This window comes from Nocardiopsis sediminis, from assembly GCF_042650565.1.
GTDB classification, from domain to species: Bacteria; Actinomycetota; Actinomycetes; order Streptosporangiales; family Streptosporangiaceae; genus Nocardiopsis_B; species Nocardiopsis_B sediminis.
Window position 1 is genome coordinate 1 of record NZ_JBHSBH010000022.1, and the last position, 55,267, is coordinate 55,267.

Sequence of the window (55,267 nt, forward strand, 5' to 3'; positions counted from 1 at the left end):
CACGTGATCATCCCGCTGTCGGCGCTGCCGAAGGAGATGGGCGGGAGCGAGTCGAGGGCGCTGGGGGAGATCCCGGGGCACGGGCCGATCCTGGCAGAGGCCGCCCGGGACCTGGCCAAGGGAGCGACCTCGAAGGCCACCCGCTGGTGCTACACGGTGGTCGATGAGGACGGAAACCCGGTGGCCGATGGGACCACGGCCTACCGGCCGCCACCGCTACTGAGGTCGCATATCGATTCGCGGGACCGGACCTGCCGGTTCCCCCACTGCAACCGCCCCGCGGTCGAGTGCGATGCCGACCACACCATGCCCCACCACCTGGGCGGGTCTACCAGCGCGGGCAACTTGGCCGCGTTGTGCAGGCGGCACCACCGGTTGAAGCAAACCCCTGGGTGGAACCTGTCCCAGCCGTCCCCGGGAACCCTGGTCTGGCGCACCCCCCACAACCGCACCCACACCACCACCCGCGACCCCTACCCCAGCCAATGACCACCGCCAGCCGGGAAGGGGGGACCGGGGGGGAGAGGACCGGGAAGGGACCAGGGAGGCCGGGGAAAGGGGAGGAACCTTTGAGGGGCCCGAACCCCCCGAGAACCCGCAGGACCGAAGGACCAGAGGACCCGGAAGGCCCCGAACCCCGGGAGGCCCCCGAACCCCGGGGGAACCCGGGCACCGTAGGAAGCCGGGAGCACCGGGACCGGGACGACGACGGACCCGCCGCCCGATGGGAGAGATCCGGGACGCTCCAGGGGCGGGAGAGGCCGCCCAGAGCCCGGCGCCCCGCGGCACCTGGCAGGACTCCCCCGAGCCCCGGACCCCGGCACCAGGCCCCACCACCGCAAACCCGGCACCCGACCACGAACCCCTCCCCACCGCCGGCCGTCGCTGCCTGCCTGAACCCCCCACCCCCGCACGACGGAGGATCTGCACCCGACCCCAACCCCTCACCGCCGTCGCTGCCCGCCGTAACCCCAGCCCCCGGCCCACCCGGACCATCACCGCCGTCCCGGGCCCTACCCGCCGTCGCTGCCCGCTTGAACCGCAACCCTGCGACCACCCGAGACATTCGCGCCTCGCCCAAGTCCCCGCTGCCATCGCTGCCCGTCTGAAGAGCAACCCACCGCCACCCCCCACCGACCTGCCGACCTCCCGGCCCCTCACCGCCCCTCCCCGTCCTCGCCCCCGTCCGACTCCCATGAGGTCCCGGGTGGCCTCCCGCTAGCCAGCGAGGTCGGACAGGAACGCCGGTAGCCCGAAGAGAAGGAGGCCGAACCCGAACACGATGAACGCCCAGCCGATCGTGAGCGATTTCCGGTTCTGCCCGCGGATCTCCGTCGCGCCGGTGTCGGCTCCCATGGAGATGGACAGCAGCGGCTCATCGTCCGCGGACCGCCGGGCGCGGATCACCGGTTCGTTCGTGGTGGGGTCGAAGGTCAGCCAGCCCACGACGGTGGCCTCGGCATCCTCCGGAACCCGCCACTCGGTGAAGTCGACCTTGCGGATGTCCAAGCCCGAGAGTTCCTCGCGCACGGCAGGGAAGCGCGCCTTCACCAGGTCGGTCATGGGGGTCTTGCGGTCGACGAACGCCTGGGGGTGCTGTTCCTCGGCGTATCCGGTGATGGTGTCCCCGTGCGCCATCTCCGGATCGGGCTCGACGCGGATGCGGCGGTCGCCCTCGACGAGGTCGAAGGGGCGCTGGGACGTCTCGGTCCGCGCCAGGAAGATGCCGCTGCGTGAATACCGGCTGCGGGGGTGGATCCGCACCCGCCACCACACCGACTTCTCCTCGCTCAGCGGTGCCTCGCCGGTCCCCTCGCCATCGGCCGGGACCACGCGGCCGCGCACCGCACACCTCCGGGTCACGGGGTACGCCTCGGCGAGGCCGAGGGTCTCGGCGACGCCGCGGACCTTCGTTCCCTCGGCCGCGCTCGCCACGGACCCCACCTGCCGTGCGCGGGCAAGGATCAGGATCCCGAGGACCCCGATGATCACCAGCATGATCATGACCGGCACCGTTTCCCACGCCCCCGGGCACCCCTCATGCCCGGCTCCGGCGGTTGGGACGCGGCCCGCGTCGCGGCCGGTTCCCGGGGCGCTTCAGGGCGGCCGGATCCGGACACCGTCCCGCGTTGATGTCGCATACGGTGGGAAACCCCGGGGTCGCCTCAGGGGCTTCCCCGATGGAAGGGACGGTCCGGGCGGACGCATGATGGTGGTGGCGGAGCACGTCCATCGCATGTCGTCGCCGGCGACGTGACAGTGGCGAGGAGTGAGCGTGGCTGTGCATGAACCGATGACACCCCCGGGCCCCGAGCGCCGCTGGGGTGCTGTGCCCGGCCCGAGCGGATCCGCCTCGCCCAACCCCCAGCTGCGGCTCACCCACGCCGACCGCGACGCCGTCGCCGAGCGGCTGCGCGAGGCCTACGCCGCCGGGCAGCTCGACGACGACGAACTGGAGGAGCGCCTCGGCCTGGCGCTGCGCGCCAAGGTGGGCTCCGAGCTCACCCCGCTGCTGAGCGACCTCCAGCCCGAGCCCGCCGCACAGTCGGCGTCCCTGGTGGACGGAGCGGCGCCGGCCGCTGACGGCCCGCTCAGCGGGGCCGACCGCCTCATGGCGTTCGCCGGTCACGCATCGGGCTACTTCTCTTTCGTGGGCCCGCTGGTCATGCTGCTCGCCAGCCGGGACAGCTCCCCGTTCGTGCGCCGGCACGCGATGGAGGCGCTCAACTACCAGATCACGTTCGCCGTGGCGTCCATCGTCATGCTGGGGCTGGCCTGGCTGATCATCCCCCTGGTCGCCTGGGTGCTGATGCTCCTCGGCTGGTGCTTCATGCCGATCGTCGCGGGGCTCGTGGCCCTGCTCGGCGGGGGATGGCGCTACCCCTTCACCTGGCGGCCGGTGAAGGGGCGCTAGGCGCGCGCCGTGTTCCCCGCCGTCGTCCGGAGGGGGAGAGCCGCCCGCGAGTCCGGCCGGGCCGGCCGTGGCCCGCGCCCGGGGGTGCGCCGCGAGGGCGCCGGCCCCTCGGGCTTACTCGGCCGGGATCTCCTTGGCCGGGACTTACCCGAGCGGGGCCCACTCGAGCGGGGCCTACCCGAGCGGGGCCTACCCGTCCGGACTTACCCGACAGGGCTTACCCGACCGGAATCTACTTGGCGGCGCTGCCGTTGAGATCGGCCGCGGACCCCTTCGCCCCCGCGGCGGCGGTCTCCTTCGGCCCCTCCGCGTCGGGCTCGGCCTTGGCGTCGGCGGACCGGCCGGCCTTCGCCCTGGCGCCCCTGGCCTTGGCGGCGAGGTTCTCGCGGGTCTCGCGGACCTGCTCGCGGGCCTGGTCGAGGTTCTCCTGCCATTCCGCGTCCTGCGATGCCTGGCGGAGCTTGAGCGCGCCGTAGAGGGCGACGGCGCCGAGGGTGGCGACACCCGTCAGGACGACGGCACGGGGGACACGGCGGCGGCCGTGCCGCGCCGCGATCAGCCCGCGGCGGGCCCGGCTGGGCTCCACCTTGTGGGCGGCGATGGTCAAGAGATCGGCAACGCGGGGCGCGACGGTGTCCTCGACCCGGTTGGCGGCCTGCTCCAGGCGGGGAGCGGTCCAGCCGCGCGCCTGCTGGAGGCGGAGCGCCGCGGTCTCCCGGGCCTGGTCGGCGAAGGGACCGAGCCGCTCGGTCTGCTCTCGTGCGAGCTCCTGGAGCCGGGCGAAAGCGGCCTCGGCCTCGAAGTCGCCCTTGCGGCGCTTCAGTGTCTTGGGCACGGTGACCTCCTTTACTGTCGGCGTTGGCCAACCCCTGCCCCTATTCCGGTGCACCTATGCGTGCGGGCCGGGTCGCGCGGCTCACAAACCGTGCGTAACCAGTGCGTTATCTCAACATACGTCCTCTTGGCCCCGTCCCGGGCGGTTCGACACACCACGCAGGCGTCCCGCCCGTACCACCGCCAACTGGTAGGAACGCGGCCCTGCGCGAACAGAGCCGGGTAACGTGGAGCCCGGTAGACAAGCTCAACGGAAAGGCACCCAGGTGTCCGACGTCAACGGTCAGCCCCGAGCCCGGCTGAACACCTCTAAGGGAACGATCGTCGTCAAGCTGTTCGAGGCGCAGGCGCCGGAGACGGTGGCCAACTTCATCGGCCTGGCCGAGGGCACGAAGCAGTGGATCAACCCCACCACCGGCCAGCCCAGCAACGCCAAGCTCTACGACGGCACGATCTTCCACCGCGTCATCCCGCAGTTCATGATCCAGGGCGGTGACCCGCTGGGCAACGGCCGCGGCGGCCCCGGGTACAAGTTCAAGGACGAGGTCGCCAACGGCCTGTCCTTCGACCGTCCCTACCTGCTGGCCATGGCCAACGCCGGTCCCAACACCAACGGGTCGCAGTTCTTCATCACCGTTGACAAGCCGAACTGGCTCAACGGCAAGCACACGATCTTCGGCGAGGTCGTCGAGGGCGCGGGCGTCGTGGACGCCATCGCCGGGGTGAAGACCAACCCGCAGGACCGCCCGGAGGAGGACGTCGTCATCGAGTCCGTCGTGATCGAGCGGGCCTAGGACTTCGCCATGAGCGCCTCCCCCTCCCAGCCGGACTCCGGTGCCAAGGCGGTGCCGACCTGTTTCCGGCACCCGGACCGCGAGACCTACGTCCGCTGCAACCGGTGTGAGCGGCCCATCTGCCCCGACTGCATGCGCGACGCCCCTGTGGGGCACCAGTGCGTCCAGTGCGTCTCCGAGGGCCGGAAGAGTGTGCGCCGGCCGCGCACCGTGTTCGGCGGGAGGGTGGCGCAGCGCCCCTATGTGACGTGGGTGCTGCTGGGGATCATCGTCTTCGGCTTCCTCGGGCAGTCGGTCGTTCCCGATCTCACCTTGCAGTTCCAGATGTGGGGCGTGGGGGTGGTCAACGGCCAGTGGTACCGGCTGCTCACGGCGGCGTTCCTGCACAGCGGGGTCATGCACCTGCTGTTCAACGGGTTCGCGCTGTGGGTGGTGGGCCGGCAGCTGGAGGAGTGGCTCGGGCACGCCCGGTATCTCGCCCTGTGGGTCCTCAGCGCGCTCGGCGGCTCGGTGCTCAGCCTGCTGGTGACCCCGTTCCAGCCGTCGGTGGGTGCCTCGGGGGCGATCTTCGGCCTGTTCGCCGCCGTCTTCGTCGTCGGCCGGCGGCTGCGCACGGATACGCGTTACATCATGGGCCTGCTCGTGGTGAACCTGCTGATCACGTTCGTGGTCCCGCAGATCTCCTGGACCGCGCACGTCGGCGGGCTGCTCACCGGCTTCGCGCTGACCGCGGTCTACGCCTACCTGCCGCGCGGCGGCGGTCACGGCGCCGATCCGGTGGCGCAGCGGACCCGCACCCTGGTGCACGCGGCGGCCACGGCCGGCGTCGCCGTGCTGCTCGTGGCGGCGGCCGTGGGGGCGGCCGCCTACCTGCTGGCCGGCGGCTGAGGGGCAGACGTCGAGAGGCCGGGGATCGCTGGATCCCCGGCCTCTTTCGCTGTGCACGTGTTCTTGTGGGCGCGTCGAACACAGCTACCCACAGACTGTGGATAACTCTGTGGACAGTGTGTTGCCCGGTTGTGGATAACCGGTCAGAAGACCCTTCTGACCAGGGAAAATACCGTCAGTGCCAGCGTGTGGACAAGATGACGCAGATGATGATCCCGCCGAACCCGATGGCCAGGTTCCAGTTCCCCAGGTCCTGCATGTAGGGGATGAGCGAGCCTGCGATGTAGTACACCGCGATCCACAAGATGCCGAGGAGGCCGAACGCGATCATCGTCGGCGCCAGCCAGCGCGGGCTGACCTTCGGCTTCGCCGCCGACGGCGGAGGCGTGTAGACGGCCTTCTTCTTGCGATCGTTGCGGGATTTGGGCACGGTCGCTGCTCCAAAACGAATCGGCCGGAACTGAGGCGTACTGTGGCGTGACGAGTGCACCAGTCTACGCCTCAACGAGGGTCCGCGGGACCCGGCCCACCGGAGCGCGGCCGCGGATCCGCGCTCCGGTATCGGGCATCGTGCGGGGTGCGCCTACGGCTCCCGCGTCATGGCGGGGGGCGGCTGCTCCTCACCGCCTTCTTCCCCGCCCCCGCCGCCGTCCGGCGGGAAGGGGAACTCGGTCGGGAATCCCGGAGGCGGCTCGGAGCTGGGCCCCGGGGTGGGTTCGCCGGGGCGCGGTACGGCGACGACGGCGGTGATCGTGGTGCCGGGGTCGACGCGGGAGTTGGCACCCTGGTCCTGGCGGATGATCCGGCCGGGCTCCTCGTCGCTCTCCTCCTGCTCGAACTGGACGTTCAGCCCGGCCTCGTTCACCGCGTCGGTGGCCTCCTGCTCGGTCAGCCCGACCAGGTCGGGCACGGTGACCTGGGCGGAGCCGGAGGAGACCACGAGGTTGATCGCGGTGCCGGGATCGGCGGAGGTCCCGCCCGCCGGGTCGGTGCGGATGATCTGGCCCGCCTCGTAGGAGTCGGACTCCTCCTCGGTGCGGTCGCCGATCTCGAAGCCGGCGTTGGTGAGGGTCTGCGTGGCCTCGTCGACGTTGGACCCGATGACGTCGGGGACCTCCTGCGCCTCCGGCCCCTGGGAGATCAGCAGCGTGATCTCGGAGTCGGCGGTCGTGGTCTGCCCCCCTGCGGGGTCGGTCCCGATGGCATCGCCCTCGGGGACCTCCGGATCGGGCCGCTCGTCGGTGGAGAAGTTGGTGAACCCGGCGTCGGACAGCTCGGTCTCGGCCTGGTCCTGCGACATCCCGGCGACGTCGGGGATCTCCACGACCTCCGCGGTCGGGCGCGTGAGTATGAACACCAGGAACCCGGCCGCCGCCAGGACGGCCACGGCCAGCAGGATCCACAGGACGGCCTTCGACCCGCCCCTGCGGCGGTCGTCATAGCGGTCGTAGTCGTCGTAATCGTCATAGCCGCCCCGGCCGCCGTCCTGGACCGGCGGCAGCGCGGTGGTGGCGCCCGCCGAGGCCATGGCCATGGTCCCGGCCTGGGTGGGCATGCCCTGGAGTCCGCGCAGGAGGTCCTGCCGCATCTCCTCTGAGCTCTGGTACCGGTCCTCGCGGTCCTTGGTCATCGCCCGCAGGACGACCCCCTCGAGCCATTCGGGGATGTCGGGGTCGATTTCCGTGGGCGGGACCGGGTCCTCGCGCACGTGCTGGTAGGCGATGGACACCGGGGAGTCGCCGGTGAACGGCGGGCGGCCGGTGAGCAGCTCGTAGAGCACGCAGCCGGTGGAGTAGATGTCGCTGCGGGCGTCGACCCGCTCGCCCCGGGCCTGCTCCGGCGACAGGTACTGCGCCGTGCCGATGACCTGCGAGGTCTGGGTCATCGTGACCTGGTTGTCGTTCATCGCCCGCGCGATGCCGAAGTCCATGACCTTGACCTCGGCCTGGCGGGTCAGCATCACGTTCGCCGGCTTGATGTCGCGGTGCACGATGCCGTTGGTGTGGCTGTACTCCAGGGCGCGCAGGATCCCCTCGGTGATCTCGGCGCAGCGCTCCGGCAGCAGCCGCCGGTCGTCGTCGAGCAGCTCCTTCAGCGTGCGGCCGTCGACGAACTCCATGATGATGAACGGGATGGAGATGCCGTCGACGGTGTCCTCGCCGGTGTCGTACACCGCGATGATCGAGGGGTGGTTCAGCGACGCGGCGGACTGCGCTTCGCGCCGGAATCTGGCCTGGAAGACGTGGTCGCGCGCCATGTCGTGACGGAGCGTCTTAACGGCCACCAACCGGTCGAGGCGGATATCGCGAGCGCGGTACACCTCGGCCATGCCGCCACGCCCGATGACGCCTTCGAGCTCGTAGCGGCCGCCGAGTAGCCGTGGCTGAGACATGTCGTGAACTGTTCCTCGTGTTGGCGAGTGGTGGATGTACTGCCCCGCGCCTATTCGACCTCCGGCTCTCCTTCACCGGGGTTGCCGGTGCCGCCGCCGGGATCGGGTTCACCGGTCTCGCCGCCGTCGTCGGGCGGTGGGACGTCGTCGTCCTCGTCGGGCACGCTGGGGTCGGTGCCCCCCGATCCGTCGCCGGGAGCAGGGATGGAGGGCTGCGGCGTTGGCGAGCCGGAGGTGTCGGGGATCTCGGGCTCGATCGGCTCAAAGGGCGGCGGGGCGCCGCCGGTGTCGGGTTCCTGGTCCTGGGGTGCGCTGGGCTCGGTGTTGGCATCGCTGGACGGCGTCACGCTGGGAGCATCGATGGGCTGCCGGTTTCCGCCGACGTTGCCACCCTGCTGCGGGTCGCCGCCCCACAGCCGGCCCGCCCAGGCGACCCCCAGGACGAGCACGACCGCGGCCGCGACCGCCGCCAGCACCACCGGAAGGCTCGGCCGCCGCTGCGATGATTCCCGGCTCAGCCTATCGGAGCCCCTGCCGTTCTCCGGGGACCACGTGGAGCTTCCGGCGGTTCGTCCCCCGCCGGGGGCGGGAAAGCCTTCGGGTGTGGTGGGCGGCCCGGAGGCCGCGCCCGCGACCTGGGTCTGGTCGAGGTCGGCGAGGTCCATGGCGGTGGTCGTCCCGCCCACGGCCGGGCCGATCCCGCTGCGCAGCTGCTGCACGGTGCGCGCGACCTCGCCGGCCGACCCGGGGCGGTCGCCGGGCGACTTCTCCAGGAGGGCTTCGACGAACTCGGCGATGTGCGGGGGGATGGTGCCGGGCAGCGGCGGCGGGGGCTCGCGGGTGTGCGCCAGTGCCAGCGCCAGCGGGGTGTCGGCGGTGAAGGGCGGCCGGCCGGCCAGGCACTCGTAGGCGACCACGCCCAGGGCGTAGATGTCGGACGCGAAGGTCGCCGGCCGCCCGGACGCCTGCTCGGGCGAGATGTACTGGGCGGTGCCCATGACCATGCCGGTCTGGGTGAGGGTGACGGACTCGTTGCCCCGCGCGATCCCGAAGTCGGTCAGCTTGACCGTGCCGTCCTCGGTGACCAGCAGGTTGCCCGGCTTGATGTCGCGGTGCACGACCCCGCGGGCGTGGGCGGCGGCCAGCGCCGCGGCGGCCTGGCCGACGACCTCCAGGGTCACGCCCAGTTCGAGGCCTTCGTTGCGGCGGAGGATCGACGACAGCGCCTCGCCGGTGACCAGCTCCATGACGATGAAGGCGCGGTCGCCCTGCTCACCGTAGTCGTAGACCTGCGCGATCCCGGGGTGGGAGAGGCCGGCGGTGATGCGGCCCTCGGTGCGGAACCGCTCCCGCGATGTGTGCTCGGCCATCTGCGCCGGATGCAGCAGCTTGACGGCCACGGGCCGGTTGAGCAGGGAGTCGGTGGCGCGCCACACGGTGCCCATGCCGCCCGATCCGACCTGCTCCTGGAGCTCGTAGCGGCCGCTCAGGACTTCTCCGGCGAGGTCTCCGGGCCCGGCTGGGCCCTGGGCGCCTTCGTCGTTGTCGCTCACTCGTTGATCACGGCTTCCATCATCCGCGTTGCGATGGGCGCAGCCAGGGTACCGCCACTGCCGCCGCCGTTCTCGATGACGACCGCGACGGCGATCTGGGGGTCGTCGGCGGGTGCGAAGGAGATGAACCAGTTGTGGGTGGGGCCGGAGTCGGTCTCCGCAGTACCGGTCTTGCCGGCGACCTGGATGCCGTCGATGCGGGCGCTGTCCCCCGACGCGTCGGCGCCCTCGGTGACCCGGATCATCATCTCGGTCAGGTCATCGGCGACCGACGAGCTGACCGCGGTGGACAGGACCTCGGGGCTGGCCGACTCGATCTCGGAGAGGTCCGAGGCGAGGACGGATTCGACGAGGTAGGGGGTCATGACGTCGCCGCCGTTGGCGATGCCCCCGGCGACCATGGCCATCTGCAACGGGGTGGCCTCGACGTTGGACTGCCCGATGCCCGCGCGCCCCAGGATGTTGCGGTCGGTCTCGACGGGGGCCAGGCTCTCGGTGACCGGCAGCGGGGTGGCGGGGATCTCGGTGTTGAACCCGAACCCCTCGGCCTGGTCGCTCAGCGCCTGGCCGCCCACCTCGATCGCCCAGTTGGCCATCGAGGTGTTGCAGGACTGCTCGATGGAGTGGGCGAGGGAGTCGGGGGCGCCGCCGTTGCAGGGGCCGCCCCAGGCGTTGGGCAGCGGGGCGCCGAGGTCCAGCGTGGCCGGGGCGTCGATGGTGGAATCGGGGGTCGCGCCCCCCTCCAGCGCGGCCGCGGCGGTGATCACCTTGAAGGTGGAGCCCGGGGGGTAGCGCTCGTTGAGGCCCCGGTTGAGCAGCGGCTGCTGCTCGTCGGTCTCCAGGTCGGTCCAGGCCTCGCCCGCAGCGGTGGTGTCGGTGACGCTCGCGACCGAGTTGGGGTCGAAAGTGGGGTTGGAGTAGGAGGCGAGGATCGCGCCGGTGGAGGGGTCGAGGGCGACCGCGGCCCCGTTCTTGCCGAGCTCGTTGAACCCGTCCATCGCCGCCTGCTGGGCATCGGGGTCGATGGTCAGCTGGACGCTGGCGCCCTGCTGCTCCTCGCCGGTGAGGGTGTCGAGGAAGTTGCCGACGGCCAGGCGCTCGTCGCTGCCGTTGAGCAGGTTGTTCTCGCTCTGCTCGATCCCGGTGGAGCTGCCGGCCCGGAAGGCCCCGGTGACCGGGGCGTAGAGCTCCCCGGCCTCGTACTGGCGCTGGTACTGGTCGCTGTCGCCGCCCACGGGCTCGGACCAGGCGATCTCCTCACTGCCCACGAGGATCGCGCCGCGCGCCTGGTTCAGGCTGTCGACGAACTGCCGCCGGTTGTAGTCGTGCTCGCGCAGCGAATCGGCCTGGAACGCCTGGATCCACGTGACGTTGAGCAGGAGCACGCCGAACAGAGCCAGCGCGAAGACCGAGAGCCGGCGGATGGGTTTGTTCATCGTGAGATCACCTGGGTTGCGCCTTCGTCCTGGATGGCCTGCGGCGCGGGCTTGCGTGCGTTGTTGCTCATCCGCATCAGCAGGGCGAGCATGATCCAGCTCGACAAGAGGGCCGAGCCGCCCTTCGCGACGAAGGGGATGGTGGCGCCGGTCATCGGGATGACCCGGGTGACGCCGCCGATGACGACGAAGGTCTGGAACGCCAGCAGGAAGGAGATCCCCGAGGCGAACATCTTGATGAAGAGCTCCTTGGAGGCGAGCGCGATGCGCATGCCGCGCTCGACGAGCAGCGCCAGCGCCATCAGCATCACCATGATGCCGGTCAGGCCCAGCTCTTCACCGAACGCCGAGAAGATGAAGTCGTTCTGCACCTCGGGCACGTAGGCGGGCTTGCCGCCGCCCATGCCCGCGCCGGTCATCCCGCCCTGGGCCATGGCGAACAGGCCCTGCACGAGCTGCTGGCTGTTGCCGAGGGTCTGGCAGAACGCCTCGGGGTCGTTGAGGAACTCGTCGGTGCAGTACACGTCCGGGCGGAAGGCGTCGAGCCAGGTGACCATGCGGACGCGGAAGTGCGGCACGAAGGGGTACAGCACGGCGCAGGCGCCGAAGAACGCGGTGAGCCCGATGAGGATCCAGGACGAGCGCTGGGTGGCGACGTAGATCATCGCGAGGAACGTGCCGAACAGCAGCAGCGAGGTGCCCAGGTCGTTCATCAGGATGACGAGCACGATGATGCAGAAGCCCCACATGACCGCCATCGGCGCCATGTCGCGGGCGCGCGGCAGGTCCAGGACCTTGAACCCGCCGACCTTGATCTGCTTGCTCGCCAGCGAGAGCACGTCGCGCTTGGTGACCATGTACCCGGCCAGGAAGATGACCAGGGCGATCTTGGCGAACTCCGAGGGCTGGAGCGTGGTGACGCCCAGGTTGACCCACTGGCGGGCGCCGTTGACGGTCATGCCCAGGCCGGGGATCAGCGGCATCAGCAGGAGCACGACCGCGCCCACGGCCATGATGTAGGGGTAGCGCTGGAGGGTGCGCGGTTCCTTGAGGAAGAAGACGAGGGCGGCGAAGACCGCCATGCTCGCGGCGGTCAGGATGAGCTGGCTCATCGCGCTGCCGCCCTCGGTGTCGCCGGTGGCCTCGTACAGGCGCCACAGCATCGCGATGCCGAGCCCGTTGAGCAGTGTGGCGACCGGCAGCAGCAGCGGGTCCGACCAGGGGGCGAAGAAGCGGATGAAGAAGTGGGCGAGGAGGGCGAGGCCGCCGAAGAGGACGGCGTAGACGAAGAGGCTGGGCGGCATCTCGCCGTTGCGGGTGAGTCCGGCCTCGATCATCGCGAACAGCGTGATGCCCACTGCGAACAGCGTCATCACGAGTTCGGCGTTGCGCCGCTTGACCGGTGGCAGCGCTGTGGGGGCCTCGCTCATCTACTCCCCTCCATTGGTCTCTGGGGCGGCTGCGGGGGTGCCGGCGCCGTTCTGCTGGTTGGCGGGCTCTTGGCGGGTGCTGCCGGCGGGGGACTCCTGGCCGGAACCGCCCGCGGGGGTGTCCCCGCCGGAGCCGCCCGGCATGCCGCACGAGTCGGGGTCGGCGGCGCAGGTGTCGGCTTGGCCGCGGAGGTCGGCCACGCGCTCCTCGGCTTCGTCGAGGCCGCCGAGCGGGATGGTGGCCGTCACGGCGGTGCGCGCGGTTTCGGGCAGGCCGTCCATGGGGATGCGGGTGTCCTCGACCTGGGTGGCGAGGCTGTATCCGGCGACGTCGGTGTTGATGCCCTGGTAGACGGCGACGCTCTCGCCGTTCTCCGAGGGGCCGATGAAGTACTGGGAGCTCAGGTACCGCGAGCCGAAGTAGTAGCCGACACCGGCGACGACCGCGACGATGACCAGGAAGGTCACGACCATCGGCCACCAGCGCCGGGTGCGGGCCTCGGGCTCGTCGTCGGGGTCGGGGTCGGGGTCGGGGCCGCGGGTGAACGCGGGGATCCGGTCCATCTCGGCGGTGTCGCCGCCCCCGGGACGGTTGAGCCCCTGAGCGCGCCCCGCCGGGGTGTCGGGGGTCATCAGGGGCTCGCGGCGCTGGTCGGCGGCGCCGACCACAGTGGGCTCTTGGGTCGGCCCCTGTGGGTCGGTGGCGGTCTCGATGACATCGGCCACGACCGCGGTGATGTTGTCGGGGCCGCCGCCCCGGTTGGCGAGGTCGATCAGCCGCCGGGCGACCGCGTCGACGCTGCGCTCGGTCTCGAGCGTCTCGCGGATGGTCTCCTTGCTCACCACGCCGGACAGGCCGTCGGAGCACAGGAGGTAGCGGTCGCCGACCTTGGCCTCGCTGATGGAGATGTCGGGGTCGACCTGGCTGCGGCCGTCGAGCGCGCGCAGCAGCAGGGACCGCTGCGGGTGGGTGGCGACCTCCTCCTCGGTGATCTTGCCCTCGTCGACGAGGGTCTGCACCAGGGTGTGGTCGTGGGTGATCTGGCCGAACTCCTCGCCCCGCAGCAGGTAGGCGCGGGAGTCGCCGATGTGGATCATGGCGACCCGCGCCCCCGACCACAGCATGGCGGTCAGGGTGGTGCCCATGTTCTCCAGGCGGGGCTCCTCGCGGACCCGCTGGGAGAGGGTGCCGTTGGCCTGTTCCACGGCCTGCTGGAGGGAGCCGGCCATCTGCTCGGCGCTGGGAACGTCCTCGTCGAGGGGCATGAGGGTCGAGATCGCGATGGCGCTGGCGATCTCGCCGCCGGCATGCCCGCCCATCCCGTCGGCGACCGCGAGGAGGTACGGGCCGGCGTAGGCGGAGTCTTCGTTGCCTTCGCGGAGGCAGCCTACGTCGGAGTACGCGGCGTATCGGAGAGCGATTGTCATTTGCGCAGTTCCAGGACGGTTTTGCCGATGCGGACGGGCTGCCCCACCGTGATGGGCTGGGGTCGGGTCAGCCGCTGCTGACCGAGGTAGGTGCCGTTGGTCGAGCCGAGGTCCTCCACGACCCACTGGCCGCCGTCGGAGAAGATGCGGGCGTGGCGGCCGGAGGCGTAGTCGTCGTTGATCACCAGCGTGGCGTCCTTGGCACGGCCGATGACGATGGGCTGGGAGGAGAGGTTGAGGGTGGTCCCGGTGAGGGGGCCCTGGGTCACGACGAGGGAGCGGGGCTCGTTGCGGCGGCCGCGGGGGGCCTTGGGGGCCTCGGGGGCACGGCGGGGCTCAGCGCGCTTCTTCCGTTTGGACTTGGAGGACACGGGACCGAGCAGGTCGGTGCGGATCACTCCGACCGCCATGATCACGAACAGCCACAGCACCCCGAGGAACGTGATCTTGATCAGCATGAGGGTCAAGTCGGACATTGAACTGCTCTTCAGCCCCTGTCGTGTTCCGGCGGGGTGGCGATCATCGGCGCCGCCACCGCGTCTTCTCGGCGTCGAACCTTAGGAGATCGTGGCGGAAAAGCCCAGCGAACTCAATGGAGGGGGGTCATTGTGCTCGGTCGGAGGGGGCTTCGCCACCGGAGCCCTGGGTAGGGTCCGGACTTCCCGTGAGACGCAACGGGAACGGATTTGGTTGCGGGCCGGACGGGGCCGTTTCGGGCCGTGTCCGGCCCGGCTCAGTCGCGGCGGAAGGTCATGGTCGTGCGGCCGAGGCTCATGCGGGTGCCGTCGACGAGGCGGGCCCGCTTGACCTGCTGTCCGTTGACGAAGGTGCCGTTGGTCGACCCCAGGTCGATCAGGGTGGCCTCTTCGTCCTCCACGCGGATCTCGGCGTGGTGCCGGGAGACGCCGTTGTCCACCAGCCGGAGGTCGCAGTCGGTGCCCCGCCCCAGCAGAGTCACCGGCGTGTTCAATTCAAAGGACTGCTGCTGGCCCTGGCCGGCGATGCTGCCCTCGACGGCTGCGCCGCCGGGGGAGATCAGCAGCCGGGGGCGGCCGGGGGAGAGCGACTCCCGCGGCTGGTCGCTGACCGGCTGACGGATCTCGCCGCTCTCGACGGTGGTGCCGCGGATGACCCCCGAGCGGATCCGGAACCGCCCGGTCTGGAGGTCGTCCTGGGCCTTGAAGTGGACACGGACCGGACCGACGAAGGAGTACCCCTGCTCCGTAGCGTAGTCGCGCGCCAGTTTGGCGAGCTCCTGCCCGATGCTGTCGGCCAGGACGTCCAGCCGCTCCTTGTCGTCACTGGAAAGCTCGACGACGAAGTCGTTGGGCACCAGGGTCCGCCCCTGGGCGACGATGGCCGCTCGCTCGTCCATCTCTCGCTGTACCGCGCTGGCGATCTCGACGGGCTGTAGCTCCGACTTGAAGGCCCGCGCGAAGGTGCCTTCGATCATGCCTTCAAGCCTGCGCTCGAAGCGTTGGAGCACTCCCACGAGGTACCTCCCTTACTTCACTCCCGATGTACTGACGATCGTAACCGGGTAATCGTGTCCTTGGTTTCACGAGCTGCGTCCGGCCAGGAGGAAAAGGGTGCGCGACCGGTGTTGTGACCGTGCTAGCCTTACTTCCGTCGCCAGGCGAACGACCGGATATCCGGACCATCTGACCTGGCAGGCACATCCAGATATATGTCACTCGGGCGGGTGGCGGAACGGTAGACGCGCACGGTTCAGGTCCGTGTGTCCGAAAGGATGTGAGGGTTCAAATCCCTCCTCGCCCACACACAGGGGTCCTGGCTCCTTGAGGTTACCTCAAGGAGCCAGGACCTTCGTCGTTGAGGGGGCCGGGGCCGGAACCCAGGGGCTACGGGGTCAGGACCGCCCCCATGTCCTCATAGCGGGCGATCTCGCAGCCGCCGCTCTTGCTGAACTCGGTGTCGATCTCGGTGTCGCCGACGTGGCCGGAGACGGTCGCGACCTCAGGGCCGCCGAAGATGTGGGTGCACATCTGGTCGGCGGAGACCTCCGCGAACGGCTCGGCTCCCGCCTCCTCCAGGTCGGCGCAGGCGGTCTCGGGGTCGGGGTGGTCGCCGCCGGCGGGTGAGCAGGTCAGCGTCCACTCTTCTGCGGCGCCGTCGGACGGGGAGCTCGACGGGGCATCGGAGGGGGCGTCGGAAGCGGCGCCGTCCTCCTCGGTGGAGACGGTGATGGTCAGTTCGGTTTCGGGGGCAGGGGCCGGTTCGTCCTCTGGTGTCGATACCGCGGTGCCTCCGCCGCCACACCCTGCGGCCAGGAACCCCAGGGCCGCGAGCGAGGCGAGTCGGACCAGCGCGGTCGATCGGTCGTCCTTGCGCATACCCTGTTCGACGCGGGGGAGACCGCCGCGGTTCCATCCCGGCTCCACCCCGTTATTTCTTGGGTACGCAAAGCCATGTAGGTGCGCAAAGCCGGAAGTACCACCGAGGGAGTGTGGATGTACGGAGACAATGTGCCGGTCGTGGAGGTCAGCACGGTTCCGGCCGACGGCTTCCTGCTCGACGTGCGGGAGGCCGACGAGTGGCAGGCCGGGCACGCTCCGCACGCCGTGCACATCCCGCTGGGCCAGCTGGCGCAGCGCGCCGCTGAGGTGCCGCGCGACCGCCAGGTCTACGTCGTCTGCCGCGTGGGCGGGCGCTCCGCGCAGGCCGTGGCGGCGCTCAACGACGCCGGATGGCGGGCGGCCAACGTCGCCGGCGGCATGCAGGCGTGGGCGCTTTCGGGCGGCGAGATGACGAGCGAGAACGGTGCTCCGCCGCAGGTCGTGTGAGACCGGCGCGGGTGCCCGCTCGCGCACCCCGCTTTTCCGCAAAGGCCGGCCGCGGAGCCGCCCGCGGGTGGCACTATGACGACGTGGCCCCCGACCGTGCACCCCTCAGCGCCGACGCCGTCCTCGCGTTCTCGGCCGACGCCATCGTGGCCATGGACGCCGAGCTGCGCGTCGTGCAGTGGAACCCGGCGGCCGAGCGGATGTTCGGCTGGACCGCCGCGGAAGTGGTGGGTGCGGCCACGCCGATCGTCCCCGACGAGCTGACCGCCGAGCACCATGCGGTCCTGGAGCGCGTGCGGGCCGGCGGGCCGCTGTCCATCGTCACCCGCAGGCTGCGCCGCGACGGCTCGCTCGTCGACGTCCGGGTCGACACCAGCTGCCTGCCCGACCGCGACGGCGCGGTGGCCGGATGGGTGGCGGTCTACCACGCCTACGAGGACGCGGGGTCGGTCCGGTCGCACATGACGGAGCGGGCGCGGCTCGTGCGGCGGCTCACCGACGTCGTCGCCGACATCAACGCCGACCTCGACCTGGGCGCGGTCCTGGACCGGATCGCCCACAGCCTGACCGAGCTGACCGGTGCCGACGCCGGCGGGTTCGTCCTCATCGAGGACGACCGCCTGCGCCTGGTCAGCCTCACCCGGCTCTCGGACCACCTGCGCGGGTTCAGCGCCCCGCTGGACTCCAGCCTCTTCGGCGAGCTGCTGCGCAGCGGCAAGACCGTGCTGCTGGCCACCGACGACACCCGCAGCCTCGACGATCTGATCTGGGCGGACCTGGAGGGGCTGCACACCATCGCGCTGGGCGTCTCCAATGTGCAGGGCCGCCCCTACGGGGCGCTCTACGCCCTCTACAGCAGACGCAGGGTGGGCCATGTCGAGCTGGAACTGCTGGAGCTGCTCGCCGCGCACGCGGGGGTGGCCATCGGCAACTCCATGGCCTACCAGGAGATCGTCCGCCAGCGCGCGCACGAGCACGCCGTCGTCGACTCCAGCGCCGACGGCATCGCGGTGCTGGGGCGCAACGGCCGGGTGCGCAAGTGGAACCGGTCGGCCGCCGAGCTGACCGGGTACTCCATCTCCGAGGTCGTCGGGCGCCCGCCGCCCTTCCCGCTGCCCGCGCGCCAGGGCGAGAACGTCCGCCACCGGCTCGAAGGCGGCCGGTGGCTGGAGATCCTCATCACCGACATCCCCGAGACCGGGGAGCGGGTCGTCGACTTCCGCGACATCAGCGAGGCCAAGGCGCTGGAGGAGGCGAAGGACCTCTTCCTGGCCACGGCGGGGCACGAGCTGCGCACGCCCATCACGGTCGTCCAGGGGTTCGCCACGACGCTGGTGCAGCGCTGGGACCAGCTCGACGAGGGTGCGCGCAAGGCGGCGATCGCGACCATCGCCGAGCGCTCGGCGACGCTTGCGCATCTGGTGGAAAACCTTTTGCTCGGCTCCGACGCGGTCGGCGCGGAGTTCACGACCGGCAACCGGCCCTTCGACCTCGCGCGCCTCCTGCACGACACCGCGACCGTGTTCCGGCCGTTCTCCCCCCGGCATACGCTGGTACTGGAGGTGGCCGACGCGCTGCCTCCGGTCATCGGCGACCCGGTGGCGACCGACGTCGTCATCGGCCAGCTGCTGGAGAACGCGTTCAAGTACTCGCCCGAGGGCGGGCACATCGTGGTGCGCGCGGCCGTCGCCACCGACCTGGTCGTGGTCACGGTCGAGGACGAGGGGATCGGGATCCCGGCCGGTGACGAGGAGCGGATCTTCGGCCGGTTCGTGCAGGGGGAGGCCGGCGACCGCCGCAGGTTCGGCGGGATCGGCCTGGGGCTCTACATCGTGCGGCGCCTGGCGCGCGCACAGGGCGGCGAGGTGACGGCGCACCCCCGCGACCGGTGTGGGACGCGAATGAGATTCACGTTACACAGGGCGGACGTCTCCGGAGCGGATTCTGCTGGTGCGCGGCCGGATCCGGACTCCGCGACACCGGACAATGAGGCTGATTAGGCACAACGCCGTAGTTCGCGGGTCATGGGGTGTTTCCAGCCGGACCGAACGGGGCATTTCGGCCGTGGCGGTGTCGAGGGCGGTACCGCCGGACGACACCGCGCCGAGGCGCAGAGGAAGGAGGAGATCGGACGTGCCGAGGGCCGTACTGCTGCCGCACGCGCCGTCGAGCGTGACCAGCGCGCGCCGGCATCTCTGTACCGACCTGCGCGCCTGCAATCTCGATGCGACCAAGGTCAACGACGCCGCACTGGTCCTGAGCGAGTTGCTGAGCAACGCCCTCCGCCATGCCGCTCCCCTGCCCGAACCGTTCCCGCCCGGCTCGGTGCAGGTCTCCTGGGAGGTCGGCCGCGACGCCGGCGGCACCGGGAGCGGATGGCTGGAGATATCGGTGCGCGACGGCGGCGCCGAGACCCTGCCGCGCATCGCCCGGCCGTCGCTGTCCGCTCTGGGCGGCCGCGGGCTGGGCATCGTCCAGCACATCGCCGCGAAGTGGGGGACCGAGGTCGACGACCGGGTCACCACCGTATGGGCGGTGCTGGAGGTCGTCCTCGAGAAGGAGGAACCCGGGGACGAGGGGTTCCCAGGTTCGGCGCTTTCCGGCCGTCTGGGGGTTGTGGGTACCGCTCGGCGGTGTGAGGTTCCCAGGTTCGGCGCTTTCTAGCCGTCTGGGGGCTGTGGGTACCGCTCGGCGGTGCGAGTTCCCAGGTTCGGCGCTTTCTAATCTTCGGATCGCGGTCGATATGGCGAAACACCGCTGACGAAGTGGCCAGCCGACCCCGCGACCGCTACAGTCACGACTGTGGAGCTGAAGATCTCAAGTCGATCTCATGCCGATTGCGCGGTGGTCACCGTACGCGGTGAGATCGACCTCTATACCGCACCGCAGCTACAGAGCGGGCTCGTCAACGCGGTCGACGACGGCGCACGCCGTCTCGTCGTCGACATGTCGCGGGTGGAATTCTGCGATTCCACCGGCATGAGCGTGCTGCTGTCGGCCATGAAGCGCGTGCGGGCCGAGGGCGGCGACCTCGAACTGGTCGCACCCAAGCCCGCGGTACTGAAGATCCTGGAAGTCACCGGGCTCAACGCCGTCTTCACCATCCGCGACTCGACCGACGACCTTCCCATGGCGGCCGGCTCGAACGCGTCCGGCTGATGGCCGACGGCGCCGCCCCGCGCGTCGCGGTCGTCATCGCGGCAAAGGACGAGCAGGACCGCGTCTCGGCGACCGTCGCCGCGGCGCGGGGGCTGCCCAGCGTCGACCTCGTCCTCGTCGTCGACGACGGCTCCGCCGACCGCACCGCCGACGCCGCCGCCGCGGCCGGCGCGCGCGTCCTGCGCCACGCCCGCAACCGCGGCAAGGGCGCCGCGATGGAGACCGGCGCCGAAGGCGTCCGGCTCATCGAGGAGCACGAGGCCGCCGCGACCCCCGGGGCCGCGGTGCCCCACCGCCACCTGCTGTTCCTGGACGCCGACCTCGGTGTGTCGGCATCGGGGGCGGCCCCGCTGATCGACCCGGTGTGCTCCGGCGACGCCGACATGTCCATCGCCCTCTTCCCGGCCACCCGCATGCGCCTGGGCGGCCACGGCTTCGTCGTGCGGCTCGCGCGTGACGGCATTCGGCGCACCACCGGGTGGGAGCCCGAGCAGCCGCTCAACGGCCAGCGCTGCATCACCCGCGCGGCCTTCGAGACCGCGCGCCCGCTCGCCCCCGGCTTCGGGGTCGAGACCGGCCTGACCATCGACGTCCTGCATCGCGGCTTCCGGGTGGTCGAGGTCGAGGTGCCGCTGGAGCACCGCGCCACCGGCACCGACCTGCGCGCCCAGCTGCACCGGGCGCGCCAGTTCACCGACGTCGGCCGCGCCCTTGCCGCCCGCGAGCTGCGCCCGGCCCTGGCCCGGCGGCTGCGCGGCCTCCGGGACAATGCGCGTGTCACGGCAAGGTCGGTATCCCGGAAAATCGTGCAAAGCAGGCCCAAGAAACACGTGGAGTAGTTCTACGGAAACACCGGGTAGCGATTAGTCTCGCTTCTTGTGTTGACTATCTTTCTGGCCGTGCTCGGCGTGCTGACCGGTGTGAGCGGGGTGGCCCTCGGCGGGTACGCGCTGCTGCGGACCCGGCAGGCGATCGAGGACTGCCGCGAACTCATCCAGCGCATGCTCCCCGACACCAGCGGGTTCGACGTGCGGGCCATCCGTGACGTGGCGGTGGTCCGCTACGACGCCCTGGAGGAGATGGGCGGGGCCCGGTCGTTCTCCCTCGCCATGCTCAACTCCGCCGGCGACGGTGTCGTGGTCACCTCCATCAACGGGCGGTCCGAATCACGCACCTACGCCAAGATCATCGAGGCCGGGCGCGCCTACGAGGCGCTCTCCCCCGAGGAGTACCGCGCCATGCGCGCGGCCCGGCTCGGCCAGGGCCCCGGCGACACCGGGGCGGCGCGCGCCGCCCACTCCGGCGCCCCCGACCCCGAGAGCGGCGAGCCGCCGGTGCGCCCCGTGGGCGGGGAGCCCCCCGAGCCGCGCCGGGGCGAGGTCACGGAGACGGCGTGAGCCGGGAGCGGCGCGCGGTGCGGCACTGGCGCGGGGTGGCCCCCGCCCGGGTGATCAGCGGATAACCTGCTGGATATGCCGAACCGCTATGCGTGCCTCCCGGGGCTTCGCGGCGCGGCGCGTGGGTGGCCCCCGCCCGGGTGATCTGCGGATAGCCTCTGCATATGCCGAACCGTTACGCCTATCTCGGCCCTGAGGGGACCTTCACCGAAGCGGCCCTGCGCGCTCTGGAGCCCGGAGCCCCGGCCGCGTCGTTCGTCCCCTGCACCGGTGTCGACGCGGTGTTCGCCGCCGTGCGCTCGGGCGAGGTCGAGGGCGGCGTGGTGCCGCTGGAGAACTCCGTCGAGGGCGGGGTGCCCGCCACCATCGCCGAGCTGATCAGCGGCGAGCCGCTGCTCATCGACGCCGAGGTCGCGGTCCCCGTGCAGTTCACGCTGTTCGCCCGCGAGGGCACCGGGCTCGCCGACGTCAAGCGGGTCGCCACCCACCCCCACGCCCTGGCGCAGTGCCGCGGCTGGGTGGCCCGCCACCTGGGCGACGCCGAGACGTTCACCGTGTCCTCCACGGCCGCCGCCGCCCAGGCGGTCGCCGAGCCGGGGGCGCCCTACGACGCCGCGATCGCCGCGCCCATCGCGGGCGAGCGCTACGGGCTCACCGCGCTGGTCGAGGGCATCGGCGACCGCCCCGACGCGGCCACGCGCTTCATCCGCATGGTGCGCCCCGGCCCGTTGCCCGCCCCCACCGGCGCCGACCGGACGTCCCTGGTGGCGTTCCTCAGCGACGACCACCCCGGCGCGCTGGTGGAGCTGCTCAACCAGTTCGCCGTGCGCGGCGTCAACCTGGTCCGGCTGGAGTCCCGGCCCACCGGCGACGGCCTGGGCCGCTACTGCTTCTGCCTGGACGCGGTGGGCCACGTCGCCGACGCCCGCCTGGGCGAGGCGCTGATGGGGCTGCGGCGCATCTGCAAGGACGTGCGGTTCCTCGGCAGTTATCCGCGGGCGGGCTCCGACACCGAGTTCACCCCGTTCATGCCGTCCCACGGCACCACCAACGCCGACTTCCACGAGGCCGCGCTGTGGCTCGAGCGCATCCGCCGGGGCGAGATCGCCTGAGGGCCGAGCGGCGGGACCGGGGCGAAACCGATGTGTGGTGGCAGCCCGGGCCCGGTAACCTGCTCACGTGATCGACCTCCGAGCTCTCCGAGACGACCCCGACCGACTCCGCGCCTCGCAGCGGGCCCGCGGCGAAGACGACTCCGTCGCCGACCGCCTGCTCGACCTCGACTCCCGCCGCCGCTCCGCCCTGTCGCGCTTCGAGTCCCTGCGCGCCGAGCAGAAGAGCGTCGGCAAGTCCGTCTCCGCGGCGTCGCCCGGGGAGCGTGAGGAGCTGCTCACCACGGCCAAGAGCCTGGCCGCGGAGGTCAAGGAGGCCGAGGCCGAGGCCGACCGGCTGGGGGCCGAACTCGACTCCGCGCTGTCCGGCGTGGCCAACCTGGTCGAGGAGGGCGCACCCGAGGGCGGCGTCGACGACTTCACCGTCCTCGACAGCGTCGGCACCCCCCGGGAGTTCGACTTCACCCCGCGCGACCACCTGGAGCTGGGCGAGATGCTCGGCGCCATCGACACCGACCGCGGCGCCAAGGTCTCCGGCGCCCGCTTCTACTTCCTCACCGGTGTCGGTGCCATGCTCGAACTCGGGCTGCTCAACATGGCCATGCAGCAGGCCGCCGCCAACGGGTTCACCCCGATGATCCCGCCGGTCCTGGTCAAGCCCGAGACCATGGAGGGCACCGGGTTCCTCGGCGCGCACGCCGACGAGGTGTACCGGCTGCCGGCCGACGACCTCTACCTGGTGGGCACCTCCGAGGTCCCGCTCGCCGGCTACCACGCGGGCGAGATCCTGCCGGCCGCAGCGCTGCCCAGCCGCTATGCGGGCTGGTCCACCTGCTTCCGCCGCGAGGCCGGGTCCTACGGCAAGGACACCCGCGGGATCATCCGCGTGCACCAGTTCAACAAGGTCGAGATGTTCGTGTACACCCGGCCCGAGGACGCGCACGAGGAGCACCTGCGGCTGCTGGCCTGGGAGCGCGAGATGCTCGACCGGCTGGAGCTCCCCTACCGGGTGATCGACGTCGCCGGGGGCGACCTCGGCGCGAGCGCCGCGCGCAAGTACGACTGCGAGGCGTGGGTGCCCACCCAGGGCCGCTACCGCGAGCTGACCTCCACCTCCAACTGCACCGACTTCCAGGCGCGGCGGCTCAACATCCGCTACCGCGGCGACGACGGCAAGCCGCGCTTCGCGGCCACCCTCAATGGCACGCTGGCCACCACCCGCTGGATCGTCGCCCTGCTGGAGAACCACCAGCAGGCCGACGGCTCGGTCGTGGTGCCCGAGGCGCTGCGGCCCTTCGTGGGGCGCGACGTCCTGGAGCCGGTGAACGCCTAGGCCGGGGGACCGGACACGAGGCCGGGGCGGAACGATCGCGTTCCGCCCCGGCTCTTTTCGTGACCTTCCCGGCCGGACCTACAGGTAGGGGCCCGATCCGGAGCGCTCCTGGTCCTGGTCGCCGCCGTTGCCCAGCCCGGGCGGCAGCGCCTTGCGCATGTTCTCCAGCTGCGCGCGCGCCGCCATCTGCTGGGCGAACAGGGTGGTCTGGATGCCGTGGAACAGCCCCTCCAGCCAGCCCACCAGCTGCGCCTGTGCGATCCGCAGCTCGGCGTCGCTGGGGGTGCCGCCCTCGGCGAAGGGCAGGGTCAGCCGCTCCAGCTCCTCCGTCAGCTCCGGGGCCAGGCCGTCCTCCAGCTCCTTGATGGAGTTGGTGTGGATCTCCTTGAGCCGGGCGCGGCTGGCCTCGTCGAGGGGGGCGGCCTTCACCTCCTCCAGCAGCTGGCGGATCATGCTGCCGATGCGCATGACCTTGGCGGGCTGCTCCACCATCTCGCTGAGGGGGCGCTCGGCGTTCTCCTCGTCGCCCTCCTCGCCCTGCCCTGCGCCCACGGAGCCGCCGGGGCCCACGATCAGGACGTGCGGCTGCTCTTCTTCGTTCGGTCCGTTGCTCATCAAACCCTCACCTTGAGGCGTTGCGTATCCCGGCGTTGTCAGACGGAGAGCACGATCTTGCCGACGTGCGTGCTCGACTCCATGATGCGGTGTGCGTCGGCCGCCTGCGGCAAAGAGATCGTCTGATCCACGATAGGCCGGATCACCCCCTCGTCCACGAGTGGCCACACGTGCTCGGCCACACCGGCGACGATCGCCGCCTTCTCGTCGAGTGGGCGCGAGCGCAGCGTCGTGGCGTGCACGGACAGCCGCTTCACGAGCATCCGGCCGAGGTCCAGCTCGGCCTTGCGCCCGCCCATCAGGCCGATGATCGTCAGCCGCCCGCCGACGGCCAGCGAGCGCACGTTGCGGTCCAGGTGCGAGCCGCCCATGATGTCGAGGATCACGTCGGCGCCCGCGCCGCCGGTCTCCTCCTTCACGCGGGTGACGAAGTCCTCCTGCCGGTAGTCGATCCCGGCGTCGGCGCCCAGCTCCCGGCAGCGCTCCAGCTTCTCGGGGCTCCCGGCCGTGACGATCACCCGGTTGCCGCGCGCGTGCGCGAGCTGGATGGCGAAGGTGCCGATCCCGCTGCCGCCGCCGTGCACGAGCAGGGTCTCACCGGAGCCGAGCCGGCCCACCATGAACACGTTGGACCACACGGTGGCGGCGGCCTCGGGCAGGGCGGCGGCCTCGACGAGCGACACGCCCGAGGGGACGCGCAGGAGCTGGCCGACGGGGACCGCCACGCGCTCGGCGTAGCCGCCGCCGCTCAGCAGGCCGCAGACCTCGTCGCCGACCGCCCAGCCGGCGCCCTCGGCGCCGGGGCCCAGGGCGGCGATGCGGCCGGAGCACTCCAGCCCGGGATACTCCGATGCGCCGGGCGGCGGCGGGTAGTTCCCCTCGCGCTGAGCGATGTCCGCCCTGTTGACGGCGGTCGCGGCCACATCGACGAGGACCTCGCCGGGGCCGGGGACCGGGTCGGGGACCTCGCTCCAGGACAGGACGTCGGCGGTGCCGGGTTCGCTGATCACAATGGCGTGCATGGTGCGAACGGTACCCCGGGGACCGCACGCCGCTTCGCCGCCGGGGGTGGTGCGCCGCGCCGCTTGGGGAGGAATCGAGTCCGCTGTAGAACCCCGCCGGTCGGTGGTGCGCTGCACCGCTTGGAAGAGGAATCGAGTCCGCTGTAGAACCCCGCCGGTCGGTGGTGCGCTGCACCGCTTGGAAGAGGAATCGAGTCCGCTGTAGAACCCCGCCGGTCGGTGGTGCCCCTCTTTGCGTGGGGGTCATATCTTTATTGACGGAGGCGAGATAATCGCGAGGGCATCCGCGAACCTGAGCAAGCGTTTTGAGGAGAACCGCGTTGGCACAGAGAGAGCACGACGGTTCGGAGCATGCCGGTACGCGTCCGTGGGACGGCGACCCCGAGGCGGGCTCCGGGCAGCAGCCCGACCTGTCTCCGGCTGACCAGTGGTTCGGCGACGACGCTTTCCCACCGCCCCCGCCCTATGCACTGGGCGACGTCCCACCTCCCCCGCCCTACGCGATGCCCGGCTACGACGCCCAGCCGGCCCCCGCTCCCCAGCCCCCGGCGCCGCAGCCGGCCGACCCGTCGGCGCCCGCCGACCCCTGGGCCCCGCCGCCTCCTCCTCTGGCGCAGGTCGACGACGATGACGACGAGCCGCGCACCGTCCGGCTGGGCTCCGATGGGGCCGCGGATGCGGCTCCGCAGGAACCCCACGGCGGTGCGGGCGGCTACGGCGACCCCGGCGTGCGGTACGACGCCGCGCCGGTCGACGAGCAGTGGTCGGCGCCGCCCAACGGCGCCCCTGGTGCCGAGCACGCGCAGTGGTCGGTGCCCCCCTCGGTGCCGCCGTCGGTGCCCACGGGTGAGTACGGCCCCGAGACCACGGCACCGTCCTACCCGGACCCTTCAGCGCCTCAGCAGGCGTGGTATCCCCAGCAGCCGCCCGCCGCCCCGGACGCGCACTACTCCGGCAACGGCGCGGGCCCCGTCGCGCCCGCCCCCACCGGCCGGTTCGACGACGACGTCCCCGAGCCCGAGCAGCTCCCCCCGCTCGACGGCGGAGCCGGCGCGCAGGAGACCACGTACCCGGAGACCACCTACCAGGAGCCCACGTACCCGGCCGCTCCCCCGCCCGAGGGGCCGCCGTCCTTCCCGGGGCCTTCGGCGCCCCACCCCCAGCAGGCGTGGTACCCGCAGCAGCCGCCCGCCACCCCGGACCGGCCGGCACCCGCGGCCGACCACCGCTACCCGGCCCCGCCGCAGCCCCCGCAGCCGCAGACCTGGCCCGGCCCGCACCAGGTGCCGCAGGGCGACGGCGCACCGCCGCGCTTCACGGGTCCGCAGCCTCCGGCGCAGCCCACGCAGGGGTGGGGCCGCCAGGCGTACCCGGGCGCGCCGCAGGAGGCCGCCCGCCCGCCGGCGCCCGCCCCCCAGCACCCGCAGCACCCGCTCGCCGGCGGCCCGCCGCAGCCGGGGCAACCGTTCCAGTACCGCGTGCACATCACCGGGGAGCAGCCGGTCGCCGGGCCGGGCGCCCCCGAGACCTCCGAGGCGCTCAACGCCGACATGCTGGTCAGCAACACCAAGCGCCCGACCCACCATCGGGGCTGGCGCAAGGCGCTCAACTCCGCGACGTTCGGCCTGTTCAACCCCGGTGAGTCGGCGGCCGAGGTCCGGCGCCGCGAGCTGACCGCGCGGGCCAGCACGCACGTGGCGGGCGGGCACCACCGGGTGGCGGTGCTCAGCCTCAAGGGCGGCGTCGGCAAGACCACCACGACGGTGGCGCTCGGCTCCACGCTGGCGTCGCTGCGCGGCGACCGCGTGCTGGCGGTCGACGCCAACCCCGACCGCGGCACGCTCTCGGACAAGGTGCGGCTGGAGACCGCGGCCACCATCCGCGACCTCCTCAACGAGAAGGCCACGATCTCCAGATACGCCGACATCCGCGGCTTCACCTCCCAGGCCGCCTCACGGCTGGAGATCCTCGCCTCCGACCGCGACCCCGCGGTGTCCGAGGCGTTCAGCGAGGCCGACTACCGCGAGGTCTCGCGGATCCTGGAGCACTACTACTCGATCTGCCTGACCGACTGCGGGACCGGGCTGCTGCACTCCGCCATGCGCGGCGTGCTGGGCCTGGCCGACCAGGTGGTCCTGGTCAGCTCCGCCTCGGTCGACGGCGCCCGCAGCGCCAGCGCCACACTCGACTGGCTCGAGGCGCACCAGTACGGCTACCTGGTGCGGGGCGCGGTGGTCGTGCTCTCGATGGTGCGCACCGACGGCAAGAGCAGCGTCGACCTGGACCGGCTGGAGCAGCACTTCGCCAGCCGCTGCCGCGCGGTGGTGCGCGTCCCGTGGGACTCCCACCTGGAAGAGGGGGCCGAGGTCGACCTCGACCGGCTCGCGCCGGCCACCCGCGACGCCTACCTCCAGCTCGCCGCCACCGTCGGCGAGGCGTTCGCCTGGCCGCGCTGAGCCCGGCCGCGCCCGGCCCGGCGGCGGTCAGCCCGGCGGCGGTCAGGACCGCCGGGCGACGTCCGCGGCCGCCTCGCGTACCGCCGGCGCCAGCCCCTCCAGCCCGCCCGGAGGGATGAGGGGCGCGAGGGCGGCGATCGATACCGCGCCGAGCGGGCGCCCTTCGTCCGAGAGCACCGGGGCGGCGATCGTGCAGAGCACGTCGTCGCTCTCCCCGTGGTCGGCCGCGTACCCGCGTTCGCGGACCTGCGCCAGGTGCGCGCGCAGCCGCAGCGGGTCGGTGACCGTCTGCTCCGTCAGCGCCGGCAGGCCGGTGCGGCCGATGATGTCGTCGGTCTCGTCCGGGTCGAGGTGGGCCAGGATCGCCTTGCCGAGAGCGGTGGCGTGGAGGGGCAGGCGCATCCCCACGTGCCAGGCGATCTGGAAGATGCGCCCGGCGTCGGCCACGTAGGTGATCGTGGCCTGGTCGCCGCTGGGCACGGCCAGGTGGACGGTGTGGCCGACCTGCGCCTGGAGCCGCTGGAGGACGGCCTCGATCCCGTGCTGCTCGTTGGCCGCGATGTTGGCGGCGAGCGCGCGCAGCCCGGTGCCGGGGCCGTAGCGCCGGGTGCCGTCGGCGGTGACGAAGCCCTCGGCGATCAGGGTCGCCAGGATGCGGTGCGTGCTCGCCTTGGGTACGCCGGCGGCGTCGGCGATCTCGGTCAGCCGGCCGAACCCGCCCAGCCGCCCCAGCGCCGCGAGGACGCGGACGGTCTTGCCCACGGAGTTTCCGGCGGAGGTGTCGGAACCATCGGGCGTTCGTGAACTCATTGACCCGGCCGCACCCTTCAATTACCTTGTAGTCCATTCTACGGAATGCCGGTTCATTCTACGGAACAGTAGAGCACGGTGGAGGTCCATCATGCCGGTGCCCGGTCCGGTCCGCCCCCTGGTGGTGCGCGGCGGACACGTCCTCGACCCCGGCAGTGGCCTCGACGCCCCGATGGACGTGCTCGTCGACGGCCCGCGGATCGCGGCGGTCGATGCGCCCGGAGCGTTCGACGGGACCGGCCACCCGGTCCTCGACGCCTCCGGCTGCCATGTCGGTCCCGGCTTCATCGACCTGCACGTCCACGTCGACACCCCGGCCACCGGCCTCGGGGTCGACGTGGACGCGATCGGTGTCGGCCAAGGGGTCACCACCGTCGCCGACGCCGGCAGCACCGGGCTCGACACACACCCGGCGTTCCACCGCGACATCGTCAAGGCCGCCACGACCCGGGTGGTGACGTGGCTCAACCTCGCACCGGCCGGGCTGTCCCAGGGCCTGAGCGAGCTCGCCGGCCCGTTGCCCGCCGACCCCGGCCGCGTCCGCGCGCTGCTCGACGCCCACCCCGGCATCCGCGGGATCAAGGTCCGCATGAGCCGCTCCGTGGTCGGCGGCCAGGGCATCGCCCCCCTGCTGCGGGCCCGCGCGCTCGCCGACGACGTCGGCCTGCCGGTCATGGCCCACGTCGGCCAGGCCCCGCCGGCCCTCGGCGAGGTCGCCGCCCACCTCCGCTCCGGCGACGTCGTCACCCATGCCCTCCACGGCAAGGGCGACGGCCTCCTCACCGATGGCGGTCGGGTGGCCGGCCGCGTGCTCGACGCACGCAGGCGCGGGGTCCGCTTCGACGTCGGCCACGGGAGCGCGAGCTTCTCCTTCGAGGTCGCACGCCGGGCGCTGGCCGAGGGGTTCCGCGCCGACACGGTCAGCACCGACCTGCACAGCGAGAACGCCGACGGGCCGGTGCACAGCCTCGCCGAGACCATGGGCAAGCTCCTCGCGGTCGGCTACACCCTGAACGAGGTCGTCGCCGCCGTCACCCGCGCCCCGGCCGCCGTGCTGGGCCGCCCCGACCTCGGCGTGCTGCGGGCCGGGGCCGCCGCCGATCTGACCGTCTTCCGGGTGGAGGAGGCCGAGCACGTGTTCACCGACTCCACAGGGGCGCTCCTGCGCGCCACGCGGATCGTGCGCCCGGTGGGCGCGGTGCGGGGCGGTGTGCATGTACCCGCTCTCTGAGGCCGCCCGGCGCGTCTGTGCCGACATGGCGCTCGGCACCGGCGAGGCGGCGGAGCTGCGGGCGTTCCTCGCCGCTGCGGAGCGCACCGCCGAGGACCTGGGGGCGCGGTTCGACGAGGGCAGGGCCATGGCGCTCGCCGCGCACTCGGCCGGGTTCGTCCGGCGCCTGCGCGGCGCGTCCCCGCTGCCGGCCGTGAGCGCCTCGTTCTTCGACGAGATCGACGACGACGTGCGCGGCGCCGTCACCGCCCTCCTCGGCGACCACACCCGCGGGAGCGGCCGCGCCGGCGCCGGCGACGACGAAGTCCTCCTCTTCGCCATCCACTTCCAGATCGCCAAGAGCAGCACGTGGAGATGAAGCAATGACCGACGAGACCGGCAGGACCGGCAGGATCAAGGTCGTCATCGGCGACCGGCTGGGCAACGGGCACAACGTCGCCGCGGGGGTGATCGAGGCGGGCGGCGAGGCCATCCTCATCCCCGGCCCCGGCGCCGACATGAAGATCGGCGACGTCATGGACAAGGAAGGAGCCGACCTCGGGATCAGCTTCTGCGGCAGCGGAGGGGCCGGGGCGATCACCGCCAAGGTCAAGTACGGCTACGACGTCGAGTTCGGGCTGCGGACGATCGAGGCGGGCGTCACCGCGATCCGCGCGGGCAAGCGGATCGTCGGTTTCGGCTTCCTCGACCGGCACGAGCTCGGCTACCGCATCACCCGCGAGTACCTGCTGGTGCACGGCGAGGACGCCTGATGGCCGCCGTGGAGCTGACCGTCGAGGTCAGCGGCTCCGGCCCGACCCGGGAGCGCGCCTTCGCCGCCGCCATGGCGCAGGTGCAGGCCCGGGTACGCGACCGGGTCGCGGGGGTGCCGATCCGCATCGAGCCCCGTGACATCGCCCTGGTGCGCGCCACAGAGGAACGGCGCACGGAGCGCTTCCTCGGCCTGTTCCTCCCCCGCACCCGGAGCGACTTCGCCCTCGTCGTGAGCGTCACCGTGCACGTGACCGCCTTCCGCCTCGACGACGTCGAGTTCGCCGTCAGCGACGAACACCTCTCCCCGATCCAGCGCCTGCTGCACCTGCGCTGACCCGCCGGCGTGCGAGATGGGAGCGGCCCCCCGTGAGTGAATTCCTCATCATCCTCCTCGAATCCCTCGTCATCGGCGCCCTGGCGGGCTTCGGCGCCAGCGCCGGCGTCGCCCGCATGTTCCACGCCCCCGCGGTCCAGGGGATGGGCGCGTTCCGCACCCTGGGCGAACTGAACGCGTGCGAGAACGACTCGGTCGCGCACTTCTCCTTCGGCTTCGGGTTCGTCTTCAACTCCTGGGCGTCGACGGTCGGCACCGGCGCGCTGACCGGCGACGTCGACCACCGGATCATCCCGCACTGGGCCGCGTCGATCGCGCTGCTGCGTCGGCCCAGCGTCGCCGAGACGCTGCACAACCCCCGGCGCATGGCGGTGTGCGGCACGGCGGTCGGCGCCGTGCTGGTGACGGCGCTGAACTCGACGGTCAGCGCGGTGCCCGCCGGGCTCCAGACCGTGGCCGCGGACGTGCTGATCCCGGCGTCGGAATGGCTCATCAACCCGGTGATGCCGATCCTCTTCTGGATGGCGGCGATGGACGCCGGGCGCCGCACGGGCGCCTGGGCGACGGTGCTCGGCGGGCTCGCCCACGTCGTCATGGGCAATGCGGTGCCCGGGATCGTGCTGGGCATCCTCGTCGGCAAGGGCGTCGACGACGGCGGCTGGAACCGGGTCACGCGCGTCCTGGCCACGGCGGTCGTGCTGCTGTTCGCCTTCAGCGCGTTCTTCCGCGGTATCGACATCCAGCTCCTCCAGGACATGGAGGTCCCCGTTCCCGGCTGGCTGGCCGGCCTGCACACGGCACTCGGATCGGAGGTCGAGTGATGAGCACCCCGGACGACACCTCGGACGGCGCCCCGGACGACGCCCGCGCCGGCGACGGCGGCACCCCCGCCGGGTTCTGGTACGCGGAGTGGACGTTCCCGCTGCTGGTGGCGGCGCTGGCGGCCAGCGTCTTCGCCGGGACCCACCTCTACTACGTCTACGGCACGGGCATCTTCAACGAGATCGCGGTCGTCGCGCTGCTGCGCGCGGGCATGGAGGGGGGCGGGTACGGCGCGGCGGCGGCGTTCGGCATCGGGTTCCTGGTCGCGCGCGTGATCGAGGGGCCGATGGTGGGGATCCTCGACATCGGCGGGTCGATCCAGACCGGTATCGGGGTGGGCCTGCCGGCCATGCTGCTGGGCGCCGGGATCACCCTCCCGCTGGAGAACTTCTGGCTGTCCCTGGTGGTGGGGGCGGTGGCGGGGGCCGCCATCGGCACCCTGGTGATCGTCATCCGCCGCTACACCGTCAACTCCTCCGCGGTCCCCTCCACGTTCGGCGCGGGCATCATGATGGGCGCCGGCAACTCGGCGGGGCGCTACCTCGGCCCGCTGATCATCATCGCCGCGGCCACCGCGTCGATCCCCATCGGCATCGGGGCGACGGCCGGGGCCCTCATCTTCTACCTGTGGCGCAAGCCGCTCACCGGGGGCGCGATCCTCGGCGCCATGGCCATCGGCGTCTTCTTCCCCCTGTCCTCCTAGGAAGGCGGTACCGCATGCCCGACACCACCGACCCGCACGAGCACGTGTACCGGCGGCTCGGCGTGGCCGCCGTCGTCAACGCCAGCGGCAGGATGACCGCGCTCGGAGGCAGCCTGCCCAGCCCCCGCGTGAGCGCCGCCATGACCGAGGCGGCGGGCGCGCACGTGCGCATCGAGGACCTGATGACGGCGGCCGGGCGGCGTATCGCGGCGGCCACGGGCACCGAGGCGGGCTGCCCGACCAGCGGTGCGGCTGCGGGGATCGCCATCAGCACGGCGGCGGTCATCGCGGGCACGTCGCTGCCGGCGGTCGAACGGCTGCCCGACGCGGGCGGGCTGCCCGACGAGATCGTGCTGCCGCTGGGCCACGCGGTGCACTTCGGCGCGCCGGTGACCCAGATGGTCCGGCTCGGGGGCGGCCGCCCCGTGGTGGTGGGCAGCGCCAACGCGGTGACAGCGGACCACCTGGAGGGTGCGATCGGCGCGCAGACGGCGGCGATGCTCTACGTGCGGTCCCACCACGCCGTGCAGAAGGGGGTGCCGCCCCTTGCGGAGTTCGCCGCTGTGGCCCGGCGGAAAGGGGTACCGCTCATCATCGACGCCGCGGCGGAGGAGGACCTGCGGGCCTACGCGGCGGCAGGCGGCGACCTCGTCGTCTACAGCGGTGGCAAGGCGGTCGGCGGCCCCGCGTCGGGCTTCGTCTGCGGCCGCAGCGACCTGGTGGCGGCGTGCCGCATGCAGTACCGGGGGGTGGCCCGGGCGATGAAGGTCGGCAAGGAGACCATCGCCGGCCTGGTCGCCGCCCTGGAGGAGTACACGGCGGCCGAGGCGGGCCGGCAGGCCGAGGCGGAGGAGCAGCGGACGCGCATGGCGGCGCTGCGCGACGGGGTCGCGTCCATCCCGGGCCTGAGCGCGGCGGTCGTCCCGGACGAGGCGGGCCGCGCGATCGTGCGCTGCGAGATCAGGGTCGACCCGGCCGCGACCGGCCGCACCGCGCACGACGTGGTCCGCCGCCTGGCAGAGGGCGACCCCGCCATCGTGGTCCGCGACCACCGGTCATCCGAGGGCCTGTTCGCGGTCGACCCCCGCCCTCTGGCACCGGGGGAGGAGAACACGGTCCTGCGGCGCCTGACGGAGATCATGGCGACGCCGGACGGACCCGCCTGATTCGAGGGGGTTTCATTGCGGAGGGTGTGGGATTCGAACCCACGAGACCCAATAAGGGCCTTATGGTTTTCAAGACCATCGCACTCGGCCACTATGCGAACCCTCCATGGGGGGCAGCCTTCCGGCTGAGGTCCAAGACTAGCGCACGGTGGTGCTATGGGCTTGTGAGGCGGTCGCGGTGCGGGCGGTGGCCGGTCAGCGGCCGGTGCTCCGGGCCCGGGAAGGGCTCGCGGTGCGGCGGGTGGCCGGTCAGCGGCGCTTCAGGTCGGCGAAGCCAATGGCCAGGGCCACGCCGATGCCCGCGCCGAGTGCAATGCCGACCACGAGGTTCTCCATGGTGAGGCCCAGCGCCACACCGAGCGCCAGCCCCACGGCGAGGCCGCCCCCGTATACCGAGCCCCTTTTCACGCCGCCCCCTCCAGGCCGGAACGCTCCGGCCGATATCCGTGGATGGGACGCCCCGTGCGTCCGTTCCGTTCCCATGATCAGCGCTGGTGACCGTGTCGTGGGTGATTCGGCCGTTTATGGCCGTGTCCGGACCTGGCCTACATCGGGGCAGGTGGGCGGGGGCGGCCGGACGCGGGGGTGCGGTGGTGGTGCCCGCGGGTCTGGATCGCGCACGCTACTCGTGAGTAACATGCTGTCCATGGCAACGATGAACGCCGAAACGGCGGAACTGGTCAAGTCGGGGTTCCTCGCCGCGGTGCCGTTCGCGCGGACACTGGGCGTGGAGTTCGTCGAGCTCGACCACGGGCACGCGGTGCTGCGCCTGCCCGACCGGCAGGAACACCACAACCACATCGGCGGTCCGCACGCCGGTGCCATGTTCACCCTCGCGGAGTCGGCCTCCGGGGCGATCGTGATCGCCTCCTTCGGCGACCAGCTCGACCGCGCCGTCCCCCTCGCGGTCTCGGCCGAGATCCACTACGCCAAGAAGGCCATGGGCGACGTCATCGCCGACGCCCGCCTCGGCCGCGCCGCTCAGGAGGTCGTCGCCGAACTCGACGCCGGGACCCGCCCGGAGTTCCCCGTCGAGATCGAGCTGCGCACCGCCGACGGCACGGTCACCGGCGCCATGACCGTCGTATGGACCCTCAAGGCCAACCCCGGTGGCCGGCCCGCGGACGGGGGGTGAATGTCCCTGCCGATCGGTACGGTGACGGGGACCCGGGTTCCCGACGCGCCCGGCCGGCACCCCCAGGAGGCTCAATGAAGTTCCGAGTCGACCGCGACGCGTTCGCCGACGCCGTGGCATGGACCGCCCGCGCGCTGCCCGCCCGCCCGGCCGTGCCGGTCCTCGCGGGCATGCGCCTGGACCTGCCGGGGGCGGAGTCCGGGCTGCGGCTGTCCGGCTTCGACTACGAGGTCTCCGCCCGCGCCGAGGTCGAGGTCACCGGCGGCGAGCCCGGGGCGGTGCTGGTCTCGGGCCGGCTGCTCGCCGAGATCGCGCGCAACCTGCCCGCCGAGCCCGTCGACGTCGAGTCCGACGGCACCCGGGTCCTGGTCACCTGCGGCAGCGCGCGGTTCACCCTGCTCACGCTGCCCCTGGAGGACTACCCCACCCTCCCGGACATGCCGCGCACCGCGGGGTCGCTCGCGGCCGACGCCTTCGCCACCGCCGTGCGCCAGGTGAGCCCGGCGGCCAGCCGCGACGACACCCTGCCGATGCTCACCGGGGTCAACGTCGGCTTCGCCGGCGACAGCCTCACCCTCGCCGCCACCGACCGCTACCGCATCGCCGTCCGCGAACTCTGGTGGAAGCCGGAGCAGGCCGATCTGTCCGCATCCGCGCTGGTCCCCGCGCGCACCCTCCACGACACCGCGCGCTCGCTGGTGTCGGGCTCCAACGTGCACATCGCGCTGTCGACCGCCGCGGCCGCGGGCGGCACGGCGCCGGGCGAGGGGATGATCGGGTTCGAGAACGGCGGCAGGCGCACCACCACCCGGCTCATCGACAGCGACTTCGTCGGCTACGAATCCCGCTTCCCCGCCGAGTTCGAGGCGCACGCCGAGATCGCCACGGCCCCGCTGCTCGAAGCCGTCAAGCGCGTCGCGCTCGTCGCCGACCGCAATACCCCCGTGCGGCTCTCGTTCTCGGCGGACGAGGTCGTACTCGAAGCCGGGTCCGGCGACGACGCCCAAGCGGCCGAGGCCATGGACGTGCAGTACCAGGGCGAGCCCATGCGGATCTCGTTCAGCCCGTCGTACCTGCTCGACGGACTCGGCGGAGTCCAGGGCGAGACCGCGCACCTGAACTTCACCAAGCCCACCAAGCCGGTGGTCATCTCCGAGGCGCCGGCGGGGGAGGACACCCGGCCGGAGTTCCGCTACCTGGTGATGCCGCTGCGGTCCTGAGCCGGGGCCCTGGGTAGCCCCGGGCCGTCAGCCGGGGCGGCCCTCCATGTTCCGGGGCTCTTCTGGCAGTGGTGCCGCCGGGGTTCGGCCGATCAGTCGGGGCAGCCCTCCATGTTCTCGATCTCCTCGCTCACGTCGCGGGGGATGAGCTCGTAGTGCAGGGTCCGGGCGCGCAGCAGCCGCAGCGAGATCGGCACCGTCCAGCGTTGCAGCATCGGATGGCGTCTGGCCAGCAGCCGTTCGGCGCGCTGGGATCCCGGCCCTTCGAGGAGCCGGACGTCGCCCCTGATGGGGCCGCCGACCGGCTCGCCGCGCAGTGTGCAGGGACGCAGGTCGGCCTGGGGGTGGTGGCGCAGCCGTTCGGCCTCGCCGGAGTCCTCCCACGTGCGGAACAGCACGCGGCCGTCGTCGATGACGATGGTGACGGGTGTGTTGACGCACGTCATGCCGTCGCGGCGGTAGGTCGTCAACAAGGCGGTCCTATGGGCGCGAAACGGCCGGAGGAGTGTGGCAGTGGACATCGGCGTGTGCTTCCTCTCCGCAGGGAGACGCTCCACACCCCAGCCTTCCCCATTGGGTGATCTGTGTCACCTTCATTGCGGGCGTGGTTGTGGAAAATCCCCGAGGCGAGCACGGGTGAAAAATCCTCCGCTACGTGGTTTATCCACAGGCTCCGGTGGCAACCATCGGGTTTCTCCGGCGCATCCGCCGACTTTTCCACAGAGTTATCCACCGATTGCCGGACCGCCGGCGCGGCGGATCCGCGAATCCGGTCCCGCCGTCATTCCCCTTCGGGGAGCGTCGACGTTCCCCCGCCGCCCACCGCGGTCTCCATCCCGAGCTCCGCGCGGCGTCCCCGCAGATATCCCGCCCGGTATCCGGCGCGGTGGTGCGTGCGCTCGGGCCGGGTCGGGCGAAGCTGCGGAAAACGCCGCTGGAACTCTTCATGAACGCGATCGACATCGGTGCGCAGCACCACTTCCGCGCCGCTCTGCGCGGCCTCGCCGCCGTTCCCGGATTCGGCCGCGCCGCCCGCCGGATTCGGGTCCTCGCGCAGCCGCGCGCGGAATTCGCGGATCCGCTCGGCCACCGCGTATCCGTACGCGCGGATGAACGACCGGTAGAAACGGCTGCGCTCGGTGGCCAATGTGGAACGGTCATAATTGCGGAGTTCCCGCAGGCCGGTGACGTGCTCGCGCGCCGTGAACCGGGCCGACGCCTCCATCTGCATGGTGATGGACGGCAGCAGCACGCGCAGCGAGTCGAGGGCGGTGACGGTGCCGACGATGATCAGCATGCGCTCGGTGTTGGCGGAGGTGTTGCCGCGCACGGCCGACTGGCAGCCGTAGGCCGCGGCGATGCCGGCCAGCGCCTTGACCCGGGCCTTCCCATGGCCCCCGACCCCCGAGACGGGGAAGTCCAGCCGGGTGACCGATTCGGCGGCCTCGCCCCGCTGGGCGCGCGCGTCGGCCTCGGCGATCGCGTGCCGGGTCATGAGCTCCGCGGCCTTGGCGGTGAACGCCTGGCTCTCGGCGTCGGTGACCGAGGGGTCCTCCGCCATGCGGAGGAGCCCTCGGACCCGCTCGATCATCTTCTGACGAGCTTCGGTTGACGTTGACATAGAGCGCGTGGTCGTCCCCGTCTGAGATCTGCCCATAGGGCGGTGGAACACCGAGCTTAGGCCGACTTGTTCCCCGCGACCATCCCGATGATGCCGAGGATGACCCAGATGAGGGCGGCGGCGCCCAGGCCGGCGAATGCCGCGCCGAACAGGCCCGCGAACGGCGCACCCCCGATCAGCATCCCCGCGTAGGACACGACCGCCGTTCCCGCGCCGCCGAGGAGGGCGGGGGCGGCGGCGAACCGCCACGGGTACTGGCCGGCGTAGCGCCGGGCCCGGCGGTCGCCCTTGCCGCCGAGGAGGGCCACGGCCCCGCCGACGAGCGAGAAGAAGAAGATGGCGGTGGTCAGTCCACTGGACAGGGACAGGCTGTTCAGCAGGAAGGAGGCGACCCCGGTGACCGCGCCGGCTGCCAGCGCGGTGCCCCAGGGCCAGATCATCGTCGCCGAGGCGACGGGAGTGAATGCGTTGCCGCGCTCCAGCGTCATGTCTGCTCCTCCGATTTCGTGAGCGGTGCGCACCGTGCCCCGAGGGCTCGACGCTTCCAGAGTGCCGCCGCCACCGCGACGGGTGCATCAGGGCACACCCCTGACTTACCCCTGACGCGGCTGCGCGGCACCTGTCCCCGGGACGGTGTCCGCGCGGTGCGGTCGGCGCGCCGCGTGTCCACAGGCCTGGGGATGGATTCCTACCCGGCCAACGACCGGCGATGCCGCGAAGTGCCCGCGGCGCGCGCCGCCATCCGCGCGTTCAGACCGGAAGCAGCCCGCTGGGCCCCACGAGCCAGCCGGGGGGCACCACCTCCGGGCCGCCGGGGCGCCGCGGGCCGGCGGAGACCACCAGGGTCCCCGGCTGCGTCCACGCCGCCCAGCCGGCCGCGTCCGGCCAGGTGTGCGTGAGCGGGTCCGGCCCGGTGTCGCCCACCGCCACCGGCTCCACACCGGGGCGAGGCAGTACCCCCGCCACCGGGCCGCCGACCAGCAGCCGGATCCGCGGGAACCAGCGGTCCAGCGGCGCCAGGGAGACCGATTCGGGCAGCGCCGCGGCCGTGATCCCGTCGGCGGCCAGGACGGCGAGGTCGTCGCGCAGGTGCACGACCGCATCGGGGTCGGGGGACGGCGTCCCCAGAACGGCGGCGGCGTCCACCACCAGCTCCAGCCGCTGCGCGAGCGCCGCGCGCAGGTCGGGCCACACGCTCCGGAACGCCGGGAGCAGGGGGAGCTCCGCGACCTCGTCCAGCGGGACCCAGCGCACCTCCTGGCTCTCGCCGTCGCCGGGGGTCAGCGCTCGCTTCTCCGCGACCCGCGCCAGCACCGTGTCGTAACGCCAGACCGCGTGCTCCTGGCGGTAGATGCCGATCAGCTCCAGGTCGCCGGAGTCCCCGGCGACCTCCTCATGGAACTCGCGCAGGGCCGCCTGCACAGCGGACTCGTCGCTGTCGAGCGCGCCGCCGGGGATCGCCCACGTGTCGCCCTGGTGGCTCCACGCCGCCCTATGCTGCACCAGCACGTGGCCACCCTCGGGCGGGGCGCTCGTCCCGGTGGTCCCCGCCGCGTGCAGCAACAGGCCGGCCGCGCCGTACCTGCCCCAGCGCCGGGAGCCGTCGGGGAGCTCCACCCATCCGTCGCCGTCGCCTGCGCTCATCCGATCTCCCGCCATCCGCTCGATCCGGGGGCGCGCGGCCCCCGCCCTCCGTCTCCCGGCGCCGCCGACGCACCGGCTCCGATTCGGTTCCGGCCGCCTTCGGCCACCTCTCATCCGTCCACCGGCCACCACTCCGACCTCGCACAACGCTAGGATGTGCCCGCTATGACCAGGATGGCGATCTCCGCCGGCAGGCTCCCCCTGTACGCCCTCGACCTCGCGAGGCGGTACTGGGCGCCACTGCTGTGCGTCTATGCGGCCGGTACCTTTCTGCACGACATGGTGCTGCGCGGCATGGTCCGCCTCTCCGAGATCGACCCCACCGTGGCCCTGCTCGGACTCAGCATCTCGGTCCTGGTGACCCTCACCACCACGATCATCATGTTCCACATGCTCCGTCCGGGGCTGCCGACCGTGGACATCGAACTGGTGGGTTCGCTCCCGCCGGAGCGCACGACACTCAGCGCCCGCGAGCGGCACGTGGTCGACGCCGTCGCCATGGCCATCCTGCCGTTCCTCCTCTTCTACAGTGCCTGGGGCATGTTCGGCGAAGAGTTCCGCCTTTACAGCCAGGGACTTTTGAACGAACGGGGCCTCGACGGCTACCTCGAATCGGGCCGGCTGAGCGCGATCGGGCTGCCGCTGGTGTTCGCGGTGGGCTCCTACCTGCTGCGCATGCTCTGCGAGCGCTTCTACGTGCGCAGGGAGAACAAGGTCCTCGGGGTGCTCACCGCCCTGTTCGAGGCCAACTGGATGTTCTTCGCGGTGTTCTCGGTCGTGCACATCACCACGGTCGGCCAGGAGTGGCTCACGGGCCGCGTGTTCTGGGTCGGGGTGCAGACCGAAATACTCGACTCCGTGCGCGCTCTCGGCGAGCTCACCGCCCTGCCGCTGGAGTTCGGCTACCTGGCGGCCCTCGAGGGCGTCGCCACGGCGTGGGGGCACCTGAAGGACGGGCTGGTCGGTCCGCTGCTCTGGCTCACCATCGCCGCGGTCATCTACGGCGCCGAGGTCGAATCCAGCGAGCAGCTCTTCTCGAAGGGGACCCGCGTCGGCCGGATCGAGGAGAGGGTCGGGCGGCTGCCCGGTGTCGCCACGGGGGTCGGGCGCTTCGCGCAGCGGGGCGTGCGCGAGAAGTACACGCCCTTCCTCAACGCGTTCCGGTTCATCCTGCGCGTCAGCCCGGTGTTCTACCTGTCGTTCTGCCTCTACTACGTGCTGCTGGAGCTCGGCTTCGAGTGGCTGCACCGGGGGATCCTGGTGCTGATCGGGCCGAACGACTTCCTCGGCTGGTGGTGGCCGTGGCTGCCCCCGATCGACTTCGCGGTGGGCGCGCTGCACGAGCTGCTGCGGGTGTGCCTGCTCGCGGCCACGTTCGAGGTCGCGCTGCGCCGAGTGGGCGAGTCCAGCACGGGGCGCAGGGCCCGCCGCGCGAGCCGCGCGGCCTGAGGGCAGCGCCGACGTCCCGGCCGCCCGCCCCGGGGGGTCAGTCCTGCTGGGAGAAGAGCACGGCGGCGGGCCGGGACGCTTCGATGTCGTTCCGGGTGGGCGCGCGGACCTCGAACCGCAGCGAATCGACGGCGTCATCGGGCACCACGAAGCTGACGACGAGGCCGGTCTCCTCCCCGGCGGGCAGGGGCTCGGCATCGGCGCCGGTGCAGCCGAACCCGGTCGATCCGATGTCCGCGGGCAGCTGATCGCGCAGATCGAACTCCGAGGTGGGCTCCCAGGAGCGGCCCCGGTCGTCGATCGCGCGGAACGAGCAGGACTGCTCCAAGAGCCCGCTGGCGGCCGCGTCGCCGGGCGTCACCGCGTAGACCGCGTCGACCAGCTCCAGATCGTCGGCCAGGGGCGCGCCCTCGGTCTCGCCGATGACCGTCCCGCGGAAGTCCCATTCGGTGCCGGCGAGCTCCGTGGTGCTCCCGGAGACGGGGACGGGCTCGGGCGGCATGGCGCCGGACTCCAGCATCGCCTCGCGCTCGAGATACCACGGCACGCCCATCGCGAGCGGGAGCAGCACCGCGAGCCCGGCCACGTAGGGGAGCTGGAGGCGCCGCCACAGGGGCAGCGCGCGCCGGGCCCGGCGCGCGCCGCGCGGTGGGCGGGCGGGGCCGGCGCCGTGGGGCGGGCCTGGTGGTGGTCCGGGCGGACCCGGGGGACCAGGCGGCGGGCCATAGGGGCCCGGCGGTCCGGGGACCTGCGGCGGTCCGTACCGGGGGCGGCCCGGGTAAGGGGGCTGCCCAGCGGGGCCGCCCTGCCGGTGCGGGGGCGGAGCCTGCGGCATCGGGGGAGGCGGCGGGCCGGGCACGGGCCGCGGGGGGCCCGGCGGCGGTCCGTAGGGCGGCTGCGCGCCGGGCGGCGGGAAGCCGGGAGGGGGACCCTGGTGGCGGGGATCGCGTGGATGCATGGCCGCAAGACCCCTTAGTGCGTCTCGATCGGCGGGATCGCGGCGACGTCTTCAGCGCCGTCGACGTTCTCGGTGAGCTCGGAGCCGCTCAGCCCCAGGTCGATGTCGGCCTGGGCGGCCAGGCGCTCGTCCGCCGACTCGCTCACGGTGGCGCGCAGGGACAGCTCCGTGAGCCGGTCCTCGGGCACCTCGAACGCGAACGCCCCGGTCACGGGGCGGCCGGGCGACAGGGACGGGGAGGACGACTCGAACACGTTGGCCGACCACGCCGTCCCGGAGTAGGTGTAGTCGTCGCCGGTGTCGAGTTCGGCGGTGACGCTGCTCATCGTGCTCCGGGTCGACTCGATGGTGGCCAGGACGATCACCCACACACCGTTGGCCTCGATCGGCTCCGACACGGCGCCGAAGTCGTCCCCTCCCGCATCGTCGGTGATCGTGCGGGCGAACCGCACGTCCTGGACCTCGATCGTGAACTGCCGTGCGTCGACGGTGGAGCCGATGCCGCCCGACGTGCTGATCGGTTCGGACGTCGCGAGGGTGGGCGGGATGAGCGAGTGGGCGCCCATGATCAGGCCGAGGAGGATCAGGCTGAGGACGGCCGTCACCGACCGCCGTGCGAACAGGCCCTTCACAGGGTCATCCTTCGTCCAGGGGCAGGATGAACCGGCCGGTGGTCTCGTCGGTGGCGGTCCACCGCTCGGTCTGGTCGGTGAAGCCCTCCTCGAACACGGCGTCGGCGACCGTGATGGTCGCGGACTCCTCCTGCGCGACGAGGCCCGACAGGTCCTTGGGCTCCTCCAGGAGTGCGTCGAGGTCCAGGGGGTCGGACGGGTCGCCCGCGAGTCCGCCGCTGAGCTCGCCGAGCGGACCGTCCTCCTCTTCGGCGCCGGCCTCGATCAGCGTCCAGCTGAGGACGACCTCCTCGGGCATGTCCGGCTGGATATCGAAGATGTAGCCCTCGGGGTAGCGGGTGAAGACGACTTCGAGCTGGGCCGTCTCGAGGCCGCCGGGGGTGAGCTCGGCGGTGATGATCCGGTCGAGGGCGCCGACGTCGAACGGCCGGGTGTCCTTGGAGACGAGGTCGGCGCGCACGTCGAGCGTGGGGCCGATCCCGTCCTCGCCCGGGTTGATGGTGGCCTCGTGCACGGTGAGGGTGAGCATGTCGTTGCTCGCCTCGCTCCCGGGTTCGGCGCCGGTGGCGGCGGCGGGGGCCAGCCCGCCGGTCACCCAGAGCCCGGCCGTGACGGTTCCGGCCACGGCGACGGCGACGATCCCGATGACGGCACGCCACTGCGGGCTCGCGGGGAAGAGTCCCCCGGAGCCTTCGTCGCGATCAGGCGCGTGGTGAGCCACAAGGGAGGAGTGTAGATGCTATGGGAGGGTTCCGGGGGGTTCGCGGCCTGATCAGGCCACTTATGGCCGGGGTCGGAACCGGCCGGGGCGGGCGGCCGTCGTAGCGTGAAAGGTCGGTCCCGCCGCCTCTTCCAGGGGCGTCGGAGCCGCCGGGCGCACCGGCTTGCAGGGGGCTTTCGCTTTCCCCCTGTAGTTGGGCAAATCAGTCGTAAGGCGGATGAAAGTCACCCGCAAGACGGCGTACCTAATGTCGGTCGCGTTCAGGCGAGACCGGGACCCGCAGGAGGACGGCCTGCGGGCACCGGTCCGGCGATCCCACCCGGGCCCTGCCCCCTTCCGGGACGGGCCCTGGCGGGCGCCTACGCACGGTCATCTGTGTGGATGGGACGTAGAGACATGCTGCTTCTTACCGAGTCGAGCCGGATCGACACCGAGTTCCTGGAGATCGTCGCCCGACTGGGGGCGCAGATGCCCGTGACCGCGAAGACGACACCGTTCAGCGAAGGGGACGACGCGCCCCGGCGCTATGAGGACATCGAGCCGCTCGAAGAGGAGGACGGTGTCGAGGTCGGCGACGCGGAGTGGCCATAGCCATGATGTGAACCAGCCGTATCGAGGAGAAACCATATGGGGCAGCAGTTGACCTCGGTGTTGCACGACGTGGACGCCGAGTTCGCGGAGATCGTCGCCGGGCTTGGGGAGCCCACCACCGCGAAGGCGACTCCGTTCACGGACCCGCTCATCGATGAAGAGTGGACCGATCAGGAGGAAGGGCCCAAGGAGGCCAACCCCGAACTTGAGGCTCCGGCCGAGGAAACCGAGCCTGTTCGGGAGCCCGAGCCCGCGCAACGCTAGCGAGGATTCCGTATCCGCACGCGACGCTGTATCGCAGTGCTTTGATGGACGGGCACTGCGATGCGGCGGCGTTACATCCTTCTCTTCCCGCATGTTCCGCAAATGGCCTTGCTACAGTGCCATTTGTGGAATTTGGTGTGCTCGGCCCGATTTCGGCTTGGTCTGACGGTGTAACCATCCCCGTCGGCGGGCCGAGGCAGCGCTGTGTCCTCGGCGTCCTCCTCGTTGACCTCGGAAAAGAGGTGACGGTCGAGCGTCTGATCGAATATCTCTGGGACGACGATCCGCCGCGCACCGCGCGCTCGGTGATCCAGGTGCAGATCTCCCACCTGCGCCGCGCGTTTCCCGACGTCATCCAGACAACGGCCGGCGGCTACATGGCCCAGGTGGAGGCCGACCGGGTCGACCTGCACCGCTTCCGCCGGCTCGTCGCCGAGGCGCAGCGTGCGCAGCGGCCCGCCGACGCCTTGCCCCTGTGGGATCGGGCGCTGGCCTGCTGGAGGGGACAGCCGTTTTCCGGTACCGGGTCCGACCAGCTCTGGTATGCGGTGAGCCAGCCGCTGCTGGAGGAGCGGTGGGCGGCCATTGTGGCCTGGGCAGAATGTGCGTTCTCCCTGTTCCGATACTCGGAGATCGTGACGCGGCTTACCCCGCTGGTGCGCGAGGAGCCTCTGCGCGAGCGGTTGCAGTACCTGCTCATCGCCGCCCTGCACCGCAGTGGGCAGCGCGCCGCCGCGCTCAACGTCTTCCACGAGACCCGGAGCTACCTCGCCAAAGAGTTGGGTGTCGATCCCAGCCCCGAGGTAATGGAGCTGTATCAGCGCATCCTGCAAGACTCGGATGTGGTTTCAGGAGAGCCACAATCGTATTTCAATGATGATTCGACGCATTCCGATCCCGCATCGGGTGGTGCATTTTCCGAAGGAGTGGCGCCGGATTTCCAAACCCGGAATGATCTTCCCCGGGATATTCCGGACTTCACGGGGCGCGAGGACGATCTCCGCGCATTGCTGCGCATCGGCGGCCAGGCCGCCGAACGAGCCGAGGTCGCCGTCATCACCGGGCCGGGGGGAGCGGGCAAGACCACACTGGCCATCCACGCAGCGCACAAGCTCGCGGCCAACTACCCCGATGGCCAGCTCTTCATCGACCTCTACGGCTACACGGTGGACCGTGAACCGCTGGCCGCACTGGGCGCGCTCGGTGCGCTGCTGCGAGCCGTCGGTGCCGAGACCGAGAACCTGCCGGAGTCCCTGGAGGAGCGTTCCGCGCTGTGGCGGTCCATGATCGTCGGCAAGCGGCTCCTGGTGGTGCTCGACAACGCTGTCAACTTCGCCCAGGTCAATCCGCTTCTCCCTGCGGCCCCCGGCTCCATGACGCTGGTGACGACCCGCAACGACCTCCCGGGGGTGAGCGGCGCGCGCTACTTCTCCCTGGACATGCTCAGCGCCGAGACCTCCCTCCAGCTCTTCGCCACGGTTCTGGGTGCGGAGCGCGTCGAGCGGGAACAGGAGCAGGCGCAAGAGGTCGCGAGGCTGTGCGGTGGCCTGCCCCTCGCTCTGCGGATCGTGGTCGGGCGGATGCTCAGCCGGCCGCGCTGGACCTTCGCCCATGTCGCGCAACGGCTCGGTGAGCAGCAGCGGCGCTTCCGAGAGCTGCGCATCGACGGACAGAGCGTCGAAGCCGTCTTCGAACTCTCCTACCAGAGCCTGAACACGGTGCAGAGCACCACGTTCATGCTGCTCGGCATGATGATCGGGAGCAGTATCGACCTGCATGGGGCCGCGGCGCTCCTCGGCGTGGACCCGCCCACCGCCGACGACCTCCTCCAGGAACTCGTCAGCGTCCGCCTCCTCGACGAATCCGGGGTCGACCTCTACCGATTCCATGACCTCATCGGTGCCTACTCGCGGCAGAAGGCCCTCGCCGACATGCCCGCGGACGAGACGGACGCGGCACGCCTGCGCCTCGCCGACCACTACCTCGATATGGCCGATCGGGCCGCTGACCTGCTGGGCCCACGGGGGCATGAATACGAGGTCACCGCGCACGGCGCCTCCCGCTACCGGAGGGAGCTGACCAACAACTCGGAAGCGGTCTCGTGGTTCCGCCGGCACCAGGAGAACCTCGCGCCCACCGTCGACTTCTACGCGGCGCTCGGCGACGGTGAGAAGGCATGGCAGCTCGCCGATTCCTTGTGGGGCTTCTACGCCTCCCACGGACAGACCGAGCTGCTGGTCGCCATCCAGGAGCGGGCGTTGAGCATCAACCGCGCTCAGAGGAACGACCGCGGGAGCGCGGTGACCCTGATCGGGCTCGGAATCACACACTGTCTGGCGGGGCGATTCGAGCTTTCCCTGAAGCTCCTCAACGAGGCACGCGACATTCTCAAGGTGGTCACCGACCCTCGCGGCGAAGCACGGGTCGCCGGCAACCTCGGGGTGGTCTACGAGCGGATGGGCCGCTTCCACGACGCTCTGGACTGCTTCCATCAGGTTCTCGACTACGCCTTGTCGGTCGGCGACGTCCAGCTCAGCGCCATCCAGCGCAACAACATCGGCATGCTCCACCTGACGCTCGGAGACCTGCCGAAAGTCGTCGAATTCTCTGAGGCCGCGCTCCAGACCGAGCTCGGTGATGGGATGCCGCGCATCGCCGCGATCTCGTTGCGGCAACTCGGAGAGGCCAGCGCCCAGCAGGGGGACTTCGCCGGAGCCTTCAAGAAACTCGGGGATGCGCTGTACTACGCGCAGCTCACCGAATCACCGCAGCAGCAGATCTTCATCTACAACGCACTGGGGGTCGCCCAGCGCGGATCGGGCGACACGGAGGCCGCCGTCGCGTCGCACATGCGTGCGCTCGAGGTCGGGGAGGAGACCGCCCAGTCCAGCGGCGACGCCGAGATACTCGTGGAACTCGGCATCACCTATACCAAAGCGGGCGAGCACCAGCAGGCTCTCGCCGCGCTCGAACGTGCCCGGACGCTGGCGGTCGAGCGCAGTGAGCGCTACATGGAAGCACGAGCGCTGCTGGCACTCGGGCAACTGCCGCACGGCACCATCGACCGCGCGACGGCTATGGCCGACCTCTCCGCGTCCGCGACCATCTTCGGTGAACTGCGGGTCCCACTGGCCGACGAGGCGCAGGCCGCTCTCGATCGCATCCGCGACGACACCTGACGCGCCGCAGGCCGGATCCACGGGTAGGCCGGACATCGGCCACCGCCCCCGTTCCGCCGTCCGGGCACCGGGTGGCGGTGCCGCCGGTCAGGGGGCGGTCGGCCTCAGGTGGGCTCATGGCCGTGCTTGCGGTTCCGGGGGGCGTTCCACTGCCCGGGGGTCGAGGCGACCGCGTCGATGACGGCGGCCTCGCGGTGGAGGAAGCAGAGGGAGTCGCCGTCGCCGCGCGGATCGACACAACGGGGGACGGCGCACCGGCGGTCGCCCAGCTCCGCGCGGAACGCGCGGATGTGGGTCGTGCAGTGGACTTCGTCGGGTTCGGTGAGCTGGATGCAGTCGTACACGGAACACACACGTGTCCCGTTCAGCCAGCGGGACAGGCGGACCCACCAGGGGGCGGGCCGCGGGTCGGGGTCAGGGACGTGGTTCGCGGCGCCCATGCCCCCAACCTGCGACCCCCGCCCCGCCCAGGCAAGCCCGGCGGCCGACTCCGGCCGATCCTCTCTAGAGACGTTTCCCGCCGAGCGGACCGCGGAAGAAACCTTGCACACCGCGAACCCCCACACGGCACCGCCGTGCCCTTCCGGCCTCCCCTTCCGGGCGTGCCACATCCCAGGTTTCCGTGTGCCCGTTCCCAGCCGCCCCGCCTTCCCCACGGCCCTTCCGCACACCGCGCCACCCACCCGCACCAGCCCTCTCCGGCCCGCCTGCATCCCGCCGCAATCCGGGTGCGACCACCTCTTCCCGTCCGCTAGACTGATGCACGTTGCTTCGGGGTGTAGCGCAGCTTGGCAGCGCGCTTCGTTCGGGACGAAGAGGCCGTGGGTTCAAATCCCGCCACCCCGACCAGTTGAAACGCCGGTTCCTTCGGAACCGGCGTTTTGCGTTGGGGGCTCAAAAGGGGGGCCCGAATGCCGGGCGCTCCCGTTCGGCCGTCTTCCATGGTGAGGCGCTTTCGACCTTATACGGGTTGTGCCTCGGTGACCACGGATGGTACGACGATCGCCATGCGCTCTTGGTCTCCGTTGAACGACCGCCAACTCGCACTCCTGACCCGCATCGGCGATGACACCGACCCCGTCACCTCGGACAGCCCCGAGCTCGCACACACCGCCCGTGCGCTCAAAGGGCGGGGCCTGATCACCATGCCCAAGCGAGGTGGAAAGAAGTGGCAGGCAGAGATCACCGATGCGGGACGCTTCTATCTGGAGCACGGCCGTCATCCGAATCGACCGGACCCCACACCGCGCGGGCGGCGTTCGGCCTCATCAGAGACGGCGTCCACCTCGCCGCATGCCGCGAAATCTCCACGGACCCCGTCGGCCGACGCCGGACCGGCTTTGCTCGCGGAGGTGCAGCAAGCGGGGCGGTTCCTCCGGATCCAGGACCCCAGTGACGAGGAGCGTGCCCGCTACCGCAGGGCATTCGACGCCGCGCGGCGGTGCGCGCCTGAGGGATACCACCTGAAGTACAGCGGTCGGGCCAAGGGCGATTTCGTCCTCGGCCTGTTGAGGGCGACGGGTGAGGACGACACCGAATGGAATCGGATCCGACTGGCGCGCAGCCGTGTTATCACTGATGTCGAGGACGTGATCGCCGCGCTCACCGCGGACCACAGTGCCTTCGAGATCTCCGATGCTGTTCTTCCCCGGGTGCTTTCGCTGCTCCGGCTCATCGCAGAGCAGGCTTTTGCCCGCCACGGCGAGATCACTGTGTCCAAGAAGCGCAAGCAGCCCAGGCCGCACCTCACCGTTCACGGTAGGACATACGAGGTCCGCTTCCGTGAGCGGCAGAAGCGGGTCCCCTATATACCCAAGCGGCATGGCCGACGCACGTATGACTGGCAGCGGGTCACCCCCGAGCACACGTTCGAGCCGTCCGGTGAACTGGAGCTGCTGATCGGCCAGGAGCCGGGCCATCGCCATGGCTTCGGCTGGAAGAAGGAATGGGCGGACACCACCAAGAAGCCATTGGAGGAGCAGATCGGTTCGGTCTTCAGGGCGTTGAAGGCGCACGCGGAGGAACAGGAGCAAGCTCGCCTTGAGCATGAGGCCGAGCAGCGGCGTCGACAAGAGGAGTGGGAGAGGCAGGAAGCCGAGCGTCGGCGCCTGGCGGCGGAACAGAGGGAGCGCACTCGGCGCGAATGGGAGGCCGCCATCAGCGCGGCTTCTACCAAAGCGGTCCATGCGGTCAGGGCCGAGCACTTCGGTACGGCCTTTGAGCAGTGGCGGGCCGCGGGAGAGATCCGAGCCTTCTGCGCGGTCCTGGACGAGGTGGCCGCCGCGTCGGACAGCGCATTCGAAGCGGAGAGACTGCGGGAGTGGTCGGCGTGGGGGAAGGCGGAAGGTGACCGGCTCGACCCCACACTGGACGGCAAGGGGCTGTCCGCCGTCGACTTCGACGTGGAGCCGACGGGAGACCAACTGCGGCCCTTTCTCGATGGCTGGCACCCGGAGCGCCCGGAGAAGGAGAAACCCCCGGCTCCGCCGCCATCCGCGCCGGATCCCGATCCGTGGCGAGGCGTCATCGACGCACGTCAGGATCAAGGCTGGCGATATGGACGCCAAGGTCGCGCTCAATGGTGGAGGCGATGAGTCCATGCCCGCGGTCGCGCAGGGCCGTGACCGCCTTCTCGACCAGTTCCCCCAGCCTGATGACCTCGGCTCGCAGAGCGACCAATTCGTCATAGCGGTCGACTCTGTCCCCGCCGCACCACGCTCGGACGGTCCGGAAGACGGCCGCCTCCGCGTCCAGCCTCCGGTCATCCCGGCGGTCGTAGGTGTACCAGGAGGGCCGGGCGCGTTCCTGTTCGTTGTTCCGCTGCTTGCGGTCCACCTCGGGAAGGATCTCATCGGCAAGGTTGCCGGCCACGGTACGGGCGATGCGTTCGGTGACCTGCCACGCGGCCAGGCACATGCCGTCGCGCCTTTCGTAGACCATCGGATCGCCGCGGAGATCGGCCGCGTCCATGCCGATGAGCGGTGTCGTCTCGTCCAGGCGCCCCAGCTCCAGAACCCCTGCATCGGCCACACCACGACGCAGGCGCAGCCTGCTCTTCGGACGAAAACACCCCAGAATCATCCGTGCGGCTTCGAACTCCGTGCCGCCGCGCACGTGCCGCGACGCCTCGGCCAGCGCCAACTCCCCTGCGTCGTCCGCGCAGAAGTGATCGACGTCCGCCCAAGGTGCCACGAGGGAAGCGGGTGCGACCCATTCCTGTAGACCTGCGTCGTCGCCTTCGAGGAAACGCACGTGGACCCGACCGGACCTGCCGGACCCACCCACCCGAACGATCTCCACCCGGAGAACGGCGCCGCCCAGTTCCTTCGGTCGCTCGCGATATGCCCAGTGCTCGCCGATCTCCATGTGCCTATTGAGCCATGTCCGGTGAGCCCATGGCAGGCGTTTTCCGTGACTATTCCGACTCGTGATGGAAGGGACCAGCCCTGCCCAGGCACATCGGCAGGATGGGGCACGTCCCTGGTACCGGGGCGGCGTCAGCGCTCGGGGCGGTATTCGGCCCAGGTCTTGGGGGTCTCGGAGACGCGGACCGCCGTCAGTTCGGGGAACCGCTCGATCCAGAGGTCGAAGATCCAGGCGGCGAGGTTCTCGGCCGACGGGGGGAGGCCCTCACCCATCGCCTCGTTCAGGTGGCGGTGGTCGAGGGTGTCGTCCATCCACTTCTTGAAGATGTCGAGCTCGCGGTAATCGCGGACGAAGCCGGTCTCGGCGAGGTCCTCACGGCGGGCCGACAGTTCCAGGACCACAACGTAGTTGTGTCCGTGCATGCGGGCGCAAGGGTGCCAGCCCGGCAGCCGGTCGAGGACGTGGCTGGCCGAGAAGTGGAACTCCTTGGAGATCGTCAGCATGACGGTTCCAGTGTGCCACCTGCCTCTGGGCGCCCGGCGGAGCGTGGTCGCGCGGTCACCGGTCGACCCCCTCGCCGCGGCGGATGGCATCGTTGAGGGGGACCCTGGTGAGGAATCGCCGGCGCGCCGCATCATCGGTCACGAGGTCGGCCTTGCGGGCGACCTCGCGCCTGGCTCGATCGAGGAGTGCGTGCGCTTCCTCGTTCACGCCGCCGGCGGCCAGCACCACGGCGGAGTGGTACAGGACCTCCTCCGTGCGCAGAGCGGGCATGTCCCCGACCTCGTTCAGGATGCGGACGGCCTGGCGGGCCTGGTCCCGGGCGGCGGCGGTGTCGCCCTGCCGGATCAGGGTGCGGCTGCGCAGGGAGTGCGCCGCGATCTGGCTGCGGACCATGCCGCTGCGCCGGGTCTCGGCGCAGGTGGCCTCGGCCAGGCGGCCGGCCTGGTCCAGGGACTCGCGGGAGTCGCCCGTGGTGAGCGGCAGGGTCTCGGACGCGGCGAGCAGCAGGATCTCGGCGTAGAGGTTGCGGACGATGGGGACGAGGTTGGCCAGCCAGGTTCGCTCCGTCTCCAGCCACGCGTCGGCGATCAGCTCCAGCGAGTCGTGGCGCCGTTCCGGCCGCTCGACGAGGAGGCGGGCGAGCAGCGCCTGGTTGTACGCGTGCCAGCCGCTGTCGCCGCCGCGGCCCGCCTCGAAGTCGAGGGCCTCGTTCAGGACGTTCTCGGCGTCCTCGTAGGACCCGAGGCCCATGTGCACCTGCGCCAGGTAGTTGAGCGCAATGGGCAGCTCGGCCTTCAGCGGTTCGTCGCGCAGCCGCTGGACACAGCGGGTCAGCCTGGCCAAAGCCTCGCTGAGGTGTCCGCTGTCGAAGAGGGTGATGCCGAGCTGCATCTCCCCCAGGTTGCGGGTGTGCTGGAGGACCGGGTCGCCGGTGCCGCCCAGGCGCGGGTCGGCGGCGTACATGCGCTCCGCCTCGCGCAGCTGGGCCAGGCCGTCGGCCAGCCGCCGCTTGGACACCTGCCGCCCGTATTCCACCCGGGCGACGAAGAGCGGGACCGGGTCGCCGTGCTGCTCGGCCAGCTCAACGGCCGCGCGGAGCTTGTCCAGGGACGGCACCAGGCCCCGGGTGGCGAGCAGGGTCTTGCCGCGCAGGAGCGTCGTGCGGATCGCCGGCTCGGGCGTGCCGCAGCGCTTCGCCGCGGCCTCGGCCTCGGCGGCCAGGCCGTCGATGTCCGGGCCGCCGGCCGGTCGGTGCTGGCCCCGCCAGCGCACCTCGGTGAGCGACAGCAGCAGTTCCACGGCCTGGATGAGCCGGCGGTCGCGGCTCTCCTCGTGCGCGGGAAGGTCGCGGACCGCCTTGATGACCTCTTCGCAGTGCCGCTCCGCTTCGGCGAAGGACAGCCCTTCCAGCGCGGCGTCACGGGCCAGCCCGTAGTGCGCCTCGGCCGAGGCGAGCCGGCTCTCGGCTCCGCCGCTGCGGAGGTGGCGGGCGATCTCCAGCCGCCGTTCCAGTGGCATCCCGTCGAGCGGGCCGTCGGTGAGCGCCGCCGCGATGCCGGCGTGCCGGGACCGCTTCTGCTGAGGGGTCTGCTGGTCGTAGACGACGCGCGACAGGGCGCTGTGCTGGAACCGGTAGCAGTCGGAACCGTCCGACGGTGCCCACGCGGGTATCGGCGCCGGGCGGATCAGCTTGTGATCGGCGGCGATACGCCGGAGCCGCTCCATCACTTGGTCGTGCGGCGCCCCCTTGACCTCGGCGACCGTGTGCGACAGGAACGCATCGCCTTGGGCCGCCCCGATCATGAGCAGTTCGCGGTCGCTTTCGGTGAGCAGCCGCAGACGGCCCTCCACAACGCGCGCCAGGCTGCCGGGAAGTTCGACGGTCGTACCGGCGTCGGGCCGCCACTCCTCCAGGCACAGCGTGACGAAGACGGCGTGGCCGTCCGTCAACCGGCTCAGCTGCTCCGACAGGGCGGGCGGGGCATCGGGGTGCCGGGAGCGCACCAGCTCCGCGACCGCGTCGCGGGGCAGGCCGCCCAGCATCCGCCGCCGCACGAGCCCGTCCTTCGCCCAGTCGTGCAGCAGGTCCTCGACCTTGGAGTCCGGGCCGTCGGCGTAGGCGCCGTCGGTCGTGTGGCCGAACACCACGCCGAGGGGTTCGCCGGACAGGCGCGGCAGCAACCGGTCGAGCACGAGCAAGCTGCTGGGGTCGCCGTAGCGAATGTCGTCGATGAGCACCACCGTGGGCGGCCCCTGCCGGACGAGGTCCAGGAGGGCGTCCACGATCTGTGCGGCCGCTCCCTGCTGGAAGGGCAGCAGGCTGTCGAACGGCATCGACCCGGAGGCCAGCGACGCCTCAGCGACCTCCTTGCCCAGGGTGAACACCGCTCCCAGCCCGGGCACGATGGCGGACAGCACCTCGGGTGCGGAACGGACGACGCCCTGACCGGTGAGGCCCAGCCACCTGCGGAAGGCGCCGGGCTGCCGGTCCTCCTGGTCCTCGGCGAGCTGCACGAGCAGGTCGATGATCGCTCCGTAGTGGAAGTCCGATCCGATGGACGGCCGGCACCGCACGGACACGACCCGGCCGGCGCTCGCCGGGTTCGCGGCGCGGACCTCGTCGGCGAACGCTTGCAGGAGCGCCGTCTTCCCCATGCCCGAGACGCCGTCGACCACGAGTGCCCGGCCACCGCGCCCCTCGGTCACGTCCGCCAGCAGCGAGCGCAGCTCGTCCATGTGCTCCACGCGGTCGACAAAACCGGTCCGCACCACAGCCCCCGTCTCGGTCATCCGTCACGGATCTCCCGTACCCGCAGCGTCACCCGCCGCCCACCGTAGATTACGTGAATCGGGTATCCCATAGGGGTTCTGGGGGTCGCCGACGATGTCGGCGGCCCCTCCCATGGAAGGCCGGCTCAGTCCGGGTCCCGGGCCCCGCGGCCCGGGTCGACGGGGCGGCGGGCGGGGGAGACGGAGCCGTTGCGGCGCAGGAGCGTCAGCGCTTCGCGCAGGGTCAATGACGAGACCTCACGCCACTGGTCCTTGAGGATCGAGAAGAAGTGGAACCCCTGGGCGGGCTCGGCCTGGAGTGCGCCGCCCGCGGCCAGGAAGAGGCGCGTGGCGACGATGTTGTCGGCGTAGCAGGTGCACCAGACGTGGCTGAGGCCCAGCTGCTCGAAGGCCACCCCCAGGATGAGGTGGACGGCTTCGAAGCCGGCCGTCAGGTTCGCCATCCCGGGCCTCAGGATGATCGAGTGGCTGTGTGCGTTGGAGAGCCCTTGGATGTCCATCGCGATGGTTCCCACCAGGGCGGAGTCGCTGCGCTGGACGATTCCCAGCCGGTAGCTGTGCCGCGCAGGGTCCTCCTGGTCGGCCGTGGCCTGGGCGAGTAGGGCGGCCACGCCTTCGGCGTCCAGGGTTCCGAGGTCGATATGGCGCATGACGTCGGCGTCGCCGAGTATCGGTTCGAGCGCGCCGGCGTCGGCGGGTACGAGTTCACGAAGGGCAAGGGTGGGGCCTTCGCGCCACACCCGGGTTTCGATCAGCGGGGTCGTTGCCATGTCGACAATCATAGCTAAACGTAAGATTACGACTACCCAATGCAATCATTCGTCGTCAGGTCTTTCCTGAACTTCTTGTGCGGGGGTGGCGGACGGGTGGCCGGTGGGGTGCGGTGTGTCCCCGATGCCCCGATGCCCCGATGGGAACGTCCCTATCGATCCCTATTTCGTATATCTTGGGGAGTGATGAAGGAAGAAATGTACTCGGTCGAGCAGGTGGCCGACCGGCTCGGCCTGCACGTGCGCACGGTGCGGGGCTATATCCGTTCCGGCCGGCTCAAGGCGGTGCGGATCGGCAAGCAGTACCGGATCGCCCGCACCGACCTCGAGGAGCTGGTCGGACGGCCGCTGTCGGCCTCGGCGGGCGCCTCCGGCGCCGCTCCGGTCGAGGTGTCGAGCATCGTGCAGATCGACGGCATCGACCGCGCCGCGGCCGACCGGCTGGGCACGCTCGTTCTTGCCGGCGTGAACACCGCCCACGACCCCGAGCACCCGGTGCGCATCCAGACCGTCCACGACGAGGACCGGAGCCGCATGAAGATCGTGATCTTGGGCGGTCCCGCCGTGACCGCCGACCTGTTGCGCCTGCTCGACGACGTGCTCGACGGCGACAACGGACTGATCGACCGGGAGGCCGGCGGTGCCTGACGTCATCGAGGAACGGGCCGGCACCAAGGTGCTGGTGTGCGACCCCGACGGCCCGCCGGTGGCCACCGAGCAGGACGCGCTGGACCTGATCGGCGCCGCGTTCCTCGGCGCCGAGGTGGTGGCCGTGCCCGCGAGCCGGCTGGACGAGCGCTTCTTCTCGCTGGACACCCGATTCGCCGGCGAGATCATGCAGAAATTCGTCGCCTACCGGGTACGCCTGGCCGTCATCGGCGACATCTCCCGGCACACGGCGGCCAGCGGGGCCCTGCGCGCGCTCGTCCACGAGACCAACCGGGCGGGCCACGTGTGGTTCCTCCCCGGCCTCGACGCGCTCGACGCCCGCCTGCGCGCCGCCACCTGAGCGATCGGGGCGGCCGCCGTGTCGGTGG

General features: G+C 71.4%; 56 protein-coding genes and 3 tRNA genes. 31 read left to right on the forward strand and 28 right to left on the reverse strand.

Going from position 1 to position 55,267, the window contains the following annotated elements:
• A partial coding sequence (locus ACFOVU_RS28430; RefSeq protein WP_378538538.1) for an HNH endonuclease occupies positions 1-489 on the forward strand: 489 nt, incomplete at its 5' end.
• 729 nt (positions 490-1,218) lie between these two features.
• Here ACFOVU_RS28430 and ACFOVU_RS28435 read toward each other — a convergent pair.
• Positions 1,219-2,004, reverse strand: a complete 786-nt coding sequence (locus tag ACFOVU_RS28435; protein ID WP_378538539.1) for a hypothetical protein — start codon at positions 2,002-2,004, stop codon at positions 1,219-1,221.
• A gap of 271 nt (positions 2,005-2,275) precedes the next feature.
• Between ACFOVU_RS28435 and ACFOVU_RS28440 the strand changes: the two genes are divergently transcribed.
• Positions 2,276-2,914, forward strand: coding sequence for a DUF1707 and DUF4870 domain-containing protein (locus tag ACFOVU_RS28440; protein WP_378538541.1), 639 nt, complete (start codon positions 2,276-2,278; stop codon positions 2,912-2,914).
• Positions 2,915-3,146: 232 nt separating this feature from the next.
• On the opposite strand, the gene ACFOVU_RS28445 is transcribed toward ACFOVU_RS28440, so the two are convergent.
• A complete protein-coding gene (locus ACFOVU_RS28445; protein ID WP_378538542.1) occupies positions 3,147-3,749 on the reverse strand; it encodes a hypothetical protein in 603 nt (200 codons plus the stop codon).
• A gap of 265 nt (positions 3,750-4,014) precedes the next feature.
• Between ACFOVU_RS28445 and ACFOVU_RS28450 the strand changes: the two genes are divergently transcribed.
• Together ACFOVU_RS28450 and ACFOVU_RS28455 are read left to right on the forward strand one after the other, a co-directional pair.
• A complete protein-coding gene (locus tag ACFOVU_RS28450; protein ID WP_378538544.1) occupies positions 4,015-4,542 on the forward strand; it encodes a peptidylprolyl isomerase in 528 nt (175 codons plus the stop codon).
• Between the two features lie 9 nt (positions 4,543-4,551).
• The gene (locus tag ACFOVU_RS28455; protein WP_378538545.1) at positions 4,552-5,430 is read left to right on the forward strand and encodes a rhomboid family intramembrane serine protease; all 879 of its coding nucleotides are present in this window, start codon (positions 4,552-4,554) and stop codon (positions 5,428-5,430) included.
• A gap of 175 nt (positions 5,431-5,605) precedes the next feature.
• Here the strand turns inward: ACFOVU_RS28455 and ACFOVU_RS28460 are convergent, their stop codons facing one another.
• From ACFOVU_RS28460 to ACFOVU_RS28495, 8 genes are all read right to left on the reverse strand, one after another.
• On the reverse strand, positions 5,606-5,860 hold the full coding sequence (locus tag ACFOVU_RS28460) for a cell division protein CrgA (protein ID WP_378538547.1): 255 nt from the start codon (positions 5,858-5,860) through the stop codon (positions 5,606-5,608).
• A 153-nt stretch (positions 5,861-6,013) separates the two neighbouring features.
• Positions 6,014-7,822 carry a Stk1 family PASTA domain-containing Ser/Thr kinase gene (gene pknB / locus ACFOVU_RS28465; protein ID WP_378538548.1) on the reverse strand — a complete coding sequence of 603 codons (1,809 nt, stop codon included), beginning with the start codon at positions 7,820-7,822 and terminating at the stop codon, positions 6,014-6,016.
• A 50-nt stretch (positions 7,823-7,872) separates the two neighbouring features.
• Entirely contained in the window at positions 7,873-9,375 is a 1,503-nt protein-coding gene (locus ACFOVU_RS28470) for a serine/threonine-protein kinase (protein ID WP_378538550.1), read from the reverse strand.
• A complete protein-coding gene (locus tag ACFOVU_RS28475) occupies positions 9,372-10,811 on the reverse strand; it encodes a peptidoglycan D,D-transpeptidase FtsI family protein (protein WP_378538551.1) in 1,440 nt (479 codons plus the stop codon). Before ACFOVU_RS28475 ends, ACFOVU_RS28470 begins: the two co-directional genes overlap by 4 nt.
• Entirely contained in the window at positions 10,808-12,241 is a 1,434-nt protein-coding gene (locus ACFOVU_RS28480; protein ID WP_378538553.1) for an FtsW/RodA/SpoVE family cell cycle protein, read from the reverse strand. Before ACFOVU_RS28480 ends, ACFOVU_RS28475 begins: the two co-directional genes overlap by 4 nt.
• Entirely contained in the window at positions 12,242-13,669 is a 1,428-nt protein-coding gene (locus ACFOVU_RS28485) for a Stp1/IreP family PP2C-type Ser/Thr phosphatase (protein ID WP_378538555.1), read from the reverse strand. It abuts the gene before it with no gap.
• Positions 13,666-14,145, reverse strand: a complete 480-nt coding sequence (locus ACFOVU_RS28490; RefSeq protein ID WP_378538556.1) for an FHA domain-containing protein FhaB/FipA — start codon at positions 14,143-14,145, stop codon at positions 13,666-13,668. The genes ACFOVU_RS28485 and ACFOVU_RS28490 overlap by 4 nt, the downstream gene beginning before the upstream one ends.
• A 257-nt stretch (positions 14,146-14,402) precedes the next feature.
• Positions 14,403-15,161, reverse strand: a complete 759-nt coding sequence (locus ACFOVU_RS28495) for an FhaA domain-containing protein (RefSeq protein ID WP_449289747.1) — start codon at positions 15,159-15,161, stop codon at positions 14,403-14,405.
• 204 nt (positions 15,162-15,365) lie between these two features.
• On the opposite strand from ACFOVU_RS28495, the gene ACFOVU_RS28500 reads away from it, so the two are divergent.
• Positions 15,366-15,448 (forward strand) — tRNA-Leu (locus ACFOVU_RS28500).
• A gap of 83 nt (positions 15,449-15,531) precedes the next feature.
• Here ACFOVU_RS28500 and ACFOVU_RS28505 read toward each other — a convergent pair.
• Positions 15,532-16,023 (reverse strand): SSI family serine proteinase inhibitor, encoded by a 492-nt coding sequence (locus ACFOVU_RS28505; RefSeq protein WP_378538557.1) that lies wholly within the window; start codon positions 16,021-16,023, stop codon positions 15,532-15,534.
• A gap of 117 nt (positions 16,024-16,140) precedes the next feature.
• On the opposite strand from ACFOVU_RS28505, the gene ACFOVU_RS28510 reads away from it, so the two are divergent.
• The 8 genes from ACFOVU_RS28510 (at position 16,141) to serS (ending at position 23,474) form a co-directional block, all read left to right on the forward strand.
• Positions 16,141-16,473, forward strand: a complete 333-nt coding sequence (locus ACFOVU_RS28510) for a rhodanese-like domain-containing protein (RefSeq protein ID WP_378538558.1) — start codon at positions 16,141-16,143, stop codon at positions 16,471-16,473.
• Positions 16,474-16,556: 83 nt separating this feature from the next.
• Positions 16,557-18,473 carry a PAS domain S-box protein gene (locus ACFOVU_RS28515; protein WP_378538559.1) on the forward strand — a complete coding sequence of 639 codons (1,917 nt, stop codon included), beginning with the start codon at positions 16,557-16,559 and terminating at the stop codon, positions 18,471-18,473.
• Between the two features lie 133 nt (positions 18,474-18,606).
• On the forward strand, positions 18,607-19,137 hold the full coding sequence (locus ACFOVU_RS28520) for an ATP-binding protein (RefSeq protein ID WP_378538560.1): 531 nt from the start codon (positions 18,607-18,609) through the stop codon (positions 19,135-19,137).
• Between the two features lie 138 nt (positions 19,138-19,275).
• A complete protein-coding gene (locus tag ACFOVU_RS28525) occupies positions 19,276-19,632 on the forward strand; it encodes an STAS domain-containing protein (protein ID WP_378538561.1) in 357 nt (118 codons plus the stop codon).
• Positions 19,632-20,471 carry a glycosyltransferase family 2 protein gene (locus ACFOVU_RS28530; RefSeq protein WP_378538562.1) on the forward strand — a complete coding sequence of 280 codons (840 nt, stop codon included), beginning with the start codon at positions 19,632-19,634 and terminating at the stop codon, positions 20,469-20,471. Before ACFOVU_RS28525 ends, ACFOVU_RS28530 begins: the two co-directional genes overlap by 1 nt.
• A 39-nt stretch (positions 20,472-20,510) precedes the next feature.
• Positions 20,511-21,029: a DUF4446 family protein gene (locus ACFOVU_RS28535; protein ID WP_378538563.1), complete on the forward strand. Its 519-nt coding sequence runs from the start codon at positions 20,511-20,513 to the stop codon at positions 21,027-21,029.
• Between the two features lie 164 nt (positions 21,030-21,193).
• Positions 21,194-22,141: a prephenate dehydratase gene (gene pheA, locus ACFOVU_RS28540; RefSeq protein ID WP_378538564.1), complete on the forward strand. Its 948-nt coding sequence runs from the start codon at positions 21,194-21,196 to the stop codon at positions 22,139-22,141.
• Between the two features lie 67 nt (positions 22,142-22,208).
• Complete coding sequence (serS, locus tag ACFOVU_RS28545) at positions 22,209-23,474, forward strand: serine--tRNA ligase (protein WP_378538565.1); 1,266 nt, start codon at positions 22,209-22,211, stop codon at positions 23,472-23,474.
• A gap of 78 nt (positions 23,475-23,552) precedes the next feature.
• Here the strand turns inward: serS and ACFOVU_RS28550 are convergent, their stop codons facing one another.
• Together ACFOVU_RS28550 and ACFOVU_RS28555 are read right to left on the reverse strand one after the other, a co-directional pair.
• A complete protein-coding gene (locus tag ACFOVU_RS28550) occupies positions 23,553-24,089 on the reverse strand; it encodes a bacterial proteasome activator family protein (RefSeq protein ID WP_378538566.1) in 537 nt (178 codons plus the stop codon).
• 38 nt (positions 24,090-24,127) lie between these two features.
• Positions 24,128-25,111 (reverse strand): NAD(P)H-quinone oxidoreductase, encoded by a 984-nt coding sequence (locus ACFOVU_RS28555; RefSeq protein ID WP_378538567.1) that lies wholly within the window; start codon positions 25,109-25,111, stop codon positions 24,128-24,130.
• Positions 25,112-25,431: 320 nt separating this feature from the next.
• On the opposite strand from ACFOVU_RS28555, the gene ACFOVU_RS28560 reads away from it, so the two are divergent.
• Complete coding sequence (locus ACFOVU_RS28560) at positions 25,432-27,567, forward strand: nucleotide-binding protein (RefSeq protein WP_378538568.1); 2,136 nt, start codon at positions 25,432-25,434, stop codon at positions 27,565-27,567.
• Positions 27,568-27,609: 42 nt separating this feature from the next.
• Here the strand turns inward: ACFOVU_RS28560 and ACFOVU_RS28565 are convergent, their stop codons facing one another.
• On the reverse strand, positions 27,610-28,377 hold the full coding sequence (locus ACFOVU_RS28565; RefSeq protein WP_378538569.1) for an IclR family transcriptional regulator: 768 nt from the start codon (positions 28,375-28,377) through the stop codon (positions 27,610-27,612).
• Between the two features lie 91 nt (positions 28,378-28,468).
• Here ACFOVU_RS28565 and ACFOVU_RS28570 point away from each other — a divergent pair, with 91 nt between their 5' ends.
• From ACFOVU_RS28570 to ACFOVU_RS28600, 7 genes are read left to right on the forward strand one after another with little or no spacing between them, the layout of a single operon-like run.
• Positions 28,469-29,608, forward strand: coding sequence for an amidohydrolase/deacetylase family metallohydrolase (locus ACFOVU_RS28570; RefSeq protein WP_378538570.1), 1,140 nt, complete (start codon positions 28,469-28,471; stop codon positions 29,606-29,608).
• Positions 29,592-29,966: a hypothetical protein gene (locus ACFOVU_RS28575; RefSeq protein WP_378538571.1), complete on the forward strand. Its 375-nt coding sequence runs from the start codon at positions 29,592-29,594 to the stop codon at positions 29,964-29,966. The genes ACFOVU_RS28570 and ACFOVU_RS28575 overlap by 17 nt, the downstream gene beginning before the upstream one ends.
• Before the next feature lie 4 nt (positions 29,967-29,970).
• A complete protein-coding gene (locus tag ACFOVU_RS28580) occupies positions 29,971-30,360 on the forward strand; it encodes an SFCGS family glycine-rich protein (RefSeq protein WP_378538572.1) in 390 nt (129 codons plus the stop codon).
• On the forward strand, positions 30,360-30,695 hold the full coding sequence (locus tag ACFOVU_RS28585) for a DUF4312 family protein (protein WP_378538573.1): 336 nt from the start codon (positions 30,360-30,362) through the stop codon (positions 30,693-30,695). Before ACFOVU_RS28580 ends, ACFOVU_RS28585 begins: the two co-directional genes overlap by 1 nt.
• Positions 30,696-30,727: 32 nt before the next feature.
• Positions 30,728-31,516 (forward strand): DUF4311 domain-containing protein, encoded by a 789-nt coding sequence (locus ACFOVU_RS28590; RefSeq protein WP_378538574.1) that lies wholly within the window; start codon positions 30,728-30,730, stop codon positions 31,514-31,516.
• Positions 31,516-32,220 carry a DUF4310 family protein gene (locus ACFOVU_RS28595; RefSeq protein ID WP_378538575.1) on the forward strand — a complete coding sequence of 235 codons (705 nt, stop codon included), beginning with the start codon at positions 31,516-31,518 and terminating at the stop codon, positions 32,218-32,220. Before ACFOVU_RS28590 ends, ACFOVU_RS28595 begins: the two co-directional genes overlap by 1 nt.
• 14 nt (positions 32,221-32,234) lie before the next feature.
• Positions 32,235-33,386: a DgaE family pyridoxal phosphate-dependent ammonia lyase gene (locus ACFOVU_RS28600; protein ID WP_378538576.1), complete on the forward strand. Its 1,152-nt coding sequence runs from the start codon at positions 32,235-32,237 to the stop codon at positions 33,384-33,386.
• A gap of 18 nt (positions 33,387-33,404) precedes the next feature.
• Here the strand turns inward: ACFOVU_RS28600 and ACFOVU_RS28605 are convergent.
• Positions 33,405-33,492 (reverse strand) — tRNA-Ser (locus ACFOVU_RS28605).
• A gap of 143 nt (positions 33,493-33,635) precedes the next feature.
• On the reverse strand, positions 33,636-33,794 hold the full coding sequence (locus ACFOVU_RS28610) for a hypothetical protein (RefSeq protein WP_378538577.1): 159 nt from the start codon (positions 33,792-33,794) through the stop codon (positions 33,636-33,638).
• 238 nt (positions 33,795-34,032) lie between these two features.
• Between ACFOVU_RS28610 and ACFOVU_RS28615 the strand changes: the two genes are divergently transcribed.
• Both ACFOVU_RS28615 and dnaN read left to right on the forward strand, forming a co-directional pair.
• Complete coding sequence (locus ACFOVU_RS28615) at positions 34,033-34,521, forward strand: DUF4442 domain-containing protein (RefSeq protein ID WP_378538578.1); 489 nt, start codon at positions 34,033-34,035, stop codon at positions 34,519-34,521.
• Positions 34,522-34,595: 74 nt separating this feature from the next.
• Positions 34,596-35,741 (forward strand): DNA polymerase III subunit beta, encoded by a 1,146-nt coding sequence (gene dnaN, locus ACFOVU_RS28620; protein WP_378538579.1) that lies wholly within the window; start codon positions 34,596-34,598, stop codon positions 35,739-35,741.
• 92 nt (positions 35,742-35,833) lie between these two features.
• Here the strand turns inward: dnaN and ACFOVU_RS28625 are convergent, their stop codons facing one another.
• The 4 genes from ACFOVU_RS28625 to ACFOVU_RS28640 all read right to left on the reverse strand — a co-directional run bounded on the left by ACFOVU_RS28625 (position 35,834) and on the right by ACFOVU_RS28640 (position 39,006).
• The gene (locus ACFOVU_RS28625) at positions 35,834-36,262 is read right to left on the reverse strand and encodes a PPOX class F420-dependent oxidoreductase (RefSeq protein WP_378538580.1); all 429 of its coding nucleotides are present in this window, start codon (positions 36,260-36,262) and stop codon (positions 35,834-35,836) included.
• A gap of 260 nt (positions 36,263-36,522) precedes the next feature.
• Entirely contained in the window at positions 36,523-37,332 is an 810-nt protein-coding gene (locus ACFOVU_RS28630) for a DUF2786 domain-containing protein (RefSeq protein ID WP_378538581.1), read from the reverse strand.
• Positions 37,333-37,418: 86 nt separating this feature from the next.
• Positions 37,419-37,850, reverse strand: a complete 432-nt coding sequence (locus ACFOVU_RS28635) for a hypothetical protein (protein WP_378538582.1) — start codon at positions 37,848-37,850, stop codon at positions 37,419-37,421.
• A 262-nt stretch (positions 37,851-38,112) separates the two neighbouring features.
• Positions 38,113-39,006, reverse strand: a complete 894-nt coding sequence (locus ACFOVU_RS28640) for an NUDIX hydrolase (protein ID WP_378538583.1) — start codon at positions 39,004-39,006, stop codon at positions 38,113-38,115.
• 165 nt (positions 39,007-39,171) lie between these two features.
• On the opposite strand from ACFOVU_RS28640, the gene ACFOVU_RS28645 reads away from it, so the two are divergent.
• On the forward strand, positions 39,172-40,455 hold the full coding sequence (locus ACFOVU_RS28645) for a hypothetical protein (RefSeq protein ID WP_378538584.1): 1,284 nt from the start codon (positions 39,172-39,174) through the stop codon (positions 40,453-40,455).
• 37 nt (positions 40,456-40,492) lie between these two features.
• Here the strand turns inward: ACFOVU_RS28645 and ACFOVU_RS28650 are convergent, their stop codons facing one another.
• The 3 genes from ACFOVU_RS28650 to ACFOVU_RS28660 all read right to left on the reverse strand — a co-directional run bounded on the left by ACFOVU_RS28650 (position 40,493) and on the right by ACFOVU_RS28660 (position 42,766).
• On the reverse strand, positions 40,493-41,041 hold the full coding sequence (locus ACFOVU_RS28650; protein ID WP_378538585.1) for a hypothetical protein: 549 nt from the start codon (positions 41,039-41,041) through the stop codon (positions 40,493-40,495).
• A 386-nt stretch (positions 41,042-41,427) separates the two neighbouring features.
• On the reverse strand, positions 41,428-42,045 hold the full coding sequence (locus ACFOVU_RS28655; RefSeq protein WP_378538586.1) for a hypothetical protein: 618 nt from the start codon (positions 42,043-42,045) through the stop codon (positions 41,428-41,430).
• Between the two features lie 4 nt (positions 42,046-42,049).
• Positions 42,050-42,766, reverse strand: coding sequence for a hypothetical protein (locus ACFOVU_RS28660; RefSeq protein WP_378538587.1), 717 nt, complete (start codon positions 42,764-42,766; stop codon positions 42,050-42,052).
• 396 nt (positions 42,767-43,162) lie between these two features.
• Between ACFOVU_RS28660 and ACFOVU_RS28665 the strand changes: the two genes are divergently transcribed.
• From ACFOVU_RS28665 to ACFOVU_RS28675, 3 genes are all read left to right on the forward strand, one after another.
• Positions 43,163-43,357 carry a hypothetical protein gene (locus ACFOVU_RS28665; RefSeq protein WP_378538588.1) on the forward strand — a complete coding sequence of 65 codons (195 nt, stop codon included), beginning with the start codon at positions 43,163-43,165 and terminating at the stop codon, positions 43,355-43,357.
• 36 nt (positions 43,358-43,393) lie between these two features.
• Positions 43,394-43,621, forward strand: a complete 228-nt coding sequence (locus tag ACFOVU_RS28670) for a hypothetical protein (protein WP_378538589.1) — start codon at positions 43,394-43,396, stop codon at positions 43,619-43,621.
• A gap of 125 nt (positions 43,622-43,746) precedes the next feature.
• Positions 43,747-46,800, forward strand: coding sequence for an AfsR/SARP family transcriptional regulator (locus tag ACFOVU_RS28675; protein ID WP_378538590.1), 3,054 nt, complete (start codon positions 43,747-43,749; stop codon positions 46,798-46,800).
• Positions 46,801-46,904: 104 nt separating this feature from the next.
• Here ACFOVU_RS28675 and ACFOVU_RS28680 read toward each other — a convergent pair whose 3' ends face one another.
• The gene (locus ACFOVU_RS28680) at positions 46,905-47,240 is read right to left on the reverse strand and encodes a hypothetical protein (RefSeq protein ID WP_378538591.1); all 336 of its coding nucleotides are present in this window, start codon (positions 47,238-47,240) and stop codon (positions 46,905-46,907) included.
• A 332-nt stretch (positions 47,241-47,572) separates the two neighbouring features.
• Between ACFOVU_RS28680 and ACFOVU_RS28685 the strand changes: the two genes are divergently transcribed.
• Together ACFOVU_RS28685 and ACFOVU_RS28690 are read left to right on the forward strand one after the other, a co-directional pair.
• Positions 47,573-47,649 (forward strand) — tRNA-Pro (locus ACFOVU_RS28685).
• A gap of 131 nt (positions 47,650-47,780) precedes the next feature.
• Positions 47,781-49,394 carry a hypothetical protein gene (locus ACFOVU_RS28690; protein ID WP_378538592.1) on the forward strand — a complete coding sequence of 538 codons (1,614 nt, stop codon included), beginning with the start codon at positions 47,781-47,783 and terminating at the stop codon, positions 49,392-49,394.
• Here the strand turns inward: ACFOVU_RS28690 and ACFOVU_RS28695 are convergent.
• The 4 genes from ACFOVU_RS28695 to ACFOVU_RS28710 form a co-directional block, all read right to left on the reverse strand.
• Positions 49,324-50,166, reverse strand: coding sequence for a hypothetical protein (locus ACFOVU_RS28695; RefSeq protein WP_378538593.1), 843 nt, complete (start codon positions 50,164-50,166; stop codon positions 49,324-49,326). The genes ACFOVU_RS28690 and ACFOVU_RS28695 overlap by 71 nt on opposite strands.
• A gap of 131 nt (positions 50,167-50,297) precedes the next feature.
• On the reverse strand, positions 50,298-50,669 hold the full coding sequence (locus tag ACFOVU_RS28700) for a 6-pyruvoyl trahydropterin synthase family protein (RefSeq protein ID WP_378538594.1): 372 nt from the start codon (positions 50,667-50,669) through the stop codon (positions 50,298-50,300).
• 55 nt (positions 50,670-50,724) lie between these two features.
• Positions 50,725-53,460: an AAA family ATPase gene (locus ACFOVU_RS28705; protein WP_378538595.1), complete on the reverse strand. Its 2,736-nt coding sequence runs from the start codon at positions 53,458-53,460 to the stop codon at positions 50,725-50,727.
• A gap of 125 nt (positions 53,461-53,585) precedes the next feature.
• The gene (locus ACFOVU_RS28710) at positions 53,586-54,230 is read right to left on the reverse strand and encodes a GNAT family N-acetyltransferase (protein WP_378538596.1); all 645 of its coding nucleotides are present in this window, start codon (positions 54,228-54,230) and stop codon (positions 53,586-53,588) included.
• A 186-nt stretch (positions 54,231-54,416) separates the two neighbouring features.
• On the opposite strand from ACFOVU_RS28710, the gene ACFOVU_RS28715 reads away from it, so the two are divergent.
• Positions 54,417-54,878, forward strand: a complete 462-nt coding sequence (locus tag ACFOVU_RS28715) for a helix-turn-helix domain-containing protein (RefSeq protein ID WP_378538597.1) — start codon at positions 54,417-54,419, stop codon at positions 54,876-54,878.
• Positions 54,871-55,239 (forward strand): DUF4180 domain-containing protein, encoded by a 369-nt coding sequence (locus tag ACFOVU_RS28720; protein ID WP_378538598.1) that lies wholly within the window; start codon positions 54,871-54,873, stop codon positions 55,237-55,239. Before ACFOVU_RS28715 ends, ACFOVU_RS28720 begins: the two co-directional genes overlap by 8 nt.
• Positions 55,240-55,267 lie beyond the last annotated feature (28 nt).

What these genes read in the sequence shown, in the direction of transcription:
- ACFOVU_RS28510 (WP_378538558.1), top strand. Translation starts at nt 16,141, where the DNA reads ATGTACGGAGACAATGTGCCGGTCGTGGAGGTCAGCACGGTTCCGGCC.
- ACFOVU_RS28530 (WP_378538562.1), top strand. Translation starts at nt 19,632, where the DNA reads ATGGCCGACGGCGCCGCCCCGCGCGTCGCGGTCGTCATCGCGGCAAAG.
- ACFOVU_RS28665 (WP_378538588.1), top strand. Translation starts at nt 43,163, where the DNA reads ATGCTGCTTCTTACCGAGTCGAGCCGGATCGACACCGAGTTCCTGGAG.
- ACFOVU_RS28645 (WP_378538584.1), top strand. Translation starts at nt 39,172, where the DNA reads ATGACCAGGATGGCGATCTCCGCCGGCAGGCTCCCCCTGTACGCCCTC.
- ACFOVU_RS28705 (WP_378538595.1), bottom strand. Translation starts at nt 53,460, where the DNA reads ATGACCGAGACGGGGGCTGTGGTGCGGACCGGTTTTGTCGACCGCGTG.
- ACFOVU_RS28570 (WP_378538570.1), top strand. Translation starts at nt 28,469, where the DNA reads ATGCCGGTGCCCGGTCCGGTCCGCCCCCTGGTGGTGCGCGGCGGACAC.
- ACFOVU_RS28485 (WP_378538555.1), bottom strand. Translation starts at nt 13,669, where the DNA reads ATGACAATCGCTCTCCGATACGCCGCGTACTCCGACGTAGGCTGCCTC.
- ACFOVU_RS28630 (WP_378538581.1), bottom strand. Translation starts at nt 37,332, where the DNA reads ATGATCGAGCGGGTCCGAGGGCTCCTCCGCATGGCGGAGGACCCCTCG.
- ACFOVU_RS28555 (WP_378538567.1), bottom strand. Translation starts at nt 25,111, where the DNA reads ATGCACGCCATTGTGATCAGCGAACCCGGCACCGCCGACGTCCTGTCC.
- pheA (WP_378538564.1), top strand. Translation starts at nt 21,194, where the DNA reads ATGCCGAACCGTTACGCCTATCTCGGCCCTGAGGGGACCTTCACCGAA.
- ACFOVU_RS28455 (WP_378538545.1), top strand. Translation starts at nt 4,552, where the DNA reads ATGAGCGCCTCCCCCTCCCAGCCGGACTCCGGTGCCAAGGCGGTGCCG.
- ACFOVU_RS28480 (WP_378538553.1), bottom strand. Translation starts at nt 12,241, where the DNA reads ATGAGCGAGGCCCCCACAGCGCTGCCACCGGTCAAGCGGCGCAACGCC.
- ACFOVU_RS28615 (WP_378538578.1), top strand. Translation starts at nt 34,033, where the DNA reads ATGGCAACGATGAACGCCGAAACGGCGGAACTGGTCAAGTCGGGGTTC.
- ACFOVU_RS28550 (WP_378538566.1), bottom strand. Translation starts at nt 24,089, where the DNA reads ATGAGCAACGGACCGAACGAAGAAGAGCAGCCGCACGTCCTGATCGTG.
- ACFOVU_RS28670 (WP_378538589.1), top strand. Translation starts at nt 43,394, where the DNA reads ATGGGGCAGCAGTTGACCTCGGTGTTGCACGACGTGGACGCCGAGTTC.
- ACFOVU_RS28475 (WP_378538551.1), bottom strand. Translation starts at nt 10,811, where the DNA reads ATGAACAAACCCATCCGCCGGCTCTCGGTCTTCGCGCTGGCTCTGTTC.
- ACFOVU_RS28715 (WP_378538597.1), top strand. Translation starts at nt 54,417, where the DNA reads ATGAAGGAAGAAATGTACTCGGTCGAGCAGGTGGCCGACCGGCTCGGC.
- ACFOVU_RS28595 (WP_378538575.1), top strand. Translation starts at nt 31,516, where the DNA reads ATGAGCACCCCGGACGACACCTCGGACGGCGCCCCGGACGACGCCCGC.
- ACFOVU_RS28700 (WP_378538594.1), bottom strand. Translation starts at nt 50,669, where the DNA reads ATGCTGACGATCTCCAAGGAGTTCCACTTCTCGGCCAGCCACGTCCTC.
- ACFOVU_RS28575 (WP_378538571.1), top strand. Translation starts at nt 29,592, where the DNA reads ATGTACCCGCTCTCTGAGGCCGCCCGGCGCGTCTGTGCCGACATGGCG.
- ACFOVU_RS28565 (WP_378538569.1), bottom strand. Translation starts at nt 28,377, where the DNA reads ATGAGTTCACGAACGCCCGATGGTTCCGACACCTCCGCCGGAAACTCC.
- ACFOVU_RS28640 (WP_378538583.1), bottom strand. Translation starts at nt 39,006, where the DNA reads ATGAGCGCAGGCGACGGCGACGGATGGGTGGAGCTCCCCGACGGCTCC.
- ACFOVU_RS28490 (WP_378538556.1), bottom strand. Translation starts at nt 14,145, where the DNA reads ATGTCCGACTTGACCCTCATGCTGATCAAGATCACGTTCCTCGGGGTG.
- ACFOVU_RS28435 (WP_378538539.1), bottom strand. Translation starts at nt 2,004, where the DNA reads ATGATCATGCTGGTGATCATCGGGGTCCTCGGGATCCTGATCCTTGCC.
- ACFOVU_RS28695 (WP_378538593.1), bottom strand. Translation starts at nt 50,166, where the DNA reads ATGGAGATCGGCGAGCACTGGGCATATCGCGAGCGACCGAAGGAACTG.
- dnaN (WP_378538579.1), top strand. Translation starts at nt 34,596, where the DNA reads ATGAAGTTCCGAGTCGACCGCGACGCGTTCGCCGACGCCGTGGCATGG.
- ACFOVU_RS28580 (WP_378538572.1), top strand. Translation starts at nt 29,971, where the DNA reads ATGACCGACGAGACCGGCAGGACCGGCAGGATCAAGGTCGTCATCGGC.
- pknB (WP_378538548.1), bottom strand. Translation starts at nt 7,822, where the DNA reads ATGTCTCAGCCACGGCTACTCGGCGGCCGCTACGAGCTCGAAGGCGTC.
- ACFOVU_RS28710 (WP_378538596.1), bottom strand. Translation starts at nt 54,230, where the DNA reads ATGGCAACGACCCCGCTGATCGAAACCCGGGTGTGGCGCGAAGGCCCC.
- ACFOVU_RS28635 (WP_378538582.1), bottom strand. Translation starts at nt 37,850, where the DNA reads ATGACGCTGGAGCGCGGCAACGCATTCACTCCCGTCGCCTCGGCGACG.
- ACFOVU_RS28505 (WP_378538557.1), bottom strand. Translation starts at nt 16,023, where the DNA reads ATGCGCAAGGACGACCGATCGACCGCGCTGGTCCGACTCGCCTCGCTC.
- ACFOVU_RS28585 (WP_378538573.1), top strand. Translation starts at nt 30,360, where the DNA reads ATGGCCGCCGTGGAGCTGACCGTCGAGGTCAGCGGCTCCGGCCCGACC.
- ACFOVU_RS28680 (WP_378538591.1), bottom strand. Translation starts at nt 47,240, where the DNA reads ATGGGCGCCGCGAACCACGTCCCTGACCCCGACCCGCGGCCCGCCCCC.
- ACFOVU_RS28625 (WP_378538580.1), bottom strand. Translation starts at nt 36,262, where the DNA reads ATGTCCACTGCCACACTCCTCCGGCCGTTTCGCGCCCATAGGACCGCC.
- ACFOVU_RS28600 (WP_378538576.1), top strand. Translation starts at nt 32,235, where the DNA reads ATGCCCGACACCACCGACCCGCACGAGCACGTGTACCGGCGGCTCGGC.